Origin of the sequence: Okeania sp. SIO2C9 (assembly GCF_010672455.1) — a bacterium.
In the GTDB taxonomy this organism is placed as follows: Bacteria; Cyanobacteriota; Cyanobacteriia; order Cyanobacteriales; family Microcoleaceae; genus Okeania.
On sequence record NZ_JAAHGO010000057.1, the window covers coordinates 1 to 56,458 of the forward strand.

Annotated in this window: 41 protein-coding genes, 2 pseudogenes and 1 riboswitch; of the genes and pseudogenes, 19 read left to right on the plus strand and 24 right to left on the minus strand. The window is 38.1% G+C overall.

All coding sequences use genetic code 11. The features are described 5' to 3' along the window. Together F6K23_RS29650 and F6K23_RS42985 are read right to left on the minus strand one after the other, a co-directional pair. A partial coding sequence (locus tag F6K23_RS29650; RefSeq protein ID WP_293162492.1) for a Uma2 family endonuclease occupies window positions 1-226 on the minus strand: 226 nt, incomplete at its 3' end. Between the two features lie 173 nt (window positions 227-399). After that, window positions 400-519: pseudogene (locus F6K23_RS42985) on the minus strand (Uma2 family endonuclease); the annotation flags it as partial. 161 nt (window positions 520-680) lie between these two features. Between F6K23_RS42985 and F6K23_RS29660 the strand changes: the two are divergent. Further along, on the plus strand, window positions 681-1,907 hold the full coding sequence (locus F6K23_RS29660; RefSeq protein ID WP_293162495.1) for a Gfo/Idh/MocA family oxidoreductase: 1,227 nt from the start codon (window positions 681-683) through the stop codon (window positions 1,905-1,907). 364 nt (window positions 1,908-2,271) lie between these two features. Here the strand turns inward: F6K23_RS29660 and F6K23_RS29665 are convergent, their stop codons facing one another. Then, complete coding sequence (locus F6K23_RS29665; protein WP_293162498.1) at window positions 2,272-3,309, minus strand: methyltransferase; 1,038 nt, start codon at window positions 3,307-3,309, stop codon at window positions 2,272-2,274. 527 nt (window positions 3,310-3,836) lie between these two features. Between F6K23_RS29665 and rsmA the strand changes: the two genes are divergently transcribed. Next, window positions 3,837-4,667 carry a 16S rRNA (adenine(1518)-N(6)/adenine(1519)-N(6))-dimethyltransferase RsmA gene (gene rsmA, locus F6K23_RS29670; protein ID WP_293162501.1) on the plus strand — a complete coding sequence of 277 codons (831 nt, stop codon included), beginning with the start codon at window positions 3,837-3,839 and terminating at the stop codon, window positions 4,665-4,667. A gap of 387 nt (window positions 4,668-5,054) precedes the next feature. On the opposite strand, the gene F6K23_RS29675 is transcribed toward rsmA, so the two are convergent. After that, on the minus strand, window positions 5,055-5,303 hold the full coding sequence (locus F6K23_RS29675) for a hypothetical protein (RefSeq protein ID WP_293162504.1): 249 nt from the start codon (window positions 5,301-5,303) through the stop codon (window positions 5,055-5,057). A gap of 515 nt (window positions 5,304-5,818) precedes the next feature. Between F6K23_RS29675 and cobJ the strand changes: the two genes are divergently transcribed. Then, complete coding sequence (cobJ, locus tag F6K23_RS29680; RefSeq protein ID WP_293162507.1) at window positions 5,819-8,092, plus strand: precorrin-3B C(17)-methyltransferase; 2,274 nt, start codon at window positions 5,819-5,821, stop codon at window positions 8,090-8,092. 830 nt (window positions 8,093-8,922) lie between these two features. On the opposite strand, the gene F6K23_RS29685 is transcribed toward cobJ, so the two are convergent. Then, complete coding sequence (locus F6K23_RS29685; RefSeq protein ID WP_293162510.1) at window positions 8,923-9,318, minus strand: hypothetical protein; 396 nt, start codon at window positions 9,316-9,318, stop codon at window positions 8,923-8,925. A gap of 218 nt (window positions 9,319-9,536) precedes the next feature. Between F6K23_RS29685 and pyrE the strand changes: the two genes are divergently transcribed. From pyrE to F6K23_RS29705, 4 genes are all read left to right on the plus strand, one after another. After that, window positions 9,537-10,148: an orotate phosphoribosyltransferase gene (pyrE, locus tag F6K23_RS29690; protein ID WP_293162513.1), complete on the plus strand. Its 612-nt coding sequence runs from the start codon at window positions 9,537-9,539 to the stop codon at window positions 10,146-10,148. Continuing rightward, window positions 10,138-10,611 (plus strand): hypothetical protein, encoded by a 474-nt coding sequence (locus tag F6K23_RS29695; protein ID WP_293162516.1) that lies wholly within the window; start codon window positions 10,138-10,140, stop codon window positions 10,609-10,611. The genes pyrE and F6K23_RS29695 overlap by 11 nt, the downstream gene beginning before the upstream one ends. 1,237 nt (window positions 10,612-11,848) lie before the next feature. Further along, window positions 11,849-18,481 carry an FG-GAP-like repeat-containing protein gene (locus tag F6K23_RS29700; RefSeq protein WP_293162519.1) on the plus strand — a complete coding sequence of 2,211 codons (6,633 nt, stop codon included), beginning with the start codon at window positions 11,849-11,851 and terminating at the stop codon, window positions 18,479-18,481. A gap of 131 nt (window positions 18,482-18,612) precedes the next feature. Then, a complete protein-coding gene (locus F6K23_RS29705; protein ID WP_375340799.1) occupies window positions 18,613-18,750 on the plus strand; it encodes a zinc ribbon domain-containing protein in 138 nt (45 codons plus the stop codon). A 99-nt stretch (window positions 18,751-18,849) separates the two neighbouring features. On the opposite strand, the gene thiC is transcribed toward F6K23_RS29705, so the two are convergent. The 5 genes and pseudogenes from thiC to F6K23_RS29725 all read right to left on the minus strand — a co-directional run bounded on the left by thiC (window position 18,850) and on the right by F6K23_RS29725 (window position 22,521). Then, window positions 18,850-20,229 carry a phosphomethylpyrimidine synthase gene (gene thiC / locus F6K23_RS29710; RefSeq protein WP_293162522.1) on the minus strand — a complete coding sequence of 460 codons (1,380 nt, stop codon included), beginning with the start codon at window positions 20,227-20,229 and terminating at the stop codon, window positions 18,850-18,852. A gap of 8 nt (window positions 20,230-20,237) precedes the next feature. Continuing rightward, window positions 20,238-20,332: riboswitch (TPP riboswitch) on the minus strand. 483 nt (window positions 20,333-20,815) lie between these two features. Next, window positions 20,816-20,974: pseudogene (locus F6K23_RS29715) on the minus strand (transposase); the annotation flags it as partial. 432 nt (window positions 20,975-21,406) lie between these two features. Then, entirely contained in the window at window positions 21,407-21,973 is a 567-nt protein-coding gene (locus F6K23_RS29720; RefSeq protein WP_293162525.1) for a transposase, read from the minus strand. Next, window positions 21,891-22,199, minus strand: coding sequence for a transposase (locus tag F6K23_RS42245; protein WP_367267858.1), 309 nt, complete (start codon window positions 22,197-22,199; stop codon window positions 21,891-21,893). The genes F6K23_RS29720 and F6K23_RS42245 overlap by 83 nt, the downstream gene beginning before the upstream one ends. A gap of 109 nt (window positions 22,200-22,308) precedes the next feature. Then, a complete protein-coding gene (locus F6K23_RS29725) occupies window positions 22,309-22,521 on the minus strand; it encodes a hypothetical protein (RefSeq protein ID WP_293162528.1) in 213 nt (70 codons plus the stop codon). Between the two features lie 733 nt (window positions 22,522-23,254). Here F6K23_RS29725 and F6K23_RS29730 point away from each other — a divergent pair. Continuing rightward, window positions 23,255-23,704: a hypothetical protein gene (locus F6K23_RS29730; protein WP_293162531.1), complete on the plus strand. Its 450-nt coding sequence runs from the start codon at window positions 23,255-23,257 to the stop codon at window positions 23,702-23,704. A 275-nt stretch (window positions 23,705-23,979) separates the two neighbouring features. Here the strand turns inward: F6K23_RS29730 and F6K23_RS29735 are convergent, their stop codons facing one another. Continuing rightward, window positions 23,980-24,177, minus strand: a complete 198-nt coding sequence (locus tag F6K23_RS29735) for an NblA/ycf18 family protein (protein WP_124144533.1) — start codon at window positions 24,175-24,177, stop codon at window positions 23,980-23,982. A gap of 465 nt (window positions 24,178-24,642) precedes the next feature. Between F6K23_RS29735 and F6K23_RS29740 the strand changes: the two genes are divergently transcribed. From F6K23_RS29740 to F6K23_RS29750, 3 genes are all read left to right on the plus strand, one after another. Beyond that, the gene (locus F6K23_RS29740; RefSeq protein ID WP_124144534.1) at window positions 24,643-25,161 is read left to right on the plus strand and encodes a tetratricopeptide repeat protein; all 519 of its coding nucleotides are present in this window, start codon (window positions 24,643-24,645) and stop codon (window positions 25,159-25,161) included. After that, the gene (locus F6K23_RS42990; RefSeq protein ID WP_375340800.1) at window positions 25,124-25,408 is read left to right on the plus strand and encodes a transposase; all 285 of its coding nucleotides are present in this window, start codon (window positions 25,124-25,126) and stop codon (window positions 25,406-25,408) included. The genes F6K23_RS29740 and F6K23_RS42990 overlap by 38 nt, the downstream gene beginning before the upstream one ends. Window positions 25,409-25,620: 212 nt before the next feature. Then, a complete protein-coding gene (locus tag F6K23_RS29750) occupies window positions 25,621-25,776 on the plus strand; it encodes a hypothetical protein (RefSeq protein ID WP_293162537.1) in 156 nt (51 codons plus the stop codon). Between the two features lie 299 nt (window positions 25,777-26,075). Here the strand turns inward: F6K23_RS29750 and F6K23_RS29755 are convergent, their stop codons facing one another. Further along, window positions 26,076-26,216, minus strand: coding sequence for a hypothetical protein (locus F6K23_RS29755; RefSeq protein ID WP_293162540.1), 141 nt, complete (start codon window positions 26,214-26,216; stop codon window positions 26,076-26,078). A 236-nt stretch (window positions 26,217-26,452) separates the two neighbouring features. Further along, on the minus strand, window positions 26,453-33,328 hold the full coding sequence (locus tag F6K23_RS29760) for a glycerophosphodiester phosphodiesterase family protein (protein ID WP_293162543.1): 6,876 nt from the start codon (window positions 33,326-33,328) through the stop codon (window positions 26,453-26,455). 867 nt (window positions 33,329-34,195) lie between these two features. On the opposite strand from F6K23_RS29760, the gene F6K23_RS29765 reads away from it, so the two are divergent. The 3 genes from F6K23_RS29765 to F6K23_RS29775 all read left to right on the plus strand — a co-directional run bounded on the left by F6K23_RS29765 (window position 34,196) and on the right by F6K23_RS29775 (window position 37,779). Then, complete coding sequence (locus tag F6K23_RS29765; RefSeq protein WP_293162546.1) at window positions 34,196-34,306, plus strand: transposase family protein; 111 nt, start codon at window positions 34,196-34,198, stop codon at window positions 34,304-34,306. A gap of 371 nt (window positions 34,307-34,677) precedes the next feature. Further along, window positions 34,678-34,857 (plus strand): transposase family protein, encoded by a 180-nt coding sequence (locus F6K23_RS29770; RefSeq protein WP_293162549.1) that lies wholly within the window; start codon window positions 34,678-34,680, stop codon window positions 34,855-34,857. Between the two features lie 1,863 nt (window positions 34,858-36,720). Beyond that, complete coding sequence (locus F6K23_RS29775) at window positions 36,721-37,779, plus strand: ion transporter (protein ID WP_293162552.1); 1,059 nt, start codon at window positions 36,721-36,723, stop codon at window positions 37,777-37,779. Between the two features lie 643 nt (window positions 37,780-38,422). Here F6K23_RS29775 and F6K23_RS29780 read toward each other — a convergent pair. From F6K23_RS29780 to F6K23_RS29800, 5 genes are all read right to left on the minus strand, one after another. Next, window positions 38,423-39,157, minus strand: a complete 735-nt coding sequence (locus F6K23_RS29780) for an energy-coupling factor ABC transporter ATP-binding protein (RefSeq protein ID WP_293162554.1) — start codon at window positions 39,155-39,157, stop codon at window positions 38,423-38,425. 11 nt (window positions 39,158-39,168) lie between these two features. Beyond that, window positions 39,169-39,969, minus strand: a complete 801-nt coding sequence (gene cbiQ, locus F6K23_RS29785; protein WP_293162556.1) for a cobalt ECF transporter T component CbiQ — start codon at window positions 39,967-39,969, stop codon at window positions 39,169-39,171. A gap of 1,316 nt (window positions 39,970-41,285) precedes the next feature. After that, window positions 41,286-41,930, minus strand: a complete 645-nt coding sequence (gene cbiM / locus F6K23_RS29790) for a cobalt transporter CbiM (RefSeq protein WP_293162559.1) — start codon at window positions 41,928-41,930, stop codon at window positions 41,286-41,288. A gap of 333 nt (window positions 41,931-42,263) precedes the next feature. Beyond that, entirely contained in the window at window positions 42,264-42,770 is a 507-nt protein-coding gene (locus tag F6K23_RS29795) for a carboxypeptidase-like regulatory domain-containing protein (protein ID WP_293162562.1), read from the minus strand. Between the two features lie 588 nt (window positions 42,771-43,358). Then, window positions 43,359-44,210 (minus strand): DUF4382 domain-containing protein, encoded by an 852-nt coding sequence (locus F6K23_RS29800; RefSeq protein WP_293162565.1) that lies wholly within the window; start codon window positions 44,208-44,210, stop codon window positions 43,359-43,361. Window positions 44,211-44,785: 575 nt separating this feature from the next. Between F6K23_RS29800 and F6K23_RS29805 the strand changes: the two genes are divergently transcribed. Together F6K23_RS29805 and F6K23_RS29810 are read left to right on the plus strand one after the other, a co-directional pair. Next, entirely contained in the window at window positions 44,786-45,160 is a 375-nt protein-coding gene (locus F6K23_RS29805) for a helix-hairpin-helix domain-containing protein (protein ID WP_293162568.1), read from the plus strand. Window positions 45,161-45,600: 440 nt separating this feature from the next. Next, the gene (locus F6K23_RS29810) at window positions 45,601-46,035 is read left to right on the plus strand and encodes a bacterioferritin (RefSeq protein WP_293162571.1); all 435 of its coding nucleotides are present in this window, start codon (window positions 45,601-45,603) and stop codon (window positions 46,033-46,035) included. A gap of 397 nt (window positions 46,036-46,432) precedes the next feature. Here F6K23_RS29810 and F6K23_RS29815 read toward each other — a convergent pair whose 3' ends face one another. After that, a complete protein-coding gene (locus F6K23_RS29815; RefSeq protein ID WP_293162574.1) occupies window positions 46,433-46,906 on the minus strand; it encodes a hypothetical protein in 474 nt (157 codons plus the stop codon). A gap of 218 nt (window positions 46,907-47,124) precedes the next feature. Here F6K23_RS29815 and petN point away from each other — a divergent pair, with 218 nt between their 5' ends. The 3 genes from petN (at window position 47,125) to F6K23_RS29830 (ending at window position 49,589) form a co-directional block, all read left to right on the plus strand. Continuing rightward, window positions 47,125-47,214: a cytochrome b6-f complex subunit PetN gene (gene petN, locus F6K23_RS29820; RefSeq protein ID WP_124144543.1), complete on the plus strand. Its 90-nt coding sequence runs from the start codon at window positions 47,125-47,127 to the stop codon at window positions 47,212-47,214. A 558-nt stretch (window positions 47,215-47,772) separates the two neighbouring features. Continuing rightward, window positions 47,773-48,762 carry a multicopper oxidase domain-containing protein gene (locus F6K23_RS29825; RefSeq protein WP_293162577.1) on the plus strand — a complete coding sequence of 330 codons (990 nt, stop codon included), beginning with the start codon at window positions 47,773-47,775 and terminating at the stop codon, window positions 48,760-48,762. Between the two features lie 38 nt (window positions 48,763-48,800). After that, a complete protein-coding gene (locus tag F6K23_RS29830) occupies window positions 48,801-49,589 on the plus strand; it encodes a hypothetical protein (protein ID WP_293162580.1) in 789 nt (262 codons plus the stop codon). Window positions 49,590-50,040: 451 nt separating this feature from the next. On the opposite strand, the gene F6K23_RS29835 is transcribed toward F6K23_RS29830, so the two are convergent. From F6K23_RS29835 to F6K23_RS29855, 5 genes are all read right to left on the minus strand, one after another. Further along, complete coding sequence (locus tag F6K23_RS29835) at window positions 50,041-50,229, minus strand: PAP/fibrillin family protein (RefSeq protein ID WP_293162582.1); 189 nt, start codon at window positions 50,227-50,229, stop codon at window positions 50,041-50,043. 6 nt (window positions 50,230-50,235) lie between these two features. Continuing rightward, window positions 50,236-50,790 (minus strand): fimbrial protein, encoded by a 555-nt coding sequence (locus F6K23_RS29840; RefSeq protein ID WP_293162585.1) that lies wholly within the window; start codon window positions 50,788-50,790, stop codon window positions 50,236-50,238. A gap of 433 nt (window positions 50,791-51,223) precedes the next feature. Continuing rightward, complete coding sequence (locus tag F6K23_RS29845) at window positions 51,224-52,573, minus strand: response regulator (protein WP_293162587.1); 1,350 nt, start codon at window positions 52,571-52,573, stop codon at window positions 51,224-51,226. Between the two features lie 497 nt (window positions 52,574-53,070). After that, window positions 53,071-55,767, minus strand: coding sequence for an ATP-binding protein (locus F6K23_RS29850; protein WP_293162590.1), 2,697 nt, complete (start codon window positions 55,765-55,767; stop codon window positions 53,071-53,073). A gap of 384 nt (window positions 55,768-56,151) precedes the next feature. Beyond that, window positions 56,152-56,458, minus strand: a 307-nt coding sequence (locus tag F6K23_RS29855) for a hypothetical protein (protein WP_293162593.1), incomplete at its 5' end; no start/stop codon positions are given.

Genomic DNA, 56,458 nt, shown 5'->3' on the forward strand with positions numbered 1-56,458 from the left:
TCCCTTGACGAGTTAATTTCACAGCCCATTCTCGAAAAACTTGTCCTTTTCCCTCGCACCATTCATCTATTAGATAGAGCAAAGCACGAGTTAGTTTAGAGTGAAAAAATTTCGGTGACATTTTTGCTACTGCTTCTCCATCAATAAGTTCATAAGTAATATCTCCATCTCCAGGAGGAAGTTCGAGAAACTCTTGTAATGTAAGTTGATTTTTTATTTGTACCATTTCGTCTTTAAAATTATGCCGACTTTTGAGTATTTATATTGTAATATTTTTGTGGCATTCAAGAGTCAGGAGTGATAATTTACAGCAAATTTTGTACTCATCTTTTTTCCCTGTAACTGGAAGTAATTTTAGTGGAAATTCTCCCCTTATTAATACTTTTCCAGCAGTTAACTCTATCCCTCAAATAAAGAGTTCCTAAATAGGGGATTTCCCATATAAGTTTGTGGCGGTGCATCTGGATAAAAAACTGTAATACTCCTAGCTTTACTATCAACAACCCACACCCTTAATACACCTGCATCTAAATAATCTTTAGCTTTAGCTGTGAGTTGACCAAATGTTTGTGATAGAAAGTCTGAAGCGACCGAATATCAATAATTAACCTTCTATCTCCTGTCATAGTTTAAGTTTGTTTAAGAATGTTATAGTAACCTAAACAAATTATAAGAAAATTATGAAAGGGCAAAAAAAATTACTACAACATCAAGCTGACTCGGTTGCTAAAAAAAATCCTGACAGTCAGTCTCATCTATCCGATCAAGCTTCAATTTTTCAAACAACAATTGTTGGTTATGGGCGTTACGGAAAAAATTATATTGGAACTAAATATGCCAAAAATGGATATTTCTGGGAAATAGTATCTATTGTCGATCCAGTAATTAATTCCTCCTTATTTGCTGATAGTATTTTAGGCAAAAATAAACCACAAACTTATCTATTTCAGAGTTTTAGTCAATGGCATGATAACTATTTTAAACACCTAAATAATCAGCAAAAAGCAAGACAAGTAATTGAGATAGCTTTAAAGCCAGAATTAGTTGATGAACAACTAATGTTATATATCGAAGCTGGTGTGAAACACTTTATATTACCTAAGCCAGTTGTAATAAACAAACAAAAAATGCTGCAAATCGCAGAAATAATTCACAAATATGAAATAAAAGCAGCAGTAGCTTCTCAGTGGTATTATTCAGACTTTCCTAAATTTATTAAGCGAGAAATCCAAAAGTTTATCAAGGAAAAAAAACAAAAGCTTTCCCTAACTTCAAGTAATCATTCGAGTATTCCTAATTTATATAAAGTAGAAATTGATTTTTCTAAAGAAAATGGTTTAGCATATACTACAGACCCACCATTACTTGAATTGTCTCATGCTTTACAGTTACTCTCTTCAATAGGAATAATTGATTTTAATAATTATTTGTCACTTCCAGAAGTTAGTGGTACAAATACATTTGTCAATGCTATTTATCAAGCAGAAAATATTCAAGATAAAATTTATGTTCGTTCTAACATTGATATGCGACCAAATCCTGCAATCAAAAAAGAATATCCCCTATGGGATATTCAGGAACGGCGTTTAAAAATTTATTTTGACGAAGACAATACTCAGCCCAATATAGAAGTGGATTTTTGGATGAAATTTGACTATTCTGGTGATTTTGCTCTTCGTCCTGGTAAATTAATTATTAGGGATGACGACAACTTTAACAATCAAGAACAATTAATTTTGAATATTGTTGACGATCAACTATTAAATATGAACCTGAAAATTTATGCAGCATTTCAGCAGAATTTTGTAGATTTTCAAAATGATCAGAATATTTTGTCTCTTGAGCGCTATCTCCCTATTGGTCAGCAAATAATGCTAGTTCAAAATCTTTGGAAATCTCTTCAGTAGGAAAAAGGGAATAGGCAATTAGTAGTGGCGCGTCAAGCTTAAAATGGTGTATTGAAGTGTTTTTGTAGGTTGTTCAAAATGCTTCTTACAAAAACAACTATATCAAATCCCCTTGCTTTCAAGTGTTTTGAAGAAGGAGACAGGAGACAGGAGACAGGAGACAGGAGGAAAATTACATGGGGATTCGCTCCCCCAAGTAATGCGTGAACACCCCCGTTGACGGTGGGGTATTAAACCCACAAAGAAAATGATAATAAACCGGGTTTGTAGGAAGTAGACCTTAAGTTATAGGTATTTGAAACAAACCCGGTTTCTACATTTTTTTATACCAATACTACCGGATTTGATATGACTTCTAACTTTGTTAAGGTTTTCTAGCACTAACGAGTGAATAATAAACATGAGTTTGAACTATTGATATTTCTTCAAACCCAACTTCTTGCAAAATTTGATTAAACTCATTAGCAGTGTATTGTTTACCCTCAGTAACCCAAAACAGGCACATTGAAAATGAAGTAGCAATTGGAGGGTTATCTTTTCCATCTCCTAATAATATTTCACTTATATAAATGCGACCTCCACTTGGTAATGCTTCAAAGCTTTGTTTTGCTAGATGCAAACATTTTTCCCATCCCCAGTCGTGAAAAATATTACTGAATAGAATTGCATCGTAACCAGAAGGAAAAGGCTCTCGGAAAAAATCTCCCACACAAGCATCTACTCTATCAGATAATCCAGTTCCTGCTATGTATTCTTTTGCTATGTCGCATACTGTTGGTAATTCTAAAATAGTACAGTGCATTTGGGGGTAACGTTCAGCTAAGGCAAAACAAAAAGCACCAGAACCACCTCCTACATCAAGAAGACGTTTCACACCAGAAAAGTCACCTCTCAACGCAGCACCAAGTGCAGGAGCAACACTTTGACTGTGCATGTGTCTGGTAAAAGCCTCAGCTTTTTCTTGTTCTGTTTCGTGAGTTTCCCAAACACCCTTCTCGTCGTAAATACTAGACCTATCATTTCGGAATGCCTCTAAAAGTGCTGAATGTGACAGAGGGTTATCGCGCATAAAATGCAGTATACCACCCCAGTAATAAGGACTATCAGGAAGTAAAAAATTTTGTGATACCTGGGTAAGATGGAATTTGCCATTAAACTGCACAAGATAGCCTAGTGATGTCATTACTCCTAAAAGTGCTTCAGTAGCACGAGACCCTAAAGACAAATTTGTTGCTACTTCTTCAGCAGTTGCAGGCTTTTTGTCTAATAAAGAGAAAAGTCCTAGCTCGTCTGCAACAGTAAGTGTCGGAAAGTGGAACATCGATAACCATGTATCCCAAAGCGGTTTATCATCACAAGTTAGTATTTCTAGTTCTTGGTCTAGATCGGATATTGACATCATATTTTATCCAAAAAAAAGTGATATTTTTTGAAAAGTATAAATTTGAGAACTTAATATATATATCACGAAAATTCGGTCTCCAGAAAATTTCAAATTATTTGCTACAAATATTTGCTCCCTTTTCCCTATAGACCATAGTTTTGTAACATACTTTTTTTATTAGTAAAGCTTGTCTACTTAAGATGATTTTTAAAAGCCAAATTGAGACAAATTACTATCTGACAACATTTCAATATTTCAACCTTAATTATTGGTGATTTATGGCAAACACACAAAAATAGTTGTGTAAATCCTGATAGGTTGTAACATTTTATCTAACGGGGTTTGGTCTCCTTTCCCCAAGCTAAAATGGGATGAAAAGACCAAACCCCTACAGTTTTTTTTCACAAATCATTTAGGGTTGCTATATTATGACAAAAAAATTTGGGTCTGGTGCTGACTCTTTTAAGGGGATAAAAAAAGAGAATATTTTCTATTTCAATTCCCCTTATTGTAGAGGTACTGATAATTTATAACTGATAACTGAAATGACTATTCAACCTAGAAAAAGATTTGCTCAACATTGGTTGAGGAGTGACAAAGCTCTCAATAAAATTGTCCAAGCTGCTGAATTATCCGACAGCGATCGCATCCTAGAAATAGGACCAGGTACAGGTATTCTAACTCATCGTTTATTGCCCCTAGCAGCTTCAGTTGTTGCAGTAGAAATTGACAGAGATTTATGTAAAAAATTAGTCAAAAAAATAGGCGGAGTAGAAAATTTTATCTTACTACAAGAAGATATTTTATCTGTTGATTTAGAAACAATATTAGCGCCATTTCCAACTTTTCAAAACCTGAATAAAGTTGTAGCTAATATTCCATATAATATTACTGGTCCGATTATTGAAAAACTATTAGGAACAATTGCCCAACCTGTAGCCAATACTTATGATTTAATCGTCTTATTATTACAAAAAGAAGTAGCAGATAGAATCTGCGCTCGACCAGACTCAAAAGCTTATAGTTCCCTATCAGTAAAAATTCAATATTTAGCCAACTGTGAATTTATTTGTGATGTACCTGCCAAAGCATTTTATCCACCACCAAAAGTTGATTCAGCAGTAGTAAGACTACGCCCTCAATTAATAGAACCCCAGGCAAATAATCCTAAACAAATGGAAACCTTAGTTAAATTAGGTTTTGCTAGTAAACGGAAAATGTTGAGAAATAATCTTAAGGCAATTATTGAACGCGATCGCCTCTTACCACTACTAGAAAAATTAAAAGTAAACCCTCAAGTCCGTGCAGAAGATTTAAGCGTCCAGGAGTGGGTAGCACTAGCAAATAGCATAGGAGAGGTAATAATTAATAATTAATAATTAATAATTAATAATTAATAATTAATAATTAATAATTAGGGTTTGCTGATTAAATCTAAAAGCATTTACAGATAAAGGTAAGTGCCTTTTTAGAACGAAAAAAAGTGCAACTTTTTCAACTTGAGCGACCAAAAAGTTAGGATTAAAGGCTAACTACGGCAAAAAAATAAAGAGATAAATATATCCGACTACCTCCTCTAAATTACCAATTATTCCTGACTCCTGAGGACTGACTCCTGACTCCTACCCTCACCCATAAGACTAGTGAAGCGCAAACCCTAATTAATTGTTGAACTCACCATTTATTGATGGCGACAATATGGCTACAAACAAAATTATCTAGCTCTTACCCAATAGCAAGAGCTAGATAATTCGATGGCTTACTTAGTCAAAAAGTCCTTTGCTTTTGCTTTTTTTCCTGACAATTATAATTACAGGTTGTGCATCTTCTGGGGTTTCACCTGATGCTTTCAGTTGTTTGATCATTTTTCCTATGTTCTTGGATATCTTACCTTGACCTCTCTGCAAATCACGGATATCTTTACTTTTAGCCGTGCCCATCTCTAAAATAATGGTGTTTGTTTTTTGCTTCATTTTTTTCTCCTTGTTATTTGTGGGTCTTATATTAAGCACCTATAATTATTGCAGTTATAGAACTCAAGAACCTTTGTCTACATTTTAAATAGTCTAATGTTTTAAGCTTTTGATATGTCAAATACAGTAATGGCAACTGTTATAACCTGTTAACCCAACAGTCTTTTCTGCGTTTTTTGTGATGAAAATTTTAGATTTTTTAACTGGCCAACAAGATTGGGCAAAAATTGGACGACCAATCTAATTCTATAGATCCCATAAGGGTTCTATCTTTATTCCCTCCCCTATTATATAAAATCCGGTTGAATACTTATCTTATGTTTGGGGGTGGGAAGTGTGGGGAGGGTGGGGAGTGTGGGGAGAAGGGGAGGTCGAGAGATTGAAGGCTCCGAAAGTGTGGATAGAATTATAAACATATACTGTATAACCGGATTCTATATTATATTTCTCGCTCTCCTGACTACTGAATTCTGACTTCTGACTTCTGATTCCTTTGCCAAAAACCCCTACCTTTGCCAAGATAACAAATGGCTTCTATTTCAAATACCTAAAAAATGAATTTAATTGGCCAAGAATTTCAACCCATAGCAGCGATCGCCACAACTCCCACAGCAACAAAATTATTACAACCTATTTGCCAAACATTGGAGGCAACTCTGTGGATGCCAGAGTCTTGTCAACACACAACAAATTCTACTGTTAACACAAAAATTTACACCGACTCTCTGAAAAATCATCTAGCAAATATTTGGCAAAACTATAGTGCTATAGTTTTTTGTCTCGCCAGTGGTGCAGTTGTACGTTTAATCTCTCCACTTTTACAAGATAAATATCACGATCCAGCAGTAGTCGTTGTGGATGAAGCAGGTAAATTTGTCATTAGTTTATGTAGTGGACATCAAGGTGGTGCCGATAAAATGACTAATGTACTTGCTCGCCTCCTGAACGCCACCCCAATTATTACAGGCGCATCCCATAATTTACGATTACCTGGTATTGATATTTTGGGTAAACCTTTTGGTTGGCGACGAGGGGAGGGAGATTGGAATAGAGTCAGTGGAATAGTTGCTAGAGGAGAAACTGTACAAGTAATTCAGGAAGTGGGTTCGACCTTGTGGCAAGAGCATTTACCCCAGAATCATCCATTTTATTTTGGATTTCCAGAAATAGGCGATCGCTCATCCCCTACTCCCAAGGCCAGAATTTGGATTAGTTTTACTCAACGGCAGTTTGCTCCAGATTCAGATTTACCGAAAGTGCAATGGCATCCACGAGTTTTGTGGATAGGGGTTGGTTGTGAAAGAGGTACTTCTAAAAAATTAATTGCAACTGCTATTCAGCAAGTATTTCAAGCTAATCATTTAGCTGAGGGAGCGATCGCTGGAATTGCCACTATTGATATTAAAGCTGATGAAATAGGGTTAGTAAAATTTTGTCAGGAACAAAATTTACCCTTACAGACTTTTTCTTCAGAATTATTGAGCTGTGTTGAAGTACCTACTCCTTCTAATATTGTTGCTCAGGAAGTAGGAACTCCTAGTGTTGCTGAAGCTGCTGCAATTTTAGGGGCAAGAGAAGGAAGAAGGAAGAAGGAAGAAGGAAGAAGTAAGAAGGAAGAAGTAAGAAGGAAGAAGGAAGAAGGAAGAAGTAAGAAGGAAGAAGGAAGAAAGAATAAATGGATAGATACTCAAATTCAAAGCAATTATAAACACCCTGTAGACGACGGAGTATTAAACCCAGAAGAAAAAGATAATCTTAATTCAGAATCAAAAGAGAATGAAGTTAGAAGTCAGAAGTCAGAAGTCAGAAGTCAGAAGTTAGGAAGAAAGAATAAATGGATAGATACTCAAATTCAAACTAATTATAAACACCCTGTAGACGACGGAGTATTAAACCCAGAAGAAAAAGATAATCTTAATTCAGAATCAAAAGAGAATACTGACAATTTATCCTCAGATTTTCAGGGAATTAATGAAGGTAATTTATTAGTTAGTAAGCAAATATTTCGTCTAGAAGGCGAACCAGGAGCAGCAACTATTGCTGTAGCTATATCTAAAAAAGAATATACAGGAAGAACAGGAAAACTATTGTTAATTGGCACTGGTCCAGGAAAATTAGAACAGATGACACCCGCTGCTAAAATGGCTGTTAGTTATGCTGATGTGGTCATTGGTTATTCTCTTTATATTGACCTAATTCAACCCTTATTAAATCCTGGGCAAATCATAGAAAAACTACCTATTACTCAAGAAAAAGAACGAGCAGAAAGAGCAATTGAATTGGCAAATTTTGGCTTAAATGTCGCAGTAGTTTCTTCTGGAGATTGTGGAATTTATGGTATGGCAGGATTAGTTTTAGAACAACTTCGAGCCAAAGGTTGGGATGGCAAAATTCCCATGGTAGAAGTATTTCCTGGAGTTAGTGCTTTACAATCTGCTGCTGCTAGAGTTGGTGCGCCTTTGATGCACGATTTTTGTTCTATTAGTTTGAGCGATTTATTAACACCTTGGGAGGTAATAGAAAAACGTTTAAATGCTGTAGCAATGGCAGATTTTGTCGTGGCACTTTATAATCCTAAATCCCAGAAAAGAAAAGAACAATTAGTTAAAGCTGTGAATATCTTTTTAGAGTATCGTAAACCGGAAACTCCAGTAGCAATTGCTCGGTCTGTTTATCGAGAAAATGAGGAAATTACCTTGACAAGTCTGGATAAATTATTGGAGTTTTCTATTGATATGTTGACAGTAATTTTGATTGGTAATGAATCTACAGGTATTTACAATAATTGGATGATTACACCAAGGGGTTATACCAATTACCAAAAGTAATGCTATACTTCAGCTATACTTCAACACCTCAATAGTTACTAAGATTAAAAGTCTGTTTTTGACAATTATTAGTCGGTTAGTATAGATTTTTCGTACGGACGCCCTTATGCAACGTCCCTACCTCTCCCCAAACCTCCCACACTTCCCACACTTCCCCACCCAATCATATATAGCATTCTTTTTGATAAATGGTATTATTTGGGGTGAGTAGGTATTCAACAATTAATAATTAATAATTAATAATTAATAATTATTACCAAAAAATGAGGGTATGTGCCTCCCCTTTTAAGGGGATGAAAAAAATATTTAGTTCAGTATTTCAAGCCTCCGACTTCAGTCGGAGGTTCACTGATAACTGATAACTGATAACTGATAACTGATAACTGAAATGACCTCTCCTTAAAAAGAAGAGGATTGACTAATCATGAAAATTTTTCTTTTTATCCCCTTATAAAGAGGAGGCTTTAAACCACAATTTTTTGGTAGGGGAGTAGGGGAGTAGGATACAACGTCCCTACAGAGAAGTAAACATAATAATAATTAATGCGCTCCTAGGGTGCGAATCATCAAAAAGGTGATTATGTCTGTATTGTTTACTTAATAATTGAAGTGCTGCCCAAGTATAGCATTAGTTCAAATTTTATAAGTTTAATATGGGGAATTAAGTATTCAAATAGTTATGATATTATAGGAAAGAATTGGATGAGGATATAGATTCTCAACCAATTCTAATTACTCTCAAGAATAAAGAAAAAAAACTGTTTATCCCTTGTTAGTTGTTGGCTACTTCCTATCACCTTGGATTTGATCTAAAACAGCCTGAGAAATAACTAATTACCACCAAAAGTAGGAATTGAATCTGAAGGAGGAGCTGTCATTACTGATGAATTATAAGGATTAACTAAATCAGGAGTTCTAATGACTGGTGTACTAGAAAACTGTCGCCTTTGTTCCTCTATATATAGTTGGTTAATTAGGCGTAAGTCGTCAGAAATAGCTTCATCAGGAAACCTCAAAATACCAAAATAACGACCTATTTGATTCAAAAACTCTGTTTTATCAAAAAAGTTACCAGAATATCTTTGACTTGCTTCGTTAAACTCTTCTGCAAAAGGTTGATATGTACGAACAGGATCTTCGGGATGTCCCGCTTGAGCAATTTGGACAGATGTTAGAGTCGCGATCGCAGAAAAAATAATTATGCCACTGAGGCTTTTCCAATTCATGGCCATACCTTATTATTTATTGTAGGTTATTACGGCTTTTTTGCTCGTATTATAGCAGTGAGATTATATGGCAAAAAATTATCTTTTGCGGATTTAATACCCAACCGTCAATGGGAGTGCTTAAAATTGCTTGGGGTTTAAATCTATAAGCAATTTTCCCTTCTGCCTTCAGCATAGCTGCCTTATTCAAATATCTTGGAACTATTTTAATTAAAAATATGACAAATCAAATTTCATCCTTAGCTACTGTTGATTTAACCACAATCAAGCAAGAACTACTCGATTTGTTATGTAATTTAGCTTATCGCGAAGGAGATTTTGTCTTATCTTCTGGACAACGTAGCTCCTATTACATAAATTGTAAATACGTTACTCTTCATCCCCAAGGTGCTCTCGCAACTGGACAGTTATTATTTTCCATGTTACCTGAAGATACTCAAGGTGTAGCAGGTTTAACTTTAGGTGCAGATCCAATAGTCACCGCTGTTAGTGTAGTCTCAGCTTATGAAAATCGTCCAATACCAGCTTTAATTATCCGAAAAGAGGCCAAAGGACATGGTACAATGGCTTATATAGAAGGACCTTCACTAGAAGCTAATGCCAGAGTAGTTGTTTTGGAAGATGTTGTTACAACTGGATCATCAGCAATGCTAGCTGTTAATCGACTGCGAGAAGCAAACTATCAAGTAGATCGGGTTTTTGCCCTTGTAGATAGAGAGCAAGGAGGTCGAGAACTTTATCAAAAAGAAGGTCTTCAGTTTGAGTCAATATTTACTATATCAGAGTTACAAGAAAATCTGAAAAATATGAGTCAGGAAAATGACGACTAAAGCAGATTATACAAATTCAGAATGGCAGTTATTATTACAAGCAATTACTTTAGTTTCGATGATAATTATTGCCTCTGAATTTACACTTTTTTCCACTGTTAAAGAAGTATTTACTTTTAGCCAAGAAATTAAGCACGCTAAGTTAAATTATCAGGATAATCAACTGATTCAGAATTTGTTGGTAGATATTGCAGAAAAAACTACTCAAATAAATGAGATAGAAAATGCAGTAAATTTTACAGACTTTCTGGAAGATGCACAAGAAAAAATTAAAGCTGCAGTAGCGATCGCTCATCTTAAAGCGACTCCGAAAGAAGCTCAAGAATACAAAGAATTTCTCTATGAAGTAGCTACTCAAATAGCTAATGCTTCTGGAGAAGGAATATTTGGTACAGGACCTAAAGTTAGTCAACAAGAAGCTATAGTTTTAGAAAGACTCAAAATGCTTCTTGAACTGGATTAATTTAATTAAATTAGTTCCTGTGCAAAATGATTTGTATTATTTATAACTCAACTATATTTCCTGTTCACAGCCCCTGTGTTTCCTTCTTCTGCTAAATTAATCTTCTCTCCATTCTTCCCGACCAATTAAGTCAATAATATTGTCTATTTACCCCGATCAATTTGTTTGTTCGCCGATGGAGGTGGCTTAAAAGCAGTTTAGTCGGGTAGATTGTGGTTTGCCGGAATCTGGTTTTGTTTTTGCCTGTTTTAACCGTCACTATAGAACCCATTTGAAACCTATTTAAAAAGAGATGGGCAGATGGAAGCAAATTTCAAGCTGCTTGGTGCACTACCTGGTGCGCCTAAGAGGGGTGAGTGCAGTACGCCCTTCGGGTTCCCAAGGGGCTATGGGCAAAGAGAGAGAGGCAGGTTCCACCCGATAAGTGCCCCGCCGAATTGAAGCAACTGCCCTACGCAAAGCGTCTCTGTTAGCGTAGCTCCTCCGGAGGAGGAAAGAGATACCCGAAAGACCTGGGGTCTCATCCGCTTTTTGCCCTATTCTCGTTCCTGAATCTCCTGACTTCACCACCGACTGAGTTCTGAGGACGGCAGCCAAAAGCACATACCCCAGACCCCATACCCCATACCCCATACAAAGATCCGATCGGAGGTTGACTAACGTTCTATAAAATTACCCCAGAATTGTTTGCTCTGTGGATAGGAATATTGAAGCAGGTGGAAGGTAGTGTTTTGTGGTTATCTGAGCCTAACTCTGAATAAATTATAAAAAATTTATGCGAGGGAGCTGCTGCTGCTGGAGTTGCCCCCGAAAGGCTGATTTTTGCCCCTAAAATTTCTCATCCTGAATATCTATCCCGTTAGTCATCTTGTTAAGATTGTCATGATAATTATTCCAGCAATAATCAAAATTATTCAGTCCCCTCACAGTGAGAAGTAAAAATTAGGGTGGTACTTAGTGCGAGAAAAAGCCTCATTTTAAATTCTCGGTTCTCAACAGTTTATTCAATGGTTGAATACAGAGAAAGTAAGTTTAGCATTGACTACTTATCAATCTAATCGACTATTTTTAATGGGGGTTCAACCTGACGGTAATTTATCTGCTATTATTAACTATGCACAAAGTTAACCGTCGTGAACAACGGGGCTTTATACCAGCTTTTCTTGGTAATTTTAATGTTTAATTGACATTTTGTGCTTTTGAAAAACAAAAAATTATAAATAAACTATCAAAACTTATGTCCACTATTGTTAAAATCACCAAAACCGGAACCCCTAATGAAGTTGGTGCAGTAGCAGCAACTTTTACCATAGATAGAGATACAGAAACAGCAGGAGATATAACAGTATTCTTCACCATCTCCGGCACTGCTACTCAAAACATCGACTACGACATTCAAGGGGTGCATACGGTAGATGGCACAGTTGCCACTGTCACCTTTGATGGAGAAACAGGCAGCGTTGTGATTCCTGATGGAGAAACCAGCGTTGACATCAAAATAGTCCCCAGGGACGATACCGTAACTGATGCTAATGAAACAGTCACTCTCACACTCATAGAAGAACCCACAGGAGTGCCCAACCAGTATGATGTGAGTGCAATTCTAGGAGATGAGGCAGCGACTGTGACAATTACAGATAATCCTAACCCCGCATCTAAAGCACTGGGGGTAAATGAGAACATCATCTCTACTAATGTTAATGGTGCCAGTTCAGTATTTGCAGCAGATGTGGATGGAGATGGGGATATGGATATTCTCAGTGCTTCCCTACTTAACGACGAAATAGCCCTGTATCTCAACGATGGCAGCAACAATTTCACGGAACAGACCATTTCTAATACTGCTGATGGTGCCAGTTCAGTATTTGCAGCAGATGTGGATGGAGATGGGGATATGGATATTCTCAGTGCTTCCCTACTTAACGACGAAATAGCCCTGTATCTCAACGATGGCAGCAATAATTTCACGGAACAGACCATTTCTAATACTGCTGATGGTGCCAGTTCAGTATTTGCAGCAGATGTGGATGGAGATGGGGATATGGATATTCTCAGTGCTTCCCTATTTAACAACGAAATAGCCCTGTATCTCAACGATGGCAGCAATAATTTCACAGAACAGACCATTTCTAATACTGCCGATTTTGCCAGTTCAGTATTTGCAGCAGATGTAGATGGAGATGGGGATGTGGATGTTCTCAGTGCTTCATCTAATGACGACAAAATAGCCTTGTACCTCAACGATGGCAGCAATAATTTCACAGAACAGACCATTTCTAATACTGCCGATCGTGCCAGTTCAGTATTTGCAGCAGATGTAGATGGAGATGGGGATGTGGATGTTCTCAGTGCTTCATCTAATGACGACAAAATAGCCTTGTACCTCAACGATGGCAGCAATAATTTCACAGAACTGGTCATTTCTAATACTGCCGATCTTGCCAGTTCAGTATTTGCAGCAGATGTGGATGGAGATGGGGATGTGGATGTTCTCAGTGCTTCATCTACTGACGACAAAATAGCCCTGTACCTCAACGATGGCAGCAATAATTTCACGGAACAGACCATTTCTAATACTGCTGATGGTGCCAGTTCAGTATTTGCAGTAGATGTGGATGGAGATGGAGATATCGATGTTCTCAGTGCTTCATCTAATGACAACAAAATAGCCCTGTACGAAACAATATCTGCCCCAGTCTTAACTAACCTAAACACTGCTACATTCACGGAAAATGCCCTCAATATAGCAGCAGAAATAATAGATAGTGATGTCATCCTCACTGCTGACAACGACAACTTCAATGCTGGTAACATCACTATTGGCTATACAGTTGGCAATACTACTGAAGACCAACTTACAGTAGCAAACATTGGTACGGGAGCAGGTGAAATAGGATTCGATGGCACAAATGTTACCTATGAAGGAAACATCATAGGTAGCATAGATGCAACTAATAATGGTGTCAATGGTTCCGGTCTAATAATCAATTTCACCACCACTGATGCCACTGTTGCAGCAGTTGAAGCTTTAATAGAAACCATCAGTTACCAAAATACCTCCGATCACCCTACCGCAAGTCGGACTATATCTATAACAGTTAATGATAGCATCCTAGATAGCGCTCCTCAAACAGTAGAAATAATAGTCACCGCCGAAAACGATGCTCCATTATTAGACAACAGTTTAGATGCCACAGGGGCAACTGCCGACATAGAACTAACAGTAGAGGAAGACACCACCCCCAACGGAGCAGTAGGCAACAATATCAGTGATCTTGTTGCCCTCACAGGCAACGTCACCGACTCTGATGCCAGTGCAGCCACAGGTATTGCCATTACAGCAATAGACGAAACCAATGGAACGTGGCATTATAGTACAGACGGAGGCACAACCTGGACAGCAGTAGGAACAGTATCAGATAATAGTGCATTGTTATTAGCAGCAGATGCCAACACCCGCCTGCTATTTGCACCAACAGCCGAATATAGCGGCACTATAACTAATGCCATCACTTTCCGAGGCTGGGATCAAACATTGGGAACAGTAGGAAATAAAGTCGATGTCAGCACCAACGGCGATGCCACAGCCTTTAGTAGTGGCACAGATACAGCTACAGTCATAGTCAACTCCATCAATGATGCTCCCACAGCCGATGACAACACCATCACGCTCACAGAAGACAACAGCTATACATTCACAGCAGCAGACTTTGGTTATAGCGACATAGACAGCGACACTCTAGCATCCATCAAAGTCACAACTTTACCCACAGTAGGTAAATTAGAACTAAGTGGCACAGAAGTTACAGTCAACCAAGTCATCACAGCAGACGATATTTCCAACCTAGTATTGATCCCAGAAGAAAATGACAACGGCACCAACTATACCAACTTCAACTTCACAGTCAACGACGGCACAACCGACAGTACAGTAGCTAACACTATTACCATAGATGTTACAGCAGTCAATGATGCTCCCACAGCCGATGACAACACCATCACGCTCACAGAAGACAACAGCTATACATTCACAGCAGCAGACTTTAGTTATAGCGACATAGACAGCGACACTCTAGCATCCATCAAAGTCACAACTTTACCCACAGTAGGTAAATTAGAACTAAGTGGCACAGAAGTTACAGTCAACCAAGTCATCACAGCAGACGATATTTCCAACCTAGTATTGATCCCAGAAGAAAATGACAACGGCACCAACTATACCAACTTCAACTTCACAGTCAACGACGGCACAACCGACAGTACAGTAGCTAACACTATTACCATAGATGTTACGGCAGTCAATGATGCTCCCACAGCCGATGACAACACCATCACGCTCACAGAAGACAACAGCTATACATTCACAGCAGTAGACTTTGGTTATAGCGACATAGACAGCGACACTCTAGCATCCATCAAAGTCACAACTTTACCCACAGTAGGCAAATTAGAACTAAGTGGCACAGAAGTTACAGTCAACCAAGTCATCACAGCAGACGATATTTCCAACCTAGTATTGATCCCAGAAGAAAATGACAACGGCACCAACTATACCAACTTCAACTTCACAGTCAACGACGGCACAACCGACAGTACAGTAGCTAACACTATTACCATAGATGTTACGGCAGTCAATGATGCTCCCAGCATTATCTCTGGTGACAGTGCTATAGTAGTCGAAAATACCACTGCCGTTACTACAGTTATTGCTGAAGACACTGACGGAGACACACCTAGCTACTCGATCACAGGGGGAATTGATGCCACTCTATTTGATATCAACAGTAACACCGGAGAAATCACATTTAAAACAGCTCCCGACTTTGAGTCACCAAAAGACGCAGATGGTGACAACAATTATGAAATAGAAGTCACAGCTAATGATGGCAAAGGTGAAACCGATATTCAAGCCATTACAGCTATTGTCAGTAACGAAAACGAAAGCACGCCTGGTATAACCGTCTCTCCTAGCCAAATAATTGTAAGCGAAGATGGTGCAACAGCTAACTTTGAAGTCTTATTAAATAGTCAACCTAACAATAATGTAGTAGTAATAGTTACTTCTAATAACACGAGTGAAGGCATAGTCAATCTCAGCAATTTAACATTTACTCCTGATAACTGGGATACTCCCCAGACATTAATAGTCACAGGAGTAGATGATACAGAAGTAGATGGGGATGTCAACTTTAAATTGGAAACAAGTGTAACTAGTGACGATACTCAGTATGACGGTATAGCAGTTGCTGATGTGACTGTTACTAATATTGACAACGACATTGAACCAACTCCCGCTCCAACTCCCGCTCCAACTCCAGAACCAACTCCAGAACCAACTCCAGAGCCGACTCCAGAACCAACTCCAGAACCAACTCCAGAACCAACTCCCGCTCCAACTCCCGCTCCAACTCCCGCTCCAACTCCCGCTCCAACTCCAGAGCCTACTCCAGAACCAACCCCAGAACCAACTCCAGAGCCTACTCCAGAACCAACCCCAGAACCAACTCCAGAACCAACTCCAGAACCAACTCCAGAGCCTACTCCCGCTCCAACTCCAGAACCAACTCCCGCTCCAACTCCAGAACCAACTCCCGCTCCAACTCCAGAACCAACTCCCGCTCCAACTCCAGAGCCTACTCCAGAACCAACTCCAGAGCCTACTCCAGAGCCTACTCCAGAGCCTACTCCCGCTCCAACTCCCGCTCCAACTCCAGAGCCTACTCCCGCTCCAACTCCCGCTCCAACTCCAGAGCCTACTCCCGCTCCAACTCCCGCTCCAACTCCAGAGCCTACTCCCGCTCCAACTCCAGAGCCTACTCCCGCTCCAACTCCAGAGCCTACTCCCGCTCCAACTCCAGAGCCTACTCCCGCTCCAACTCCAGAGCCTACTCCAGAGCCTACTCCCGCTCCAACTCCAGAGCCTACTCCAGAGCCTACTCCAGAACCAACCCCAGAGCCGACTCCAGAGCCTACTCCCGCTCCAACCCCAGAGCCTACTCCAGAACCAACCCCAGAGCCGACTCCAGAGCCTACTCCCGCTCCAACTCCAGAGCCTACTCCCGCTCCAACTCCAGAACCAACCCCAGAGCCTACTCCCGCTCCAACTCCAGAGCCTACTACAGAACCTACTCCAGAGCCGACTCCAGAACCAACTCCAGAGCCGACTCCAGAACCAACTCCAGAGCCGACTCCAGAACCAACTCCAGAGCCGACTCCAGAACCAACTCCAGAGCCGACTCCCGCTCCAACTCCCGCTCCAACCCCAGAGCCGACTCCAGAGCCTACTCCAGAGCCGACTCCAGAACCAACTCCAGAGCCGACTCCAGAACCAACTCCAGAGCCGACTCCAGAACCAACTCCAGAGCCGACTCCAGAACCAACTCCAGAGCCGACTCCAGAACCAACTCCAGAGCCGACTCCCGCTCCAACTCCCGCTCCAACCCCAGAACCAACTCCCGCTCCAACCCCAGAGCCGACTCCAGAGCCTACTCCCGCTCCAACTCCAGAGCCTACTCCCGCTCCAACTCCAGAGCCTACTCCCGCTCCAACTCCAGAGCCTACTCCCGCTCCAACTCCAGAACCAACTCCAGAGCCTACTCCAGAGCCGACTCCAGAACCAACTCCCGCTCCAACTCCCGCTCCAACTCCCGCTCCAACTCCCGCTCCAACTTCCGCTCCAACCCCAGAGCCGACTCCAGAGCCGACTCCAGAACCAACTCCCGCTCCAACTCCCGCTCCAACTCCCGCTCCAACTCCCGCTCCAACTCCAGAACCAACTCCAGAACCAACTCCAGAACCAACTCCAGAACCAACAGAGCTTATTCGCGAGCCACAACCTGCTTCCGGTTCTGAAGCAGAAACAACTCCCGTGGCCACCCAAGAGGAAAAACCCATTCTTTTGATTCCCGCTGAACTTGTACCGCCAATAGTAGATTTTGATGCTGCTGCTAGCTTGATTCCAGCAGAAAACAACTTTATTGGCACTTCAGACACCGACAACTATACCGGCACCGAAAATGCTGATGCCATCTATGGTAACGATGGCAGCGATCGACTCCTGGGTATGGATGGTAGCGATCTGATTATTGGTGGCAGGCCAAAGACTAACCAATTTGACTTTATTCAAATTTCTGTCTCGAACGGCGATGACGATCTTCTCTTTGGTGGACGCGGAAACGATACAATCAATGGGACTCAAAACCAAGATATTATCTATGCAGGTAAAGGTAATGATACAAATCATGGAGGCAAGGGTGACGACAACATCTTTGGAGACGAAGGTAACGATCTCGTCATGGGAGACAAAGGAAACGATCGTATCTACGGTGGTAGCAGTGACGCTGACAAAGATAGTAATGGAAGCGATCTACTCTATGGTGGTGAAGGAGATGACTACTTGAGTGGCAATAAAAGTAACGACATACTTTCAGGCGGTATTGGTAACGATACTCTTTATGGTGGTAAGGGTAGCGACATTTTACATGGAGGTGCGGGGGAAGATATTTTGTTTGGAGACAGAGGAGAAGATAGCCTTATTGGTGGTAACGGCAACGATCTACTTGATGGTGGTGAAGGAGACGATCTGCTCTATGGTGGCCAGGGTAATAATACTCTTACTGGTGACCAAGGTAGCGATCACTTTGTTTTAACTGCTGGAGAAGGAGTCAATACTATCACCGACTTCAGCAATGAGGATAAATTGGCTATAGTAGGTTTTAGTTTTGAAGAGCTGGAGTTTGTTCCTAACGTTAATGCTAATGTCACAGATATTGTCCTAAATGGCCAAATTATCGCTATTCTAGAAAATACTCAAGTAGTTGAGCCAACTACTTTAGGGTTTACAGAATATCAGTCTATTGAGGAAATATAATCAGTTCAGCGATCTAATATGTATGGTGTCAAACTAGAGGTGGCAGTGTAGAAAGTCGAGTGTCCTCATGGGGTGACACGCTAACTATAGAACCCATTTGGGTTCTATAGTTAGCTAAAGCTATAGCAGATATGGGATTTTATGAGTTTCGTAGACAGCTAGAGTACAAGTGTAAACTATATGGTTCTCAACTAATCATCGCCGATCTATGGTTTCCCAGTTCTAAAACTTGTTCTAACTTTGGAAATGTCAAACAGTTTCTGTGTTGATCAGAGTGTGTATTCCAATGCAAAAACTGTGGATTCATAGAAGATATAGCACTACACATTCAGGTTAGGACAAATTAAAATAGATTAGCCAAATAGCAATTAAATTTGAGTTACAGGTTCTTTTTCTTGAGCCAAAAACTTCTCTAATTCTGTCAAAGCATCAGCATCAACCTTAGTCTGCATCGGACAGAATTTTGGTCCGCACATAGAACAAAATTCAGCCGTTTTATAAATATCCGCAGGCAAAGTTTCGTCGTGATATTCCTTAGCTCGATCTGGGTCTAAAGATAACTCAAATTGACGGTTCCAATCAAAATTATAACGAGCAGCAGAAAGTTCATCATCCCTATCTCTTGCTCCCTGACGATGACGAGCAATATCCGCAGCATGGGCAGCAATTTTATAAGCAATTAACCCATTTCGCACGTCCTCAGCATCAGGCAAACCTAAATGTTCTTTCGGAGTAACATAACACAACATCGCTGTACCATACCAACCTGCCATTGCCGCGCCAATAGCAGAAGTAATATGGTCATAACCAGGAGCAATATCTGTGACTAATGGACCCAAAACATAGAAAGGTGCTTCCGAACACTCTTCCATTTGTTTCTTAACATTAAATTCAATTTGATCCATCGGTACATGGCCTGGACCCTCTACCATCACTTGAACATCATGTTCCCAAGCACGGCGAGTTAATTGACCTAATGTTTTTAATTCTGCTAACTGTGCTTCATCAGAAGCATCGTGAGTACAACCAGGTCGCAAAGAATCTCCTAAACTGAAAGAAACATCATATTTTTTGAAGATTTCGATGATGTCATCAAAATGGGTGTATAATGGATTTTGCTTATGGTGGTGTAGCATCCACTTAGCGATAATTCCACCGCCACGGGAAACTATACCAGTGATACGACTTCTGACTAAAGGTAGATGTTCGATTAAAATTCCAGCATGGATAGTTTGATAGTCTACCCCTTGTTGAGCGTGCTTTTCGATCACATGAAGAAAGTCGTCAGCAGTTAAATTTTCAATTCTGCCATGAACACTTTCTACTGCCTGGTAAACTGGTACTGTACCGATAGGAACTGGTGAAGCGTTGATAATGGCAGTTCTAATTTCATCCAAGTTACCGCCACCTGTGGATAAGTCCATAACGGTATCTGCACCGTATTTAATAGACAGTTTCAGTTTATCAACTTCCTTCTCAATGTCGGAAGTGTTGGGAGAGGCACCAATATTAGCATTAACTTTACACCTAGAAGCAATGCCAATACACATTGGTTCTAAATTAGTGTGATTAATATTAGCAGGGATAATCATCCGTCCCCTTGCTACTTCTTCGCGGATTAACTCAGCAGGGAGGTTTTCTCGTTGGGCCACAAAGTCCATTTCTTCAGTGATGATTCCCTGACGAGCATAGTGCATTTGAGAGACATTTTTGTGTCCACTACGCTTGGCGATCCATTCTGTCCGCATATATTCATTCCTTTAATAAACAGCTTCCCTCCGCTGGTATTAACCAGTCTCAGGTTCTAAGGGTATTTCTCAGCCTAATATCTAGGCACCCCTAGCTTAGTCTTTTAATATAGCACTTTTTTGGGATTGGATCGAGGGTAATCAAAAAGTCCAGTAGTGGACTGTTTCATCTAAAAATGTGCATTAGAAAATGGGGGCTGGGGGAATGTAATGACCGGGTTATGCGGTGATTATCAAAAAGCCTAATGCACTATTTACTATTTTAGGTGAAACAGTCCAGTAGTGGATTGTTTCATCTTAAATGGTGCGTTGTGGGAAGTGTGGGGAGGATGGGGAGAAAAAGACACCTATAAACAAAAATAAGAGTGCACAGTTTTAGCTGAAACAGTCCAGTAGGGTGCATTAATCAAATGTAACGCACCGTCTATCTTAGCCTATTCCAAATATTTCGGTGCGTTTCGCTTTCCTACGGAATGCTGCGCGACATAAAAAGCGTTTCGCAGCGCATTCATGTCGCGCAGCGTTTCATGTCAGCAACAGCCGAAAACACACCTAGAGTTCTAAATTGCCTCCATCCTAAATCTTATATAGCTCTTAACAATTTCCGATTCTTTACCAAACCAGAAACGTTTAAATCTTCCAAAATAATTGTTTGGTTTTCACTAATTATTTCAGTAGATAACTTATGTAGGAAATCCGTTCTAGTATCTTTAAGTTTGGGATGAAATTTAGCTATTCTCAGCCTAGTGCAGGATGGCGGAAATAACTGACCAGTTACAAAATCCCAAAACAATTACAAATCAAAAATGATTGACTCTCTTGAGTGCGTCTTACATTCTGGAGGGGCTGTGTGCGGAATTACTTCCGCACAGTAGGCGCCCCGTAGGACACCTCGCCAATTAGCACTCGATGCATGAATTTTGACTTTTAACTTCCGCGTAGCGGCACTAGCTTTTTCGTAATTGCTTCCTGCTACCTCTGTTTCAGTCACCGCTGGCTTTACAGTTAAACGAATTTGGTATTAGACATATCCACGAAAATAAATAAGCCTTTGATTTAACCATTAAACAAATTGGTAACGAATAATAAATAATTAATAAAATAATTAAAATATTAAGAGTAATATCAATTATTTCCCTAACCGTACGAAAAAAACTGTAGAAAATTGTAACAGCCTTTATCTTGATATTGGATTCACCAATACTGGCTGTACGGCGCAGCTCACTATTCCCTCGGCAGTAAATGCCTCTGGGAATTTCTTTCTAATTATTTGAAGACTGCCATTAACATCGGCATTAATGACTATACCAGTTCCACTCCTGAATAAACCACGTTTGACTCGCTTGCCTAAATAGTTTTCATGGCATATTGGTTTTTCTAAGTCAATAGCAGATGTTTTACTGGTGTAACTTTCTTCTGTTTCAATTACCTTAATTCCTGCAAGTTGACATTTATAAGTTATCTTTTCAATTAGCTTAGAGTGCGGTATTTGGGTAAAGTTTTGATTGTTTTTTTTGCCGATATTTGCACTTTGTTTCCAGTTATCATTTTTTCCTATGACTACAGTACCAATATTATTTGTGGTTAAATACTCAAGCACTAATTTACTGGTGTTATGCAGATAATTCTCCACAAAACGGTTCCGATGATAACTCAATGCTTCAATATATCCGACTGCTTTTTCTGTTCCCTTTGAGATGACTTTGGTGCTTGGCTTTACGCTTGTTGTAAAGCTGATTGACACTTTTTAGTGGCTTCCCGTTAATCAGCAGTGGTTTGACACCAGGCTTATTTGTAGATAGAGCGACTATACGGTCAATCCCTAAGTCAATCCCGGCTACATATCTTGAGTCTATTTGTGGCTGATTCCTTTTTTCATACACAATTTCAATTATATAGCAGGCAGTCGCAGGTACTATCCTCACTTCGATTACAGTATCCACAACTACAAGTATTTTGATATCACTCATGGATAAGTGACAAATACCATTTTTTAAAGGGGCTTTATAGACTGATTCCTTTGAATATATAACTACATTTCGACCTTTGGTTTTGTCCTTATACTTTGGTATTTTGGGCTTACCCAAAAACTTCCCTGGATGTGCGCGACCATTCTCCCATTGCCTGAAAATAACTACGCCAAGTGGCAACCAAGCATTTGATTATTTGTTTTGATACTTTAGTTGGTAATGCTCTATAAGCATCGCTATCTTTGGTGGCGTGGTACAGCTTAGTTAAATCCAGGCTTTTTGAGGACTGGAAAAAATGCTGACTACAATAATAATTAGCCAAATAAGACCAAGTTTTTCGACTTAAAGGCTAATTCATCACAAACTCGCCAAAAGTTATGTGTTCGGTTAATAATATGTCTATCAACAAGTTGCATTCACCTGCTATTTTTCATGAGAGTTATTACATATTTAATATTACAACAATGAGTGTAAATTTTACAACTATTTTCTACGGTTTAAGTTTAACAGTTAATCACCCTCACAATTTTCAAATTTTGATCCGCTGTTCCCTGTTCCCTACTACTTTTTTTACTATTTGTGGGCAAAGAGGGTTTGATGGTTCGAGAAAAATTTTTAATTTAAACTCTAACAAAGGACAGTTCTACCTATATTTACGGTTGGGCGTTGCTCAATGGTAATGATTTTTAGATTAAGTATCAACGCAAAACATAAGTTTTTCAATTTTACCTTCAGCTACTTACCATTACATTTCAGCAACGCCTACAGTTGAGTATTAGCCTACTAATAATTTTTTTTTATTTTTTGTTTTTTATATTAAAAATACACATAAGTGGTATATATAGTCTAAAATACATTGATAGTGCTAACACTGAACTAGGTAACTCAATTTACCCATGCTTCACCGGCCAAAACATCAAGATATTGGACTTTTTATTTGGACTAATCTTGCTGACTCTTTTGACTGGCATGTGCATAGCACAAAACGTAATTTTTGTCAACCACCCACCTCGCCGTATCAATGAAGCTAGCATTAGCAGCATAGGAATAGCACTGTGGCTCATACATTTATACTAGAATCAGGCAAATGGATAATAGAAGGAAATTGGCTAGAGCGTAATGGAATGTTAATTACTGTTAAGGGTAAGACTATTGTGACATGGGACCGTACAGATTGGTTCTCTATGGTTACAAAACTGATATTTCCCAGTCAAGACCGTGAGGAAATTATCTTACAATACAAAGGACGTCTCGACAGTGACGAACGGCACTATACGTTTCTTCTTCAGCATAGCGAACTAGGAAAAGTAGAAGGAGAAGGATGGCTGGGTATTAATTCAATTATTCAGCGCTATTGGGTACTGGGAAATGATGTCCAACGTCGTAGTGGTTTTGAAACTTTACTACGCTTAGACCAAGAGCGATATTATTCTACTGGCGGGATTTTGAGTGGTCTTTCTTTGAATAGTGCTATGGAGGCAACTATAGAGCGTCAACCAGACTAATTAATAAACAATTATTAATATTTTTTAGTATTCTTGAGTATTCTTAATTTTTGAGTTAGTCACTCAATGATGTTTTTAATACTTGTAATAATTGCAAATTGATAGCAGCACTTAAATAATGTCAAATAATATAATAAAAAAAAGCTAATAAAATCTTAGTTTTAAGTTTTGAGTTGAGTGAAACAGTATTAGTTGACGCCCCACGATCCCCAACTCTCTTTCATTAGTTTGAAACTGAGTGAGAGAAAGAGGTCGTCCCTAAGACAACTTCCGTTTTAGTCAAAATCAGGGTTAGATTCTAATCCCCACTTATGTTTTAAAAATTGTTGGTAAAGAGTTTCCCTCATCAACATCTGTTCATATAATTGAACCAAGCAATCTTGAGCCTGTTGTAAACTCATCTGGCGTACCTGAGTCTCAAAAGACCGAACACTAAATTGCTTTTCCAGTGGCATTTCCATCGGTTGGTCCATAGTTTTACTCCATATTCATAGTAATAACTATTTACTGAGCCTACTTCAGAGTAAAATCAGTAAATTTAGATACAAAAAATTTATCTGGATTGCTCCAAATATGCCTTGTTAGATTCAGCGATCGCCATAAATTTTCTACAACTGCGAGAATAAATATGAATATCGCATCATGTTACAAAATATAACAAATATTTGACAAAACCGCCATCATTTTTCTCGTATCACAGATATAAAAATAGCAAATATTGAGAATTTTCTTCTGCCTTAAAGAAATCCTAGATAACAGTCAAGAGTAAAGATGCTCATTTTGAACAAATTTCTGATGAGTAGACAATTTCTCAAAAGTCTTAAGCAGAAATTTAAACAAGTGGAGTTCTCTTAAGGTTTATTTCACAAAGAGGGGATCAAATCTAAAAATAAGTAGTATGCTGAAACAAGTAACTATTACGACTAGCATTTTTAAAAATGTTTTATAAAAAATCTAAGTACAACTTATTGGCCATAGCTATAATACTCAGCTTCGTCAGCACTACTTCAGCTGATGCTTCAACTCTCAAACCAAGAGCAAAACAAACCCAATTAGCGAACACAACAATTATTGCCCTTGAAGTAGAAGCCAAAGAAGAATTTGATCGTGGGGTGAAACTCTACAAGGAAGGAGACCTGACATCAGCAGAAGCAGCATTTCGCAAAGCTATTGAATTAGATTCAGAATTTGCAGAAGCTTATGCTAATCTGGGTAGTCTTCTAGCCAATCAAAATAATTTGTCAGAAGCAATTTCCCAATTTGAAAATGCTGTTCGCCTCAAACCAGACTTAGCAGTGCTTCATTATCAACTAGGGGTAGCATTGTATTTGGAAAATAAACGACCTGAAGCATTAGTATCTCTCACTAAAGCCAGAGATTTATTAAAAGAACAAGGTAAAGGAGAAGATGCAGAAAAAATTGAGAAAGCAATACAAAGAATTCAAGCAGAATCTTAAGAGAAAAGCACAACTCAAGATAGCGGCATTACATAGACTAGTAGCTAACATCGGCAAAAATGCACTTCATAAATTAACAACATATTTAGCTAAAAACCACAGGGTTGTTGTTATAGAAGATTTTAACCTCAGCGGTATGTTAGCCAACCATAACCCACCCCCATCTCCTCCCAGGAGGGGAGCTAGAGGGGTGGGTGCAGACCAGGGATTTTATGAGTTTATATCAAATCCGGTTAAACAGCCATAGAATGGTTAAGTCAGGAGAAGTCAGGTAGTAGGGGCGTTAACGATAGTTATGCGCAAGCTTTCGGCCGTTCGCCCCTACAGGAGTCAGGAGGAGAGAGAATTACAAAGATGAGCGTAGTTATGACGATTGGAGAATTTTTTTATGTTTAATAAAACGGATTTGATATTAGGCGACAGCTTGAATATAAAACTCAGTGGTACGGTTGTGAGCTAGTGGTAGTTGATAGATTTTTCCCATCGTCAAAGACTTGCAGTAGGTGCGGTCATGTTCAAGATATGCCCTTATTCTATGATTTATATCAAATCCGTTTAATTCGGTATACAAAAATGTTCCATCTTCAACCATTACCAAATATTTCTCTCATATAGAATCCGGTTATATAATATATGCTTATAATTCTATCCACACTTCAATATTTAATATAAAATCAGGTTATACAGTTATCGCACTTTCTACTTCCATTCAATGCAGACATAAAATGCCGGAATATCCACAGATAATTCCAACTCTCATCCTTTCTTCCTGCTGAGGACTGAGGACTGAGGACTGAATCCTCTCATCATACAATAACTAATTATCCGGATACTATATTACTCATTACTCATTACTCATTACTCATTACTCATTAATCCTCAGTAATACGATAACTAATTACCCGGATTCTATATCACTCCCCATCTCCCCATCTCCCCATCTCCCCATCTCCCCATCTCCCCATCCCCCCATCTCCCCATCTAATTACACCGATGCTACCGGATTTGATATTACAGGACTTACGCAAATTGACTGTTGGTGATTTAAAAGTCAATTTGCATAAGTCCTGATAAATATAGGGAAGTTCCATGGAACCTTCCTAATAAAGTGTCTGTACTACTTGAAAGATGTTATAGCAATGTGCGCTGGCATATTTACAAATTGCAGGAATTGTCCAATAGCTAAAAGTCTTAATATTATTCCTACGGAATGCTTGCGCAAACAGATTTTTATTCCCCCTATTGCCTGTTGCCTTCCGGAGCTGTTGCCTGCGCGCAGCGCTATACCTTCTTACCTAATTTGGAAATTATCCTCAGTAATAGTAGGTGCACCATCAAGTTCAGCAAATATAGTCAAGTCACCACCTAAATTACCTTCATAGAAATAGAAAAGAAAACCAGAATCTTCACTGTAGACGATTAAAGCATCTGATGCAAATGCGTCGTCATCAGTAGCAACTATTTCAAAATCACTATTATCACTGAAACCTATTCCAGCAGAACTATTAAGGTCGCTAAAAGTTGACTTATCTAAAAGAATTAAGTCGCCTTGGTTTCCTGGTTCTTCTGGTCTGAGGTCTGGTTGGAAATCAGTAATTAAATCAATACCAAAATCTTCTGGATCGAATGGTTCACTGCCACTATAGATGAAAAGGTCAATACTTGCTCCACCAGTCAGAGAATCAAATCCCGGACCACTATTAATACGATCGCGACCTTGACCACCATTTAGAACATCATTACCATCACCACCAAACAAGAAGTCAAAACCCTGACGACCTTCCAGAATATCATTTCCATCTTGCCCGTATAGGAAGTCACTACCACGACCACCAATAATTTCGTCGTCACCAAAACTACCTGCTAAAGTATCGGCACCATTCAATCCCGAAATAGTATCGTCACCAGTTCCACCATTGAGTGGGTCTGCTTGGGGAGTACCTTCAATTAATTGGTCTTCCTCAGGAGGTGTATCTTCAATAACGATTTGAACTCCTTGATTTTCCGCATCAACAGCATAAGCATCTTCTGGTTGCAACTCAATAGTTCTGGTTTCATCTCCTTCCTCCTCACCATCAAAAAGAGTGGTCCAGGTAACGGTTGCTGTAGTTGCACCTTCATCGATCGTAATTACCGAGCGTACCACTTCATCACCTATTGCGTTGATAGGTTGAAACTCAGAAGCATTGGTTAACTCTGGAGGGAAATCTAGATCGCCGAAAGGACTATCAGAATATGTTTCTGACCAAACTACCCGTAAACCTCCTTCTGGAGCTGGTGCATTTAAGTTGAAAGTTAAAGAGTATTCATCTTCTTCTTCAACAGTGTCAGGTTCAACTGCGATACCTACTGTTATAGGTGTATCTTGAATAACGATTTGAGCTACTTGATTTTCTGCATCTACCTCATAAGCATCTTCTGGTTGCAACTCAATAGTTGTAGTTTCATCACCTTCCAGTACACCATCAAAAAGAGTCGTCCAAGTAACAGTTGCTGTTGTTGCTCCTTCCTCAATGGTAATTGCCGAACGTCCGATTTCATCACCAACTGGATTTAGAGATTCCAAGTCAGAAGCATTAGTTAACTCAGGAGGGAAATCTATATCGCCGAGTTCATTATCAGAATCTGTTTCTGACCAAACTACCCGTAAACCTCCTTCTGGAGCTGGTGCATTTAAGTTGAAAGTTAAAGAGTATTCATCTTCTTCTTCAACAGTGTCAGGTTCAACTGCGATACCTACTGTTATAGGTGTATCTTGAATAACGATTTGAGCTACTTGATTTTCTGCATCTACCTCATAAGCATCTTCTGGTTGCAACTCAATAGTTGTAGTTTCATCACCTTCCAGTACACCATCAAAAAGAGTCGTCCAAGTCACAGTTGCTGTCGTTGCCCCTGGGTTAATAGTAATGGCAGAGCGTGCGAGTTCATCGCCTTCTGCTTCGAGTTCTTCTAGGTTAGAAGCATTGGTTAGCTCAGGAGGAAATTCTATATCGCCAAAAGCATCATCAGAATCTGTTTCTGACCAAACTACCCGTGTACCTCCTACTGGTGCTGGTTCACTTAAGTTGAAGGTTAATACATATTGATTTCCTTCACTTACTATTTCTGGTTGGAGGTTGATACCGACTAAAAGTTCATCTTCCATAACTATTTGAGCTACTTGATTTTCTGGGGCAATACTATAACCTACTTCTGCTTGTAAGTCAATAGTTGTAGTTTCATCTCCTTCCACTACACCATCAGCAATAGTTGTCCAAGTCACAGTTGCTGTAGTAGCCCCTTCGTCAATAGTAATAGCAGAACGTGCGAGTTCATCACCTACTGCTTCAAGTTCTTCTAGGTTAGAAGCATTGGTTAGCTCAGGAGGAAATTCTATATCGCCAAAAGCATTATCAGTATCCGTTTCTGACCAAACTACTCGTAAACCACCTTCTGGAGCAGGTACATTTAAGTCGAAGGTTAAAGAGTATTCATCTCCTTCCTCAACAGTATCAGGTTCAACGTCAATACTGACCGTAGGAATACCAACTCCTATTCCTGGTGCTAAGTCTAGAGGTTCGTCTAGCTGTATCTGAATAATCTCGTTATTATCAATATCCGGTCCCCGACCGATGGAGAAAGGATAGTTGTTGTCGTTGGCAACCAGAATTGTTTCTTCATCAAGAACTAACACATCCTCAATTGTGAAAAAGGGGAAGTCAAAGGTAGTGTCGCCATCACCGTTGAGGTCATTGGGGTCGTCAATATTTAGTAAGTCTACAACTTCCTCTTTATAAACAAAACCTTCATCGTCAACTACAGAAATGTCAATTTTAAAGATTTTCTTGAATTGAGCTTCATCCCCTTGACGACCATCCCGTTCAATGACTAAAAATTCATCGTCATTGATGGGAGTAAAATCACCGATGGCATGACCTGGTACATCGGTAGGATAGAAACCAATTAGATCGGTGAAAGAGCTAGACTCAGGATCGAACTCATAGATCCGGAGAGCATTATCTGGATCGCCAACAACTGCACCCTCTAATAAAGGATAGAAAGTATCGCGATCGGGACTGAATGCCATACCTTCATAACCACGGGAAGTCCGTAAATTTGGTTCATCAATAAATTGCTCTACAACTATGCTGCCAGTAGCAGGGAAGTCAGTAAAGAAACCATCTGCACCAATTTCGATGAGTTGTTCAAATTCTTCTCCAGGTGTTTGAGGTGTACCATCGGGGTTGAGAGTAAGGAAACTTTCTTCATCACGCAAGGTGTAAGGGTGAACCTGTAAACCTGCATCATGTGCCCAATCTATTATTGGTAATACTTCCCCAGTTAATTGAGTGGTAATTTCCGCGTTACCGTCACCGTCACCATCAACGGGTGTATCTATATCATCCCGGAGCAAGAAACTATTTTTCCAAGGTCCTAAACCGTCAGCGTAGGCACCGATTAGTTCGATTACTTCCGGGTTTGCTAGGTCAGCGTAGGTAGGAACACTAGAGAAGTCGATTTGGTCAGCTAGGTTGCCGTAGATAGCACGAGTATTAGCAGTTTCGAGGAGAGGTTGTAGTCTTTCAGGATCAAAGGAAATGTCTGCTTGAGTTTCTCCCACAGGATCAATCCCAGTAACTTTAACTATCATGTCGTCAAAGTCTTGATTGGAATTAGCAAAGGGCAACTCTTCGGCGGCAATGATGAATTCGTTTTCAACTTCGGAATAAATGGCAAACTGAGGATCGCTCTCTGGATTCAGAGTATTGTTAGTCGAAAAGGTGTAGCTTTCGGCTCCTAATCCGGTAGGATCGCCAATGGGCAAGCTGTTTATTAGTCCAAAGTGAACTTGTTGGCTAAAGTTATTGGCGACTTCATCGCCATTAATGGTAACTGTACCTGCCTCGCTAATGGTAACTTCGATAGATTTAGGTGCGCTGTCTGGACCAGCAAATAGAACGACAGTGTTATCGGGATTGGTGGCATCCTGTAGAATAAATTGGTTAGTATCTTGGAGGTTGCCAAACTGATCGAGTATCTCTTGGGGAGCTCCAGGTCCGGGATTTTTCTCAGCAAAAAGGGTTACGGTAAAAGCACTACCGGTGAAAGTGGCATAGTTGACCTGATCTGCGATAGCATCAATACCAGTGGGTTCAAACTCCTCAGCATTAGCAACGAAATCGAAGGGTACTGAGAACCCGCCGCCACCTTCGTTGATGGAGTCATCTTCAGTGTCACCGAGTAACTGCACTAGCTTTAGGTTTTCGAGACCTTGAGCAGGTAATATTTCGTTGCGCAGCTCAAGTAGGTTTTGAACTTCAAAGGACTGGATAAAAATACGGTTGGGGTCGGTAAAACCTGTGTCTTGCAGGGTTTGAATTAAAGGTTCTTCTAAGGATAAATTCTGCTCGTCGAAGAATGTAGGGTGTTTGGTTTCTGGATAGATACCAACTTCAAACCCGAATTCTTCCATTTCTTGTACTAATTCGATAACTTCTTGGAAGGTGGGGATTTCAAATTCACCATTGAAAGATTGGTCGCGGAAGTCACGAGATTGAACGGCACGCAGTTGTTTGATTTCTGCTAGGGTGAAATCTTCTGCAAAGTAACCAGTTTTTTCTTCACCGTCAAGAATTTTGGTGTTTTGGCGTTCTGGACCGAATACTTCAGCAACGTTGGTGGTATCGTCTAGCAGTGGTTCGTGACGAGCGATAAGTACACCATCAGAAGTAATTACAAGGTCTGGTTCAACGAAGTCCGCACCTTGAACAATAGCTAAACGATAAGCTTCTAAGGTATGCTCTGGGAAGTCACCACTTGCACCCCGGTGTCCGATAACTATTGGTGCGCTGCCGTCGAGAGTATTGAAATTATTGAGGTTAGGATTTTGGGGCGCTCGTACTTCGTCGGCAACAATAGCATCCCGAACGGGAACTCCTGTGCGTGCAAAGTCGGTAAAGAAACCATCTGCACCAATGTCTATAAGTTGTTCAAATTCTTCCTCGGCAGTTTGAGGTGTTCCTGTTCCTAAAACTTCAAAGGAAATACTACCCTCAGCAACATAAGCTCCTCCTGTTGGAATAAGTAACCCTGTATCTGGGTCTGTTATAAAACTGACGTCGGAATCTTCTGACAGAGGAAAACCAAATCCCAAGAAACCAGAAGTATCAACTTCAGTATCAATTGGATCGACTGTACCACTTCCCTGAATAATTTCCAGATCGTTATCATTCAAAAAGTCTTCGGATATAAAGACGCTGTTGAAGCTACCTGAGTCTGGACCACCAACTATGACAAACTCACCTGTTTCCTCATCGAGTTCTAACAAAAAGTTGTCAATAAAGAAACCTGCTTCTTCACCTGCTAACTCAGGTTTAGCTATTTCTTCAGCAAATTCGGGAGCAATAAAAAAGGGAATAGCTGGCGTAGAAACTATTCCTGTATCTGGGTCTAAGACTAAATCTGCTGGAGTGAATGTAAAGTCAAAGAATGGTTCTAGATTATTACCTTGTTCGTCAGTTTGAGTATTATCAATACGACTATAAAGAGCAGCATTTCCACCGGGACGGTCTATACCTATTAAGGCGTTGACAATTAATTGCGGACTGTCAAATTCCTCAGTATTATTAGGGTTGAGAGTTAAGAAACGTTCTTCATCTCGCAAAGTGTAGGGGTGAACTTGTAAACCTGCATCGTGTGCGTCATCAATAAAGGAAGTAATTTCTCCTGTCAACTGATCGTCAATTTCTGCTTCTCCATCTCCATTTACATCAACTGGAGTATCGATAGATTCGCGCAACAGAATGTTATTTTTCCAAGGTCCTGCACCTTCTGCATAAAGGTCGCCAATAACTTCTAGAAATTCTGCACTGTCAAGGTCTGCATAAACAGTATTTTCAGAGAGAGGAACTTCTGCTGCATCTAGGAATTCTTGACCGTAGATATCTACTAAGTCGTTACCTTCAGCAACATTAAACCGGATATCGAAGGGGAAGGAGAACCCAGCTTCAGGATTAGCTCCTTCAGTAGTATTTCCATATAGTTGAACTAAAGGAATATCTCCGAGTTCTGCATCATCTAACTGTTGTTGTAAGTCAATTAAGTTGGCAAACTCAAACGACTGGATAAAAATACGGTCAGGGTCTGTGAAACCTGTGTCTTGCAGGGTTTGAATTAGAGGTTCTTCTAAAGATAAATCCTGTTCATCAAAGAATGTAGGGTGTTTGGTTTCTGGATAGATGCCAACTTGAACACCTGTTTCTGCTTCTACTCTTTGAACCAGTTCAATAATTTCTTGGAATGTGGGAATCTCGAAAAGTCCATCAAACTCAGGGTCGCGGAAGTCGCGAGATTGAACTGCACGCAGTTGTTTGATTTCTGCAAGAGTAAAGTCTTCAGCAAAATAACCAGTTTTTTCTTCACCGTCAAGAATTTTGGTGCTTTGGCGTTCTGGACCGAATACTTCAGCAACGTTAGTGGTATCATCTAGCAGTGGTTCGTGACGAGCGATAAGTACACCATCGGAAGTCGTTACGAGGTCAGGTTCAATAAAATCAGCACCAGCGGCGATCGCTGCTTCATAAGCTGCTAAGGTATGTTCTGGTAAGTCTCCGCTTGCACCTCTGTGGGCAATAACTAGAGGATCTTGGCCGTTAAGGGTATTGAGTTCTATCGGATTTGGAGTAGCAATAGGAGCTTCTAATAAAGTTCCGGTACCATCGAAGTGTAGGATATAAGGTCCGAATTCTTCTCCTATCCAAATATCGCCATTATTATCAATAACAAAAGACTCGAGGTCGAAGTCTGCTCCAGTGAGGAGGCGATCGCTTGTATCTTCATTAACAATATCGAAAGGTATCAGATTATTAGGATCTGCTAGTTGAATAAAATCTTGAACATCAACACTAGCATTGCCATCTTCAACTCCAGCAAAGTCGGGGTCAACTTGATATAGTCTGAGCAAATAATCTGGACTATTTCCTTGAGAACCGAAACCGTTATCAGAGAGAAACCAATAGGTGCTGCCATCTTCGCTACCAGGAGCAAATTGAACGCCACTAAATCCTTGTACTGGTTGACTGTCAAATGGCGTGGGTCGATTATCTGTATCAATGAAGTTTCCTGATGGGGGACCTTCTGCAAATGTGTCTGCTGGTAATACAGCAAATCCTGTTAATTCTGCCATTTGATTCTCCTCTCACCTTAAAATTGATGTTTTAGATTGATTTTTTATTTGGAAATTTGATCAAAAAAAGTTTTATCTAAGGCATGAAAATACAGTCAATAAATATGCCTCGTAGTTGATTTTGAGGAATCAATCTAAATCCAAATGTCTGAACAAGCTGAAATGTCTATTTGACTCTTTCAGCTTTGATATATAAATCAATTGGAAATTTTTACTAATTCCCAAGACATCTTATTGGGTGAAGATTAAATAAATATTTCCAGGAGGTTAAGAAAAGATTTATTTTCGGTTAAATAAAATCAAAAAAATAGTTAAGTTACAGAAAATAGGAAATATTTTATCTATATTTTTTAGGCTACAAAAAGAAAACAGGACTTACACAAAAGATGAAATTATACACCATTTGTAGGGGGTTAACGGCCGTTAACTATATGTGGTGGTTATGTCTAAGTCCTGAAAAAGTTTAGTATAGGTACTTCAGCAAAATTAATTGTTTAGCAGAATAAAGAAGGAAAAATATTGTTGTCTGAGTTTTAAGCTTTTGACCTGTGTGCGCCCTTTTCTTTGACTGCGATATTAACTTCTCTCTCTCTAAGGGTTTACAGAGGAAGTTATATTTCATTAATGGATAATAGGCATCTCCGAAAAATAAATAAATTGTGATAGAGTCATATAAAATGTAATTTTTTATGGCTAATTATGACCAGTATGCTTGACTACATTCATAATCATCCACAAGAATCAGAACGTTTATTAGGTATCAAGTATGAACAGGCACGAAAAGTTATTAAAACAAGCCGAAAAACTCCACAATAATAAGCAAGAGATAGCCACAGCTAAAAAAGGCGCGAATAATTGCTTCTGGTGGTGGTAGACCGCCTAAATTATCCATCTCAGCAACATTTTATTTTAACCTTAACTTACTTAAGACATTTGACAACATTTCAACTGCTAGGAATTCAATTCGGAGGAGCGTGAAACTACAGCTAATGATACCTTTAATTATTGGTGGCCAATTATCGGTGATTTATTACCAGCTAGTTTATTAGAACAGGTAAAAAAAACTCAAGGGAGCGAGAAATTATCTCCGAAATTTTAACAGAGTATGAATTAATCGTAGATAGCTATGAACAAGACTTACATTGGCCAAAAAAATCTGAAAAACAAAAAGAATATTATTCGGGGAACAAAAAAAGTCATACAAGGAAAAGTCAAGTAATTGTGTTAAGTTGCAGGTAAGGATATTGTTGATGTAGAAGCAGGAAAACCAGGGAGAAAAAGCGAGTGCTAATTGGTGGGGTCTCCCCAGAATGTAAGACGCACATCTGAGAGTGACATAAATTTTTTTCGTGAGACTAGGGCAAAATTCTCAGCAAAAACAAAAATTTACTGGGGATAAAGCCTATGTGGGAGAATCAGCAATAAAAACACCTAAAAAAAAGCCCAAAAATCAAGAATTAACCAGTCAGGAAAAGTCCCAAAATAAAGACCTTGCTGCTGAAAGAATAATTGAGCGAACATATAATTAGATTACTAAAAATATTTCGGGTAGTTAAAGAAAGATTTAGACTAAATTCTGAGAAATATGTGCAAATAATTAAGACTATTTGTGGCCTGGTTAGATTACGAATAGGTACATTTATTTTGTAGTATTAAATCAACCTTGATAGAGACATCAATTATTGAATTGATATGACTATTATTGAGCGAGTTTTTAATAGTAAGTATCCATAACACTGAGTTGACCGTGAAAATTAACTTCTATTAGCATTTGCGATCGCTTCCTAAAAGATAGTTATAGTAAGTGTTCGACTATTTTCGGAGATGTCTAATGGATAATGGATAATGGATAATTACCTCTGGTTAAAACCGTTACGGAATTGAATATAAGGAAATATTATTTCTTCTCTTGGTCGATTGGATATGGCGCAGGTTTCGGAGCCATCCCTCGACCGCTTTTTCCCCTTAAAAGGGGAGGCTTCAAGGTGCGAATTATTTAATTATTAATTATTAATTATTCGGTAAGCATTCCACAGGAAATACTTACAGTTATATACAAATTTTTTGCACTACTACTTAAGTTAGTTATGAAAATTAAGTTAGTCGCTTAACATCAAAATTTTTTTGCTAATCTTCATGTAAATACTGAATAATTTTGGTGGACTGAAAAATGACTAACTTGATAAATCAATCTTGTTTTTTTGTCAATCAATAAAAATTAGTCTTTTAGGTTAATTTATATCAACTTACTGCCATGGTAGAGATTTTTTTTAATGTCTGACTATAGAAATTTGCACCTCAGCTATCAGTCTGATTTTTTCTATCTTGAAAGATATAGAGATAACTTAATTTTTACCGAATAATTAAAGTTTAAAGCCTCTCCTTTAAAGGAGAAAAAAAGCGGTCTATCTTCGGAGATTTCCGTAGGATGGGATGGCGATATAGCAATGTGCGCTGGCATATTTACAAATTGCAGGAATTGCCCAATAGCTAAAAGCGTTATATTATTCCAACGGAGATGCTGCGCAAACAGATTTTTATTCCCCCTATTGCCTATTGCCTGTTGCCTGCGCGCAGCGCTATATCTCCTCGCTGGCTGACCATCGACCAAGAAAAGAAAAAATTTTCACGCTCCGCGTCAATCCTCTTTTTTTCAAGGAGAGGTAATTGTTAATTATTAATTATTAATTATTAATTGTTGAACACTTCCCTTTGTACCGATATTCAGGAAAGAGTATACTTTTATATTTTAACTTATTGCCATCAATAAGTAAGTATTAAAAGAAACAATTTTGGATTTAATATTTTAAATTATTAGTAAATATATTTTGGTGTAAGAATATGGAAATTTTTATTGCTAGAATAAAATTAGACTATTATAAACCCTCTTTTTCTAAAAGCGCAGCACCAAAAAAAATGCGTACCAAAAAAAATCCCTAAACCCCTATGCTTAATTCACGGCGCTACGGAATTTATAGCACTACATAAATATTCCTCTATTTCCTACTTCCTACCTCCCTACTCCCTACTCCCTTTTCACTCAGATTTATTGTCAAACGCCAAAGAACGTACTGCTATATTTATCAGAATTTTCTTACTTCTCATGATGTACTACCAGTTACTTTTAGCCTCTTATAAAGGAGCTAACGCGCTTTATCTACCCTAGTGCAGGATGGCGGAAATAACTGACCAGTTACAAAATCCTAAAACAATTACAAATCAAAAATGATTGACTGTCTTGAGTGCGTCTTACATTCTGAGGGGACCTCAGAATTACGCACTCGCTTTTAACTTCCGCGTAGCGACACTAGGTCATACCGCTATTCCATATTCCCTTCTTAAAATTTCAGAAAAAAATCAATGTAAACATTAACTTTGTTAGTAAAAAAATCATGAAAATAGAGAAAAAACGTAAATCTTTGAAAGAGCAAATTTACTATATTTTTGAATATTCAGACCAGAAAAATTTTTTTAGTTTGCTAGATGATTTGCTGATTACTATTTTAACAAGCATTAGTGTCAGTGCGTTTATTTTGGAAACTTCTCCCACATTTTCAGATATTTATTCTGAAGATTTAGAATTAATCGAAATAATGATAACAGGATTGTTTACTTTAGAATATTTTATCAGAATCTGGGTATGTACAATTAATCCTAAATATCGTCATCCTATTAGTGGGAGATTAAAATATATAATTACCCCCTTATCCATAATAGATCTTATAGCTATTTTGCCATTTTATTTGCAAGTATTATTTCCCAGTTTAGGATTTATAAAGTTTACATTATTACTGCGTTTATTTCGCTTATTTAAAATTAGTAGATATTCTGAGTCACTGCGGACTATTATTAAAGTTATAGTTCTCAAAAAAGAGGAACTAATAGCTACATTGCTAATAGTAATTTTTGTATTAGTCTTTGTTTCAAGCCTCATGTTTTTTGCCGAAAATGAAGCACAACCAGAAAAATTTTCTAGCATTTTAGAGACTATGTGGTGGGGAGTAGTAACTTTAACAACTGTGGGTTATGGAGATGTTTATCCTACGACTAATGTAGGCAAATTATTAAGTGCTGCTGTAGCATTTTTAGGTATCGGAATTTTTGGTCTACCAGCAGGTATAATTGCATCTGGTTTTGCAGAAGAAGTTCAAAAAAGAAGGGGTAAAAAAATAGTTCATCCAGTAGGAAAAGATATTAAAATAACTTCAGAAACTACATTTCCCTTACATTCAGATGTCAGACATCATATACACTCAGACTTTAGACATCATCATACAAAACAAGATCAAAAACAGGCGATCGCTGACTATATTGAGGAATCATCTGAGATTATGAAACTTTGCATCGAAACAGCAAAGAAAAAGTACGGAAATTATTTTCAAAATGAGGAAATTATTAAAGATTTTGCTATGGTTCTTTATCAAGAAACAATGCGCAAATTTCATCGTTAAAAGTCACTTCAGTTATCAGGAGTCAGGAGTCAGGAGTCAGGAGTCAGGAGTTAGGGGTACTTAGAGGAGGTAGGAGCTAAGTTTTGTAAGAATAATTTTTCTGCCCAACTATGCGCCTAAAATACTATGCACCTAAAATACGCTTCTTTTTGAGGCTTTTAGACTGAAACAGGCGCACTTTTTCAAGGCACCAAAAAGGCTAAAACCTTTATCTGTAAATACTTTTAGATTTAATCAGCAAGCCCTAAATATCTACCAAGCCACGGATTTATATACTACTTTTAATGATACAAATTGAAGTGCGTGTGGGTGGGTTAAAAGTCAGGAAGGAGTAAGGAAGTAAGGGAGTGGGGGAGTGATATAGAATCCGGGTAATTAGTTATCGTATTACTGAGGAGTAAGGAGTAAGGAGTAAGGAGTAACGAGTAAGGAGTAACGAGTAAGGAGTAATATCAAATCCAGTTGAATACTTAATTGTATTGTTGGGGGAGATGGGGAGATGGGGAGATTGAATAATGAACATATACTATATAACCGGATTCTATATGAGGGAATAGGGGAGTAGGAAAGAAACCGAAATATATCCTCTCTTCTGTTAAAGGAGAGGTAATTATTAATTATTAATTATTAATTATTAATTGTTTTAATAATCAATAGGTAAACCGTAATATTCAAGAGTTGAACTATCTTGAATAATATTTTCAGTAGAAGTATCTACTTGAATTTGACCAGATTGCAAAATCAAAGTACGTTGAGTTACTTTAGCAACCCAGTTTAAATCATGGGAAGCAATTAATATAATTTTAACTGGTAATTGTAAGATAATTTTAGCTAAATTTTTTCGCCATAAAGGATCTAGACCATTAGTGGGTTCATCTAATATTAAAATTTCTGGTTTTAATGCTAAAACAGCGGCTAAAGCAGCCAATTTTTTTTGACCTCCTGAAAGTTCATATACAGATCGATGTGCATACTTTTCTAAACCAAATTTTACTAACAAATTATGAGCAATTTCTGTAGCAATTTCTGGAGATAAACCATAGTTAAGGGGACCAAAAGTTATATCCTCTAAAATCGTAGGCATAAATAGTTGGTCATCAGGATTTTGGAAACAAAAACCTATTTGACGACGTACTTGAGATAAAGTTTTTTCTTCTAGGAGAATTCCTTGAATCCAAATTTCACCAGATACAGGTTTTTTTAAGCCTACCAAAGTTTCCATGAAAGTGCTTTTTCCTGTACCTGTAGATCCTAACAAAGCGACTCTTTCTCCAGGATTAATTGTCAATGAAATACTTTGTAAAATAGGTTCATTTTGTGGATATTTAAACAATAAATCCTTCACATAGACTCCAGGTTCTGGGTAATCGTCTTGCATTTTATCGATGACTAATTATTAACAGTAAAAAAATATATTTCTGCAATTACAAAACTAGCAGCAATTATTAAAGATAAGAATAGATATATTAAGTCTGGTCTATATTTAAGATTGTTTGTAGAACCAGAATATATTCTATTATTCTCATTATGTAACACATTTCCATAACCGCGCAACAACATTGCCTGATAAACTCGTTCTGCTTGTTGATAACTTCGCACTAAAAGACTACCTGTAAGAGCAGCATAAACTGATAAGTTTCTCCAACTAAATTTGCTCCGCTGAAAACCTCTTAATCTAGTAGCTTTAAACATCATGCTCAGTTGATTCGATATTTCAAAAATATAACGATAAGATAACAAAAGTATATCGGTAATAATGGGAGAAATTCCCAACTGCCTCATCCCTTTGATTGTTGTTAAAAATGAACTTGTACCGAATAAAATCAAGCAAGTAGTCATAATGGCAAAAAAACGACTAACAATTAATATAACTGCCAGACATCCTTCCTGGCGAACTGTCAAAAATCCGTATTGCCAAATAATTGTTTGACCAGATAAAAAAGGTAATAATACGATTACTCCTAACAAAAAAAATCCTGGATAACGTAATCGACTAATTAAAAATGATAAAGGTAGCTTTGAAACTCCATAAAGCAGAATAGTTACTAAAAGCATTAATGGAATTAAATACCAACTATTCACAGTAGCAAAACCAAACATTAATGCCATTAAAGCGATAAGTTTATATCTCACATCCCACCGATGTATTGGAGAGTTTAAATTGGCATATTCATCTAGGGCAAATTTCATTACTATAGTAGGTATTAGGTAGTAGATTTTTCACAATTAATAATTAATTGTCTCTTCTCCTTCTTGAGCGGGGGAGTAGGGGGGGTAAGTAAACATAAGAATAATTAACAATAACTGGCTTCCTAATTATCAAAAAAAGTTATTCAGTCTGTGTTAATTACTTAATAATTGAAGTGTTATTCTGAAGCAAGAGACTTTAACTAGCTATCAACTTTTCCGTTCCGGAATGCTCCGCAAACAACATTTAGCTGGAGCGCTAAAAAATCAAGGGTTTAAGTCCCCCACTATATTTGAAAAAATTAATGGTGCGCCTTTTATGGGGATTTAAACCCCCATTATACACCCTGAAAATGCTGACTGCTGAAGTGCTGATAGCTGACTGCTACTTCAAATCTGGAATATTCTCTTTTTTTATCCCCCTAAAAGGGGAGGATTGAGACTAGAATTTTTCGGTCTTCTAAGTATAGCATTCCTTTTTCAATTCAATCTAACATCTAACTTTGAAAGCAAAGGAACAGATAACAAAAGAAGGAAAAAATTGTAGTTAAAAATTTGACTAACTAATAGTTATTCAAGATTGATTTGAAGGATATAGCAGTCGAAGGAAAGGTAAGGACATATCAAAAGCTTAAAACTCAGACAATGCCAGATTTTTTCTTCTTCCTTCTTACTTCTTACTTCTTCCTTCTTCCTTCTGCGTATAACCTATGAAATTTTCCCCCTCACCTATTTTCCATCACGATATTCCCTAGTTTCATATAGAATCCGGTTATATAGTATATGTTGATAATTCTATAGTTACTTCAATATTTAATCTCCCTTACCGAGTAATTAATAATTAATAATTAATAATTAATAATTAAATAATTCGCGCTTTGAAACCTCCCCTTTTAAGGGGAAAAAAGCGGTCGAGGGATGGCGAGGTCCCCTCGCCATATCCAATCGACCAAGACAGCGGTCGATATTCCCAGCTTCCCCGTTGGGTGGGATGGCGCAATTCGGAGCGGCTCTGATAAGAGCGGGTCTCCTCGCCATATCCAATCGACCAAGAAAAGAAATAATATCTCCTGATATTCAATTCCGTAACGGTTAAAACCCGAGGTAATTATCAATTATCCATTATCCATTATCCATTAATGAACGTAGGGTGGGATGGATGGGTTTCCTAAGCATATCCAATCGACCAAGAGAAAAGAAATAATATTTCCTGATATTCAATTCCGTAACGGTTAAAACCCGAGGTAATTATCAATTATCCATTATCAATTAATGAATTCCCTACTCCCCTACTCCCAACCCCTAACTATACAACAGTTCTAAGAAGGTAAAAGCTCTGGCATAACTCGACGCAAAAAACTGATAATCATTGCAGTCAAAATACCCTCTATTCCCATCAAAGGAATATGAGAAATCATTAATCCATAAATTACTCTCTGCTCTAAGACAGTATCAAACCCAGAAGGTAAATTTGTAATAATTATCGTAAAAAATATTAAACTAGAAACTCCAATAGCACTAGCTCCAGCAATAAATCCAAAAATACTCATAGATAAATTTTCCTTAATTCCATTTCCTAAAATATGACGTAGCTGAAATATTTGATAAGCCAAAAGCGCAGGTATTCCCATAATTAGAGCATTAATTCCTAAAGTAGTTAAACCACCGTGTCCGAACATTATTGCTTGAAAAAATAGACCAACAAGTATAGCTGGAAAAGCATAATAACCTAAAACAGTTCCTAACAAACCATTTAATACTAAATGCACGCTAGCTGGTGGGATAGGAATATGAATACTAGAAGCTACAAAAAAAGCTGCTGTTAATAAAGAAGCTTTAGGAATGCTAGCTTGAGGATTTGGTAAACGATTAATTTGGCGTAGAGAATACCAGGTAATAAAAGAAGTAATCCCATAGCCACTAATACAGAGTTGAGCAGGCAAAATACCTTCTGAAATGTGCATTATTGAAGATTTAAAAATATCCTGAAAAAAGTCAAATAATAATTAATAATTAATAATTAATAATTCAATAATTCAATAATTATGGTTTAAAGCCGACCCTTTTAAGGGGGAAAAAAGCGGTTGAGGGATGGCGAGGTCCCCTCGCCATATCCAATCAACCAAGACAGCGGTCGAACTTCGGAGCTTCCCGTAGGGTGGGATGGATGGGTTTTCTAACCATATCCAATGGACTAAGAGAAGAAATAATATTTCCTTATATTCAATTCCGTAACGGTTAAAACCCGAGGTAATTATCAATTATCCATTATCAATTATCAATTAATGAACATTATTCTAATGTTCTTCTTGTGGCCGATCTTGAGTTTTAAATCGCCAGAAAAATAAAGTAGTTCCCACAAAACCCCACATAGTACAACCGATCATTAATCCTTTTTGTAGCGGGTTATAATCATTAGAAATATTGGCTAAATACTTGTTATTGTTGCTGACATTATGATGATGGTAATTGTTAGATTCATCTACTTGAAAAGGAATACTGACCAGCCCACCATGACCAGCTTGACGCACCTTAATTTCCCAAGTTCCAGACTGAGAAGAATCAGGGTAAAAAATAAAATTTCCTTGCTCATCAGTTGTGCCTTTTAACCAAACTTTATTTGGTTCGATAGGAGCATAAACTGTGACAGAAGCATTAGGTAAAGGAGTGCCAGTATCGTAAGTAGCATTAATCTTAATTGCCTGAGTAATTTGGTGTTGAATTTTCACTCCATGAGCTATGGCTTTTCCCTGTAAACTTACTGAAGATAAAAATATTAAAGGAATAACAAATTGCCATTTCATATTTTACCTATGTATAATTTTTACCTTAGCAATCTTGCCATTATTTACAATTAAATTGGATTTATTTTATAGAAAATCCCGAATTACTAAATTACCCAGTTTAATTTATAAGATTTCTTACCGAAAAATTGGGTTTAAAGCCTCGCCCTTGTAGGGCGACTTTTTATTTGAGCATGCAAGTGAATTGAATATATGCTATTGTGTCATTAGTTGCCGGGGGGCACTCGGAAACTCGTGCGCGGACGTGGAGGGAAGCGTTAGACTACCGCCAAGGAAGCAGCACCTTGTGTTAGCGGCAGCTATGCGAAGCAAAGCGTCAACCCGCCGAGGAGCTACGGCTTAGTAGGAATTCCCGCGCCTTTAGGCCGGGGAGGATGTCAAAAGGCTAAAAGTCCAATAAATTACTAGTGCAGGATGGCAGAAATAACTAACCAGTTACAAAATCCTAAAAGTCTTACCAATCAATACTTTTGACTGTATTGAGTGCGTCTTACATTCTGAGGACACCTCAGAATTACGCACTCGATGCATGACTTTTGACTTTTAACTTCCGCGTAGCGGCAATAGACAAAAATTATCTTTGACTTTTTAATTTTGACTTACCAATGACTCATGACAATGACCTTCACCTACATGACCCAAACTGGGTAAAATTGTCATTAACTTTTGGTAGTCATTAGCAGAAAGTTTGCTTTTCAATGTAGCCATATCTGCTTCAACTTTTCCTCCTTCGGCGATCGCTGCTAGAGGTGCAAAACCTAATGCTCCTGTATTAATTTCGTCATCTGAGGCGGCATTACCATCACCGAAAAGATGGTCAAAATGGAATGTTGCTTCCAATTGCGCAATGTCTCCACCTTGGACAATACCTTTACGCTCATCCCCAACAAAATCTCCACAAGTAAATTCTAGCTCCTGGTCAACTTTTAGGGTGAAAGGTATCGTCTGACCATCTTTAGTTGCTGTGCCATCCATTAATAAAGAATAACCTTGAGCTGGGCCAACCGTTGCTTTGAGCATTTTCCAAGAGAGGGCATTGTAGAGACCTGGAGGTGCAGATACTTCACTTACCAAAATAGCTTCCGCAGTTTCATCCCCCTCTGCCAAGTCTACTGTTTTAGTTTGAGCAAGAATGACTTTTTCTTTTGCCTCTGGTTTTCCTCCCATTTCAGCATTATAGGGTGGGTCTGTTTGGTAGGCAGTGACTTCGACTAAGTTCGCGTAGAGTTGGTCAAATGTTACTTTCCACCCATCTTTAGTAACAAAACCTTGTCTCACAAAGTCTTCTCCATTGGCACGAAGTTGGAGAGTGCCTGGAATATCTTCAGTTGCTTGGGTTTGCTCGGTCTCAGTTTCAGTTGTTTGGGTTTGACAACTGCTCAGTAGAGCACTAGGGATGATAAAGGCCAATATTGACCATATTAAAAGCTGTTTTCTCATCTTCATTGCTTTTACAGTTGTACGGTATTTGTACAGATAGGATTTTGAAAGTAAGCAAATTTTTAGGTATGGCATTTTGATTTACAGAAAATTATCTTTTCTGTGGCTGGTTTAATACCCCACCCTCAACGGGGTTATAGCAGTGGAAGGAAAGGTGAGGACAGATCAAAAGCTGAAAACTCACACAACGCCAGATTTTTCCTTCTGCCTTCTTCAAGGACATCAGTGACCATTTTTCTCAAATATTGCTGACTTTTTTGGCCTTAATAGATCACATATCTCTGTTATTTAGTAAACACTTTTTTACAAAAATTAACAATCCCTGGGGAGGGCATTATGTGGACAAAAAAACAATTGAGTTTAAAAAAAAAATTTTATAAATTGACATCTAAAGATTTAAAATTGCTTTTAAACTTTGAGTTAATCACTATTACTATCAAAAATAAGATGATAAGATTATGACTTTAATAAAGATAAAATAAAAAAAACTAATATGTAAAAAATTGTCAATATTTTTGAGACCCCTTACAATATTTAATTGTCTTAGCATTAGTCAAAAAACTTACTTAACTAATATGATGAATCACTTTCGTTTTCTATCCTTATCTGGAATCATTGCTAGTTTAATTGCTATGAGTTCCTGTGCAAATACAACTACTCCAACTGTAGATCCTAACGCTAATCCTAATAGTTTAAATTCACCAGTATCTACTGCTACTGACAACATGAGCAAAATAGATATAAATGATGCTTCAGACTCAGACTTAAAAAAATTAGCAATCAAGTTAAACATACCCGATCTACCAGAAAAAATTAAGGAAAATCGTCCTTACAAAGATATTAATGAACTGGCAGTCAAAGAAATTATTAGTCCTCAACAATTAGACTTTGTGAAGAATGATATAACTGTGGCAAAACCTACCCCACTACCAGAAGAAGAAGACAATTAATGTAAGCATTTCCTGCGGAATGCTGCGCAAAAAACCATTAGATATTAGTTAGCCTCTTGTCGAGGAAATACGTTAACAGCAATTAATTTTGGGGAAGGTAAAAGCAACCTTTGAAACTGAGAAAGAATAAAAAGTTACTGCTAAAGTCTCCTTCCCAAACCTGAGAAATAATTATTTATTACTAATTGCTGTTTGCGTAGCATCCCGCAGGGAAGTGCTGACTGCTAATAGCTGAATACTTACCCTCTACTAATATATTCCTTATTTACTTAGTAGTAACTTAGTAGGGGTTAAAAAAACTTTTGTATTGAAATTATCTATAGATAAAATTAATATTTTTCATCCTTAAATAAAAGTTAAAATAATATATTTTATTGATTAAATGTATATAATTCAAAAGTGACAATTAAGCTAAAAAAATTAAGCATTGAGACACTAAAATGATAGAACTTAATACAGAAAAAGCTGTAGAGTTATTAAACTCTGTTATGGAATTTGAACTAGCAGGAGTAGTGCGCTATACTCACTACTCCCTAATGGTGACAGGACCTAATCGCATACCAATTGTACAATTTTTTCAAGCTCAAGCAAATGAATCTTTACTTCATGCTCAACAAGCAGGAGAAATATTAACAGGTTTAGAAGGTCATCCCACATTAAAAGTCGCTCCAATTGAAGAAACAAATCAACATTCAGTACCAGACCTTTTAAAGGAAAGCCTTAACCATGAAGCTAAAGCTTTAGAACTATATAAAAGTTTCTTGCAAATTGTAGAAAACGCAAGTATATATTTAGAAGAATATGCTCGCACCATGATTGGTCAAGAAGAGTTACATAATATGGAAATCAAAAAAATGTTGCGTGACTATAGTTGATTAATTTAACCTAGAATAAATATCTAAAATTATCATAGCAATCCGTCTAAAAAATGTGAATATCTGCCCAGAAATCACATATTATTTAGGATTAGAAAAAGAGCAATCGGATTGCTTCATTTTTTCCTAATACCAAAGAAAAAATATCAACTATTTTGAAAAAAAATTGCGATTATTTACCAAAAATTATCCGCTTTTTCATAGCTAAATATTTATTCATCTTAATTAGTAGGTATAGCAATCAGGAATCAGTTGTGAGAATTGAGATGTTCCTTAAAAGTATAGAATATAGCAATTATTATTTTTATATGATATGTTTTTTTCTTCTTCTGTGTTCCCTGTTCCCTGTTCTCTGTTCCGTAAAAGTTTTCAATATCTCACAACTAAAATCATATTGCTATAAAGAAGGAAAAGATTTAATCCACTTTTGATTAATACTCCAATCCAAAACAAGGCCAGCCACAGCAAAAGCCACTACACTTTCTATACCCAGGACTATTAAAGGCCATAAATCAAGAAATGTATCCCCATAACTTAATCCCACATCAATTTCTCCCAAACCTCTGACACTGCCAAAGGCCACTACTGCTCCAGATTTTAGATGGGGGTTGCTATCCTGACGGATAATATAACGATAAGTCACGCCAAACAGAAATCCACTAATAAAAGCGATCGCGCCCTGAAACAAAACATTCCAGCCTAGAGCTATAATTTCTAAATCTGCCAATAACTCAAACTTATGGGCCAAAAATAGGCTGTTGCCCAAGGCGATCGCCCCAGAGGTTAAAAATAGGGAAATACCAGCTATAGTTCCTGCTTTGAGAGATTCTATTCTTTCTGTGAAGGTAAAATTTGATGAGTATTTGACCATATACTATATCTTTTTATTGATTACCATATGTTTTTTGTCTCACTTAATCTTATCTTGTTTTTCAGACGGCTTGACATACTTAAATTTATACATAAATTGCGATAAACTTAATATTATTATCCTGTTTGATACTTTTGATTTTTTCATCTAGTCAAAATACCCTAAATCAAATATTATAAAGTTTGGAGTAAATGTTTATCTTTTTCTAAATTGTAGTTATGGATATTTTGTCATTAGGCTGGGTTTCACTTTTAGTTGTGTTCGGTTTCTCTATTTCTATGGTAGTCTGGGGTCGTAACGGTTTCTAGAAACTAAGCATCAGTTTTTATAAACCTAATTTTTTTTGATGCGATCGCACTAAATACCTTTTCTGAGCAATACCAGTAGATGGGGTAGGTCTGTTACCTCTCCCCATCAACCTTAGAAAATAACATTGCTGAACCAATAATCATATAAAACTCCTCCTTATTCCCTCAAGCAAATATCCATCAATAAATATAGGTAATATCATGTTCCCCCGGAGGGGGAGCTACGCTAACGGACGGGTCAGTTATAATAAAATTTAAGGACTCCGGGTACCGACAGTACCAAATAAATACTGAAATTATCAATACCCCATCTCCAATATTTCCTGTGTATTCCTCCTTTCTTCCCCTCCTGGGAGGGGTTAGGGGTGGGTTGACTCCTGAGGACTGACTCGTAACAACAGTTATTTATAAGTATTCAACCGTTAGCGTAGCTTCCCCCTCCGGAGGAACATTATATAAGCAGAATTACTTTTATCGCTACTTATTGACAAAAATAGAAAATAACTATATTTTAATTATTAACTTATTAATAAAAACTGTCAATAATTTTCTACAAATATGGCTAATCCCCTAGAGCCAGAAAAATCATTAATTTGGAACAGACGGCAATTCCTAAAGCTAGGTTTAGTAGGTAGTGGAGTAACTTTAGCTGGCATTACCACTCAATATATTATACCTGCATTGTCATCATCACTCGAAGCTAGGGCAGCCATCAATACTATAGAATTAAATCCTACAAATACCCTAAGAGAATTTGATTATGGAATTATCAAACAAGAAAACGGTCGTCAAATCCGAGAATTTCAGATAAAAGCAATTAATTCTAAATTACAACTAAATCAAGCAGTATCCTTTATTAGTTGGAACTATAATGGTCGGGTGCCTGGGCCAACATTAAGAGCAACAGAAGGGGAACGAGTCAGAATAATTTTCGAGAACGAAGGTGGTCACGCCCACACAATGCACTTCCACGGCATTCATCCAGCAGAAGTAGATGGAGTGCGTCCAGTGCGTCATGGGAAAACAACCATTTATGAATTTGACGCTCAACCTTTTGGCGTTCATCTCTATCATTGCCATATTACCCCAGTAACTCGTCATGTCACTAAAGGGTTGTACGGAATGTTTATTGTTGACCCTCCCAACTCTCGTCCCCCTGCAGATGAGATCGTATTAGTAATGGGAGGTTATGACACTAATGGTGATGGCAAAAATGAGCTTTATGCTTTTAATGGTTTGCCAAACTATTACAAAACCCATCCGATATCAATTCAGCAAAATCAACTGGTACGTTTGTATTTACTGAATATGATTGAGTTTGACCCGGTTGCAACATTTCATATTCATGCAAATTTTTTCCGGGTTTATTCTACTGGTATGAGTCTTAAACCCTCACAAGAAACAGATGTAATTACTATGGGAACTGCAGAAAGACATATTCTAGAATTTTCCTATCCCTATCCAGGTAAATATATGTTTCATCCCCACCAAGATGCAATTGCAGAAAGTGGTTGTATTGGTCTGTTTGAGGTTTTGTCTCAGACTTAAAATTTTGAGTAAATTATCAATTTATCAGGTAATTAATTATGGTTAAAATAAATTCTGTTTTCCGTTATTTGTTTGTTGGGTTTGTTACTACTTTATTAGCGGTCGCTTTTAACCCTAATATTCAGCCAACTATGAGTAATAATTCTATGTTTTTTTCTACTCCTAGTTTAGCCGTTGATTCGGAAAGTAAAGATGTTGACTATATGACAAACCTGGGATTAATGAAGGGTCATTTATTAGTAGGAAAAGAATTAATTGCAGCCGGAAAAGTAGACCAGGCAAAACCTCATTTTGGGCATCCGGTAGAAGAATTATATATAGATATTGAAAATCAGTTGGATGACCGGGGCGTTAAACAGTTCAAAAGTAGCCTTAATAATTTGAATGATTTTGTAGTAGCTGGTGCTGAAGATACTAATAAATTGAATAGTATGTATCAAGAAACTTTGCAGGAAATTGATACAGCTATTTCTAATTTGCCAGATGAAAAACGTCAAAATTCAGCATTTGTCCTACAGGTGATTAATGGATTATTAGATACTGCTGGAGCAGAATATGAAGCAGCAATTCTTGATGGAAAAATTGTCGAAATTATTGAGTATCAAGACTCACGAGGCTTTGTTGACTATGCAGAGACTATATACAAAAATATAGCTGATGAAATGGCGAGTAAATATTCTGATATTGATGCAGAAATACAAGCAAATATGACAGAATTAAAAAAGGCTTGGCCGTCTGCTATAGCACCAGAAACAGCAGCAATGAAACCTGCTAAAGTATCAGAGTTAATTGAAGAGATTAAGCAGAATAGTGAAAAGGTGAAATAGGTAATTTCAGTTATAAGTTAGCCTCCTATGGTAGGAACTGCGTAAATGTTTCTGGAGTTTTGACTATATCAATAGATATCTCCAGAAATTAAACTATTCTAATTTGACCTTTGATCGACTATTTATGTGGTTGAAATTGTGAAATTAATTAGGGTTTGCTGATTAAATATCAAAGCATTGACTTATATTGGTTCTAGCATTTTTGGGTCTAAAAAAGTGCCAGATTTTCGGCTCAAAAAGCTCAAAAAGATAGTATTTTGGGACGATTATGGCAAAAAAATCACTCTTATAATTTTTCTGACTACCTCCTTTATAATTCCATTTCTCCTGTCTCCTGTCTCCTGTCTCCTGTCTCCTCCCCCTACTAAAAGACTTTATTCAGCAAACCCTAATTAGGGATTGCTGATTAAATCTAATCCCATTCACTTTTTCCTTCTTCCTTCTTCAAAAATTACGCTAAACGCTCACAAACTAGAATAGTTCCCTTTTCTCCCAGTGTAATGCGAAGTTCTTCATCTAAATAAAGCACTTCTAAACGACCTTTAGGCGATCGCTTCATTGTAAAAGAAATTTCTCCTGTTTCTGTATTCATACCTTTGGGTGGCACTAACCCAAACATCAACTTTAAAAATACAGACATTAATTGTTATTTTAAACTTTTCTTTGATGATTTATCTTGACCAAATATATCTTTCCAAATTGACAAATTTTCACCCTTTTGTGGAGCTAAAGTTCCTCCAGTAAATTCGACTTGTAAGGTATTATTATCGGCAGGATAACAAACACCTAAATTACGAACAATACCTTTTAATGGTGGGAATAATTCATCAATAATACTAAACTCAACTACAATATCATGGCTACGTTTTTCCCCTTCTCCTAACAACACAACAGGTTGTCTAACAGAATCAATAACTAACTTTAAATTGGTAGGTTCAAACATATTAAATGCTAACCTTCCCAGAGTATAAGCATATTTACCATTAGAAAGTTTTTCTCCTTGAGGAAAAGAAGGGGCACTAATTAATAGCCAATCTTGAGATTCTAGAAGGGAGTTATGGGTAGGGTCTACTATAGGGTTAAGTTGAGAAAGTTGGTCAATTTTTTCCTTAACATTCTGCTGTTTAACATCTCCATCATAGGTCTTCAAAGCTTCTCTCAAAGCAATTTTTGTTTCAAGTATTGTTGCTGTATCATTCATGATTTTTTCCCCAGATTGTAGATTAATTACCTGTATTAAATTAATTTAACATCAATAGCGTAGGGGTTTGCTCTCCAAACCAGGACTGAATGTTTGTGCGTCAAGAAAGTGTGGGAAGTGTGGGGAGGGTGGGGAGACAGAGGAAGTAGGAGAAATAATTCTACCTGTATCTTTTCCTAACTTTTTGGTCGCTCAAGCTTAAATATTTGCACTTTTTTGGCGACCAAAATGCTAATTTTTTTATATATTCAGTGCTTTTAGATTAGATTCGCCAGCCATACTTACTTATCCCACACTTTACTAATGCACAACCGACTGAATTTTGTAGGAATAGAGGAAGCAAATCTTCCTGAAATTATTTGACATTTAATATTGATTTTTTTTGTTTAATTGTGGTAATATTATTAATTTTTTTTAGGAAAAATACAATATTTTATCTGGGAATCATAATTGTAAAAATTGTACCTTGCCCAATTGTTGAATCACAACTAATCTGACCACCGTGTTTTTCTATTACTATTTGATGGGCGATCGCCATCCCCAAACCCGTTCCTTTGCCTACTTCTTTGGTGGTAAAACCTTGCTCGAATATTTTCTCTTTTACCTCTTGTGCCATTCCCATTCCGTTGTCGGCAATTCGCACTATCGCCTTCTGTTTATCCTCGCTTAATTCTGTCGTAATAGTGATTCTATTTGGTTCTTTTTCTATTTCTTGAAAAGTTTTTCCAGCATTACTTTCCTCGAAAGCATCAATTGCATTCGCCAAGATATTCATAAATACTTGGTTAATTTGCCCTGCATAACATTTTACTGGTGGCATATTACCGTAATTTTTAATCATCTCGATAGCTGGACGGTTTTCGTTAGCTTTGAGGCGATATTTTAAGATTAATAAGGTACTGTCAATTCCATCGTGCAAATTAAACTCAGTTTTTTTATCGGTATCCTTACGAGCAAATGTTCGCAGAGATGTACTGATATTGCGAATGATATCGTATCCCCCTTGCATTGATGCAATCAGTTTTGGGAAGTCTTCAGCAACAAATTCTAGGTCGAGGTCTTCAATTTCTGCGATGATTTCATCATCAAGGTGGGAATTTTCGCGATAGAGAGAAAGTCCTACCAATAAATCTTGCAGATGTTTTTGTGCGACGCTGACATTGCCACCGATAAACCCAAGGGGATTATTAATTTCATGGGCAATTCCAGTCACGAGATTGCCCAAGGTTACCATTTTTTCATTTTGTACGAGTTGCAGTTGTGCCTCTTCAAGTTGCAAGTATTTCTCTTTGAGCTGTTGATTTGCCTTTTCCAGTTCTTGATTAAGTGTCTTGAGTTGTCGATTTTGTTGGGCTAATTTTTGAGATTGAATAAAGTTAGTTTTTTGGAGTATTTCTCGCAAGCGAAAAAGTTGTAAATGAGTTTCAACGCGAGCTAAAACTTCTTCTGCTTGTACGGGTTTGGTAATATAATCTACTCCCCCCACACTAAATGCTTTAACTTTGTCAAATATTTCGTTCAATGCACTGATAAAAATCACGGGAATATCTCGCCATTTTTCATCTTCCTTGAGATACTCGCACATTTCATAACCATTCATTTGCGGCATCGTAATATCCAATAAAATCAACTCCGGAAGGAAATTTTTCATTCCCATTAGAGCTAACTTAGCACTGGGGAAAGCTCTAACTTCATACTCGTGTTCCTCCAAAAGATTGGATAATAAATGCAGATTAGCGGGGGTATCGTCAACAACAATAATTCGACCGTTATTTTCAATCATGGCTAATAAATATCTCCAGAAAAGAGGGAATAGGGAACAGGGAATAGGGAACAGGGAACAGGGAATATATTTTTAGGAAAAAGGTAAGGAAAATAATTTTGTGAAGAACTTTTAGTTCTCTTGCTTATAGTAAATAAAGGGCAAGTTTGTTTTCTGAAAATATATAATGTTTTTAAGATAAAATATTTAAGATTTTGGCATTGCTGATTTGAGGTATAATATCTTGTCCGGATCATAGGGCGAGCAAAAAACTTTCTCCTTCTACTCCTGTTTACTTCTTCTTTCTTCCCTCCTGAGTCCTGAGTCCTGAGTCCTGAGTCCTGAGTAATGGCGTTGCTGAATTGAAGTATGAATGCGCGATTGTTTGGTTCTGGTCAAGCCCCCGCTGGTCCCCCAAAATTGGGGGACTTTTAGAGTTTTATTCCCCCCAAAATTGGGGGGCTAGGGGGGCAAAATCATACCCAGAATCACCAACGCCAAATAATTAATATCATACACTAATTCAGCAACGCCAAGATTTTTTCATACTCGAAGTTATAAAGAGATGTTTGTAAAGCCTCCGCTAACTCCTCGTATTCGAGAGAAATTTTTTCTACTATACCATTCATGGTTTTACGATCTGAACTCAGGATAGCATCCTTTAATCCTATTTGCCATTCTTCGGGTAATGTCGCTAAATTTTCTGGCGTTAATATTTCCCTTGTGAGTTTGATTTCTTTCTCTTGCACTTCTTCATAGATAAACTCGACACCGATATATTTGTGCATCGCCTCAAATATATCTTCCTCTCGAAATGGCTTCCTCATAAAAGCATCACACCCTGCAGACAAGATTACCGCTTTTTCTTCTTCTAAAACACTGGCAGTCAAGGCAATAATTACCGTCGCTTGTCCTTGGGTCGTGGCTTTGATATTCTGGGTAGCTTCGTAAGCATCCATCACAGGTATCCGCATATCCATCCAAATCAAATGGGGTTGCCATGACTCGAAAATTTTGATAGCTTCTTTGCCGTTGCTGGATTCTTTGATTTCAAATCCGAGGGGACTGAGCAGTTTCACTAACAACTGGCGATCGAGGATTTTGTCATCTACGATCAGGATGCGATAGCGTGGTTGCTTGGGAGCAAGAGCGATGACTCTCCGTTTTTGTTTTTCCGTTTCTACGACTTCGGCATCCACCTCTTCGACTTGAATCTCAAAACCGAAGGTTGTCCCTTGTCCCACTTGAGAGGTGATTTGGATATCGCCGCCCATTAACTGCACGAATTTACGGGAGATGGGCAAACCTAACCCCGTTCCTTCTTGTGCCTCTTTGCCAGTTTTGGTTTGGACAAAGGCTTCAAAGAGTTTCTCAAGTTCTTCTGAGGCGATTCCCGCTCCGGTGTCTTCTACAGCAAAGGATATCCGTTTGGACTGGGAACTGCCTGGGATTTCGATAGGGGTTGCTCGCAGGGTGACACCTCCTACTTCGGTGAATTTGATGGCATTGTTCAACAGATTGATCAGGACTTGGCGCAGTTTTACTTCATCGGTGCGAATATAGCGAGGCACACTTTCATCTCTTTCTAGTAACAGTTGCAACCCTTTGCCGTCAGCTTTGAGTTGGAACATATGGTGAATGTCATCAAGAAGACGATGTAAGTCGAAGTTCTTTTCGTTGAGGGTGATTTTACCAGCTTCAATTTTGGAGAATTCGAGAACGTTGTTGATGAGGGTGAGCAGGTGTTCTCCACTGCGAGAGATGATGGCAAGGTTTTCTTGGTAGTCGCGGGGGAGGGTTTGGGAACGGGTCATAATTTGGGTAAAACCCAGGATGGCATTTAATGGAGTTCTCAATTCGTGACTCATATTGGCAATAAATCTGCTTTTCGCTTGATTAGCAACTTCGGCTTTTTCTTTGGCAACTACAAGTTCAGCATTGGTTTTTTCGAGGGTTTGAAAAGATTCTTTTAATTGACCTGCCATGCTATTGAATGATTGGGCTAATTCTCCCAATTCATCGTGACCGTGACGTTCCAAATGAACGGTGCGCTCCCATTTGCCTTGAGCGATATCTTTAGCTGACTGGTTCAACGCAATTAAAGGATGAGTCACCCAACGAGCTGTTAAAATTCCGATTGTGGCAGCAATAACTAATGCAATAATACAAAGAATGATTGTTATTCGGGTATTCTGATTAATTTGTGCCATAAAATCTGCTTCTGGAATAATCACAACAATTAACCAGTCCAAACCTTTGGCGTTGGGGTCTTCAAAAGGAGTAACTTGAAGAAAATGGCGTTGATCATCGATCGTAAATTCGAGATGTTGAGATTTTTCAATCTTGTTTAAATCACCAAAATGATTTTGTAAATAATTTGTTGTTGATCGGATGGTGGAAATTTGACTATCGGTTGCATTGAGACGGACTAAATCTTCTCCTTGACTTAGAAATGGCTGTTCTTCTGTTGAGGAAGCAACAATATTGCCATCACGTTCGATAATAAAAATTTTTCCCGTTCTACCAACACGCAAATTTTTGAGAAAATCACCTATTTCTTCGAGAGTAATATCAATTCCCGTTACACCCAATAATTTTCCCGATTCATTATAAACAGGTTTTGAGAGTGTCATCCCCAAGGTTTTGTGAGAGAAGAAAATATAAAGACTCCATGTAGAAATTTGAGATTGAAATGATTCTTGATACCATGGTCGCAATCGCATTTGATAGTTAGGACGACCACTAACTTTTTTCGTGGGACGACCTCGTTCGTCGATTGCATAGGATTGAAACTCTCGTTGAGTGGTTAATGGATCGGATATCTTGTAGACTAATTTTCCATCCGTTCGTCCTACTCCGATATACTTTTCTTGTTCGTGTATGCCAATTTGAATGGTATTAATTTTTGGAGTTAATTTAACTTGTTTCCAAAAGTAATCTCTGATTTTTTCCGGATTATTGACATTGAGAATATTGATATTGAAAGCCGAATCATTCAATGTATTGATAGTGTGAGGAATTTCGAGATAGTCACCAACATACTGCGTTGCTCTTGACGTAATTTCTTCCCGCAGTTCTTGAGTGATTTCCCGGATCGCTTTCTGACTATTTTTAAATGATAGATAACTAACAATTCCAACCGCAGAAACAATTTGAATAATAAATGGAATCACAAAAACTGTGCGAAGAGAAATGGAGGAAAAGAGTTTTTTCATTTTTTTATCTTTATTTTTAATCATAACTAATATCATGTCCGGTTGAACAGTTATAGAACCCCTGATCGTATCTTCATAAATGTTAGCTAGGAGTCAGGAGACAGGAGACAGGAGACAGGAGGTAATATAAAATCCGGTTGAATACTTATCTTATGTTTGGGGGTGGGAAGTGTGGGGAGGGTGGGGAGTGTGGGGAGAAGGGGAGGTCGAGAGATTGAAGGCGAGAAAGTGTCGATAGAATTATAAACATATACTGTATAACCGGATTCTATATAAGAAGGAAGATGTGGGGAGAAATAATAAAAAAAAAATCAACACTCTTTCAGATGATTTTCGGTCAAAATTGATGCACGAAAAGACTTGACTAGCATAATTATATAGCAATCAAATGGGTTCTATAGAACCCCTGAGTGGTATCTGTGCAAAGGTGAGGGTTTTTGGCAAAGGAGTCAGGAGATTGAGAAATAAAATATGGGAAAAAAGTTGAAATTTGCCCCACACTCCCCACACTCCCCACACTCCCCACACTCCCCACACTTCCCACACCTTCCACACTCCCCACACCTCCCACACCTTCCACACTCCCCACACCTCCCACACCTCCCACACTCCCCACACCTCCCACACTCCCCACACTCCCCACACTCCCCACACTCCCCACACTCCCCACACCCCCCACACTCCCCACACT

Bases quoted from the DNA above. Each gene is read 5' to 3' on its own strand.
- F6K23_RS29660 (WP_293162495.1), top strand. From the start codon at position 681: ATGAAAGGGCAAAAAAAATTACTACAACATCAAGCTGACTCGGTTGCT.
- F6K23_RS29665 (WP_293162498.1), bottom strand. From the start codon at position 3,309: ATGATGTCAATATCCGATCTAGACCAAGAACTAGAAATACTAACTTGT.
- rsmA (WP_293162501.1), top strand. From the start codon at position 3,837: ATGACTATTCAACCTAGAAAAAGATTTGCTCAACATTGGTTGAGGAGT.
- cobJ (WP_293162507.1), top strand. From the start codon at position 5,819: ATGAATTTAATTGGCCAAGAATTTCAACCCATAGCAGCGATCGCCACA.
- F6K23_RS29685 (WP_293162510.1), bottom strand. From the start codon at position 9,318: ATGAATTGGAAAAGCCTCAGTGGCATAATTATTTTTTCTGCGATCGCG.
- pyrE (WP_293162513.1), top strand. From the start codon at position 9,537: ATGACAAATCAAATTTCATCCTTAGCTACTGTTGATTTAACCACAATC.
- F6K23_RS29695 (WP_293162516.1), top strand. From the start codon at position 10,138: ATGACGACTAAAGCAGATTATACAAATTCAGAATGGCAGTTATTATTA.
- F6K23_RS29700 (WP_293162519.1), top strand. From the start codon at position 11,849: ATGTCCACTATTGTTAAAATCACCAAAACCGGAACCCCTAATGAAGTT.
- F6K23_RS29705 (WP_375340799.1), top strand. From the start codon at position 18,613: ATGGGATTTTATGAGTTTCGTAGACAGCTAGAGTACAAGTGTAAACTA.
- thiC (WP_293162522.1), bottom strand. From the start codon at position 20,229: ATGCGGACAGAATGGATCGCCAAGCGTAGTGGACACAAAAATGTCTCT.
- F6K23_RS42245 (WP_367267858.1), bottom strand. From the start codon at position 22,199: ATGAGTGATATCAAAATACTTGTAGTTGTGGATACTGTAATCGAAGTG.
- F6K23_RS29735 (WP_124144533.1), bottom strand. From the start codon at position 24,177: ATGGACCAACCGATGGAAATGCCACTGGAAAAGCAATTTAGTGTTCGG.
- F6K23_RS29740 (WP_124144534.1), top strand. From the start codon at position 24,643: ATGTTTTATAAAAAATCTAAGTACAACTTATTGGCCATAGCTATAATA.
- F6K23_RS29760 (WP_293162543.1), bottom strand. From the start codon at position 33,328: ATGGCAGAATTAACAGGATTTGCTGTATTACCAGCAGACACATTTGCA.
- F6K23_RS29775 (WP_293162552.1), top strand. From the start codon at position 36,721: ATGAAAATAGAGAAAAAACGTAAATCTTTGAAAGAGCAAATTTACTAT.
- F6K23_RS29780 (WP_293162554.1), bottom strand. From the start codon at position 39,157: ATGCAAGACGATTACCCAGAACCTGGAGTCTATGTGAAGGATTTATTG.
- cbiQ (WP_293162556.1), bottom strand. From the start codon at position 39,969: ATGAAATTTGCCCTAGATGAATATGCCAATTTAAACTCTCCAATACAT.
- cbiM (WP_293162559.1), bottom strand. From the start codon at position 41,930: ATGCACATTTCAGAAGGTATTTTGCCTGCTCAACTCTGTATTAGTGGC.
- F6K23_RS29795 (WP_293162562.1), bottom strand. From the start codon at position 42,770: ATGAAATGGCAATTTGTTATTCCTTTAATATTTTTATCTTCAGTAAGT.
- F6K23_RS29800 (WP_293162565.1), bottom strand. From the start codon at position 44,210: ATGAGAAAACAGCTTTTAATATGGTCAATATTGGCCTTTATCATCCCT.
- F6K23_RS29805 (WP_293162568.1), top strand. From the start codon at position 44,786: ATGATGAATCACTTTCGTTTTCTATCCTTATCTGGAATCATTGCTAGT.
- F6K23_RS29810 (WP_293162571.1), top strand. From the start codon at position 45,601: ATGATAGAACTTAATACAGAAAAAGCTGTAGAGTTATTAAACTCTGTT.
- F6K23_RS29815 (WP_293162574.1), bottom strand. From the start codon at position 46,906: ATGGTCAAATACTCATCAAATTTTACCTTCACAGAAAGAATAGAATCT.
- petN (WP_124144543.1), top strand. From the start codon at position 47,125: ATGGATATTTTGTCATTAGGCTGGGTTTCACTTTTAGTTGTGTTCGGT.
- F6K23_RS29825 (WP_293162577.1), top strand. From the start codon at position 47,773: ATGGCTAATCCCCTAGAGCCAGAAAAATCATTAATTTGGAACAGACGG.
- F6K23_RS29830 (WP_293162580.1), top strand. From the start codon at position 48,801: ATGGTTAAAATAAATTCTGTTTTCCGTTATTTGTTTGTTGGGTTTGTT.
- F6K23_RS29835 (WP_293162582.1), bottom strand. From the start codon at position 50,229: ATGTCTGTATTTTTAAAGTTGATGTTTGGGTTAGTGCCACCCAAAGGT.
- F6K23_RS29840 (WP_293162585.1), bottom strand. From the start codon at position 50,790: ATGAATGATACAGCAACAATACTTGAAACAAAAATTGCTTTGAGAGAA.
- F6K23_RS29845 (WP_293162587.1), bottom strand. From the start codon at position 52,573: ATGATTGAAAATAACGGTCGAATTATTGTTGTTGACGATACCCCCGCT.
- F6K23_RS29850 (WP_293162590.1), bottom strand. From the start codon at position 55,767: ATGAAAAAACTCTTTTCCTCCATTTCTCTTCGCACAGTTTTTGTGATT.